At 71.0% G+C, this 57,671-nt stretch carries 48 protein-coding genes; 29 read left to right on the plus strand and 19 right to left on the minus strand.

Annotation, left to right across the window (positions count from 1 at the left end):
- Window positions 1–154: 154 nt before the first annotated feature.
- The 3 genes from ACIBJG_RS09440 to ACIBJG_RS09450 form a co-directional block, all read right to left on the minus strand.
- Window positions 155–1,168, minus strand: coding sequence for a heme A synthase (locus tag ACIBJG_RS09440; RefSeq protein WP_399306032.1), 1,014 nt, complete (start codon window positions 1,166–1,168; stop codon window positions 155–157).
- Between the two features lie 76 nt (window positions 1,169–1,244).
- A complete protein-coding gene (locus ACIBJG_RS09445) occupies window positions 1,245–2,012 on the minus strand; it encodes an ABC transporter permease (RefSeq protein WP_399306036.1) in 768 nt (255 codons plus the stop codon).
- Window positions 2,009–2,956 carry an ABC transporter ATP-binding protein gene (locus ACIBJG_RS09450; protein WP_399306039.1) on the minus strand — a complete coding sequence of 316 codons (948 nt, stop codon included), beginning with the start codon at window positions 2,954–2,956 and terminating at the stop codon, window positions 2,009–2,011. Before ACIBJG_RS09450 ends, ACIBJG_RS09445 begins: the two co-directional genes overlap by 4 nt.
- A 136-nt stretch (window positions 2,957–3,092) precedes the next feature.
- On the opposite strand from ACIBJG_RS09450, the gene ACIBJG_RS09455 reads away from it, so the two are divergent.
- From ACIBJG_RS09455 to ACIBJG_RS09500, 10 genes are all read left to right on the plus strand, one after another.
- Entirely contained in the window at window positions 3,093–3,833 is a 741-nt protein-coding gene (locus ACIBJG_RS09455) for a helix-turn-helix transcriptional regulator (RefSeq protein ID WP_399306042.1), read from the plus strand.
- On the plus strand, window positions 3,830–5,251 hold the full coding sequence (gene sufB, locus ACIBJG_RS09460; RefSeq protein ID WP_385504493.1) for a Fe-S cluster assembly protein SufB: 1,422 nt from the start codon (window positions 3,830–3,832) through the stop codon (window positions 5,249–5,251). Before ACIBJG_RS09455 ends, sufB begins: the two co-directional genes overlap by 4 nt.
- A gap of 62 nt (window positions 5,252–5,313) precedes the next feature.
- Window positions 5,314–6,495 carry a Fe-S cluster assembly protein SufD gene (sufD, locus tag ACIBJG_RS09465; protein ID WP_399306045.1) on the plus strand — a complete coding sequence of 394 codons (1,182 nt, stop codon included), beginning with the start codon at window positions 5,314–5,316 and terminating at the stop codon, window positions 6,493–6,495.
- Entirely contained in the window at window positions 6,495–6,812 is a 318-nt protein-coding gene (locus ACIBJG_RS09470; protein ID WP_399306048.1) for a bifunctional 3-phenylpropionate/cinnamic acid dioxygenase ferredoxin subunit, read from the plus strand. The genes sufD and ACIBJG_RS09470 overlap by 1 nt, the downstream gene beginning before the upstream one ends.
- Before the next feature lie 7 nt (window positions 6,813–6,819).
- Complete coding sequence (sufC, locus tag ACIBJG_RS09475; RefSeq protein ID WP_399306051.1) at window positions 6,820–7,584, plus strand: Fe-S cluster assembly ATPase SufC; 765 nt, start codon at window positions 6,820–6,822, stop codon at window positions 7,582–7,584.
- Complete coding sequence (locus ACIBJG_RS09480; RefSeq protein WP_326735539.1) at window positions 7,581–8,849, plus strand: cysteine desulfurase; 1,269 nt, start codon at window positions 7,581–7,583, stop codon at window positions 8,847–8,849. Before sufC ends, ACIBJG_RS09480 begins: the two co-directional genes overlap by 4 nt.
- 20 nt (window positions 8,850–8,869) lie before the next feature.
- A complete protein-coding gene (gene sufU, locus ACIBJG_RS09485; protein ID WP_399306054.1) occupies window positions 8,870–9,325 on the plus strand; it encodes a Fe-S cluster assembly sulfur transfer protein SufU in 456 nt (151 codons plus the stop codon).
- Complete coding sequence (locus ACIBJG_RS09490) at window positions 9,322–9,660, plus strand: metal-sulfur cluster assembly factor (protein WP_056783575.1); 339 nt, start codon at window positions 9,322–9,324, stop codon at window positions 9,658–9,660. Before sufU ends, ACIBJG_RS09490 begins: the two co-directional genes overlap by 4 nt.
- A 142-nt stretch (window positions 9,661–9,802) precedes the next feature.
- Window positions 9,803–11,197, plus strand: a complete 1,395-nt coding sequence (locus tag ACIBJG_RS09495; RefSeq protein ID WP_399306058.1) for a DUF3616 domain-containing protein — start codon at window positions 9,803–9,805, stop codon at window positions 11,195–11,197.
- A 65-nt stretch (window positions 11,198–11,262) separates the two neighbouring features.
- On the plus strand, window positions 11,263–11,628 hold the full coding sequence (locus ACIBJG_RS09500) for a VOC family protein (protein ID WP_399306061.1): 366 nt from the start codon (window positions 11,263–11,265) through the stop codon (window positions 11,626–11,628).
- Between the two features lie 19 nt (window positions 11,629–11,647).
- Here ACIBJG_RS09500 and ACIBJG_RS09505 read toward each other — a convergent pair whose 3' ends face one another.
- Entirely contained in the window at window positions 11,648–12,766 is a 1,119-nt protein-coding gene (locus tag ACIBJG_RS09505) for a hypothetical protein (protein WP_399306064.1), read from the minus strand.
- Between the two features lie 117 nt (window positions 12,767–12,883).
- Here ACIBJG_RS09505 and ACIBJG_RS09510 point away from each other — a divergent pair, with 117 nt between their 5' ends.
- The 3 genes from ACIBJG_RS09510 to dapD all read left to right on the plus strand — a co-directional run bounded on the left by ACIBJG_RS09510 (window position 12,884) and on the right by dapD (window position 14,802).
- The gene (locus ACIBJG_RS09510) at window positions 12,884–13,204 is read left to right on the plus strand and encodes a multidrug efflux SMR transporter (protein WP_359083407.1); all 321 of its coding nucleotides are present in this window, start codon (window positions 12,884–12,886) and stop codon (window positions 13,202–13,204) included.
- A complete protein-coding gene (locus tag ACIBJG_RS09515) occupies window positions 13,204–13,740 on the plus strand; it encodes a TetR/AcrR family transcriptional regulator (protein WP_399306066.1) in 537 nt (178 codons plus the stop codon). Before ACIBJG_RS09510 ends, ACIBJG_RS09515 begins: the two co-directional genes overlap by 1 nt.
- 72 nt (window positions 13,741–13,812) lie before the next feature.
- On the plus strand, window positions 13,813–14,802 hold the full coding sequence (gene dapD / locus ACIBJG_RS09520) for a 2,3,4,5-tetrahydropyridine-2,6-dicarboxylate N-succinyltransferase (RefSeq protein WP_399306069.1): 990 nt from the start codon (window positions 13,813–13,815) through the stop codon (window positions 14,800–14,802).
- A gap of 213 nt (window positions 14,803–15,015) precedes the next feature.
- On the opposite strand, the gene dapA is transcribed toward dapD, so the two are convergent.
- A complete protein-coding gene (gene dapA / locus ACIBJG_RS09525) occupies window positions 15,016–15,900 on the minus strand; it encodes a 4-hydroxy-tetrahydrodipicolinate synthase (RefSeq protein WP_399306072.1) in 885 nt (294 codons plus the stop codon).
- A gap of 135 nt (window positions 15,901–16,035) precedes the next feature.
- Between dapA and ACIBJG_RS09530 the strand changes: the two genes are divergently transcribed.
- Entirely contained in the window at window positions 16,036–16,698 is a 663-nt protein-coding gene (locus ACIBJG_RS09530) for a DUF4232 domain-containing protein (protein ID WP_399306075.1), read from the plus strand.
- 58 nt (window positions 16,699–16,756) lie between these two features.
- On the opposite strand, the gene ACIBJG_RS09535 is transcribed toward ACIBJG_RS09530, so the two are convergent.
- The gene (locus ACIBJG_RS09535; protein ID WP_399306077.1) at window positions 16,757–17,539 is read right to left on the minus strand and encodes a phosphodiesterase; all 783 of its coding nucleotides are present in this window, start codon (window positions 17,537–17,539) and stop codon (window positions 16,757–16,759) included.
- 64 nt (window positions 17,540–17,603) lie between these two features.
- Window positions 17,604–18,725: a lipid II:glycine glycyltransferase FemX gene (locus ACIBJG_RS09540; protein ID WP_399306080.1), complete on the minus strand. Its 1,122-nt coding sequence runs from the start codon at window positions 18,723–18,725 to the stop codon at window positions 17,604–17,606.
- A 135-nt stretch (window positions 18,726–18,860) separates the two neighbouring features.
- Here ACIBJG_RS09540 and ACIBJG_RS09545 point away from each other — a divergent pair, with 135 nt between their 5' ends.
- The 4 genes from ACIBJG_RS09545 to ACIBJG_RS09560 all read left to right on the plus strand — a co-directional run bounded on the left by ACIBJG_RS09545 (window position 18,861) and on the right by ACIBJG_RS09560 (window position 23,414).
- Window positions 18,861–19,565 carry an antibiotic biosynthesis monooxygenase gene (locus ACIBJG_RS09545; protein ID WP_399306083.1) on the plus strand — a complete coding sequence of 235 codons (705 nt, stop codon included), beginning with the start codon at window positions 18,861–18,863 and terminating at the stop codon, window positions 19,563–19,565.
- A 223-nt stretch (window positions 19,566–19,788) separates the two neighbouring features.
- On the plus strand, window positions 19,789–21,273 hold the full coding sequence (locus tag ACIBJG_RS09550; RefSeq protein ID WP_399306086.1) for a hypothetical protein: 1,485 nt from the start codon (window positions 19,789–19,791) through the stop codon (window positions 21,271–21,273).
- Between the two features lie 166 nt (window positions 21,274–21,439).
- Complete coding sequence (locus ACIBJG_RS09555) at window positions 21,440–22,912, plus strand: alkaline phosphatase PhoX (RefSeq protein WP_399306305.1); 1,473 nt, start codon at window positions 21,440–21,442, stop codon at window positions 22,910–22,912.
- 271 nt (window positions 22,913–23,183) lie between these two features.
- Entirely contained in the window at window positions 23,184–23,414 is a 231-nt protein-coding gene (locus ACIBJG_RS09560; RefSeq protein WP_037711258.1) for a hypothetical protein, read from the plus strand.
- 122 nt (window positions 23,415–23,536) lie between these two features.
- Here the strand turns inward: ACIBJG_RS09560 and ACIBJG_RS09565 are convergent, their stop codons facing one another.
- Entirely contained in the window at window positions 23,537–24,760 is a 1,224-nt protein-coding gene (locus ACIBJG_RS09565) for a TerD family protein (protein ID WP_399306088.1), read from the minus strand.
- A gap of 96 nt (window positions 24,761–24,856) precedes the next feature.
- Window positions 24,857–25,666 carry an NAD-dependent epimerase/dehydratase family protein gene (locus tag ACIBJG_RS09570; protein WP_399306091.1) on the minus strand — a complete coding sequence of 270 codons (810 nt, stop codon included), beginning with the start codon at window positions 25,664–25,666 and terminating at the stop codon, window positions 24,857–24,859.
- A 678-nt stretch (window positions 25,667–26,344) separates the two neighbouring features.
- Here ACIBJG_RS09570 and ACIBJG_RS09575 point away from each other — a divergent pair.
- A complete protein-coding gene (locus ACIBJG_RS09575; RefSeq protein ID WP_399306094.1) occupies window positions 26,345–29,338 on the plus strand; it encodes a bifunctional [glutamine synthetase] adenylyltransferase/[glutamine synthetase]-adenylyl-L-tyrosine phosphorylase in 2,994 nt (997 codons plus the stop codon).
- 131 nt (window positions 29,339–29,469) lie between these two features.
- Here the strand turns inward: ACIBJG_RS09575 and ACIBJG_RS09580 are convergent, their stop codons facing one another.
- Together ACIBJG_RS09580 and ACIBJG_RS09585 are read right to left on the minus strand one after the other, a co-directional pair.
- Window positions 29,470–30,360, minus strand: coding sequence for a phosphatase PAP2 family protein (locus ACIBJG_RS09580; protein WP_399306307.1), 891 nt, complete (start codon window positions 30,358–30,360; stop codon window positions 29,470–29,472).
- A 135-nt stretch (window positions 30,361–30,495) separates the two neighbouring features.
- Complete coding sequence (locus tag ACIBJG_RS09585) at window positions 30,496–31,563, minus strand: LacI family DNA-binding transcriptional regulator (RefSeq protein ID WP_399306097.1); 1,068 nt, start codon at window positions 31,561–31,563, stop codon at window positions 30,496–30,498.
- A 383-nt stretch (window positions 31,564–31,946) separates the two neighbouring features.
- On the opposite strand from ACIBJG_RS09585, the gene ACIBJG_RS09590 reads away from it, so the two are divergent.
- From ACIBJG_RS09590 to ACIBJG_RS09610, 5 genes are all read left to right on the plus strand, one after another.
- Complete coding sequence (locus ACIBJG_RS09590) at window positions 31,947–33,224, plus strand: extracellular solute-binding protein (protein WP_399306100.1); 1,278 nt, start codon at window positions 31,947–31,949, stop codon at window positions 33,222–33,224.
- Between the two features lie 21 nt (window positions 33,225–33,245).
- Complete coding sequence (locus tag ACIBJG_RS09595) at window positions 33,246–34,262, plus strand: carbohydrate ABC transporter permease (protein WP_399306103.1); 1,017 nt, start codon at window positions 33,246–33,248, stop codon at window positions 34,260–34,262.
- Window positions 34,256–35,140, plus strand: a complete 885-nt coding sequence (locus tag ACIBJG_RS09600) for a sugar ABC transporter permease (protein ID WP_399306310.1) — start codon at window positions 34,256–34,258, stop codon at window positions 35,138–35,140. The genes ACIBJG_RS09595 and ACIBJG_RS09600 overlap by 7 nt, the downstream gene beginning before the upstream one ends.
- Window positions 35,141–35,239: 99 nt before the next feature.
- Entirely contained in the window at window positions 35,240–36,916 is a 1,677-nt protein-coding gene (locus ACIBJG_RS09605; RefSeq protein WP_399306106.1) for a glycoside hydrolase family 13 protein, read from the plus strand.
- Window positions 36,901–37,968, plus strand: coding sequence for a LacI family DNA-binding transcriptional regulator (locus ACIBJG_RS09610; RefSeq protein WP_399306109.1), 1,068 nt, complete (start codon window positions 36,901–36,903; stop codon window positions 37,966–37,968). Before ACIBJG_RS09605 ends, ACIBJG_RS09610 begins: the two co-directional genes overlap by 16 nt.
- Before the next feature lie 60 nt (window positions 37,969–38,028).
- Here ACIBJG_RS09610 and ACIBJG_RS09615 read toward each other — a convergent pair whose 3' ends face one another.
- Window positions 38,029–38,907: a hypothetical protein gene (locus ACIBJG_RS09615; RefSeq protein WP_399306112.1), complete on the minus strand. Its 879-nt coding sequence runs from the start codon at window positions 38,905–38,907 to the stop codon at window positions 38,029–38,031.
- A gap of 54 nt (window positions 38,908–38,961) precedes the next feature.
- The gene (locus tag ACIBJG_RS09620; protein ID WP_399306115.1) at window positions 38,962–39,558 is read right to left on the minus strand and encodes an NAD(P)H-dependent oxidoreductase; all 597 of its coding nucleotides are present in this window, start codon (window positions 39,556–39,558) and stop codon (window positions 38,962–38,964) included.
- A 502-nt stretch (window positions 39,559–40,060) separates the two neighbouring features.
- On the opposite strand from ACIBJG_RS09620, the gene ACIBJG_RS09625 reads away from it, so the two are divergent.
- The 4 genes from ACIBJG_RS09625 (at window position 40,061) to ACIBJG_RS09640 (ending at window position 49,901) form a co-directional block, all read left to right on the plus strand.
- A complete protein-coding gene (locus tag ACIBJG_RS09625) occupies window positions 40,061–41,785 on the plus strand; it encodes a carbohydrate-binding module family 20 domain-containing protein (RefSeq protein ID WP_399306118.1) in 1,725 nt (574 codons plus the stop codon).
- 113 nt (window positions 41,786–41,898) lie between these two features.
- Entirely contained in the window at window positions 41,899–47,226 is a 5,328-nt protein-coding gene (gene pulA / locus ACIBJG_RS09630; protein WP_399306121.1) for a pullulanase-type alpha-1,6-glucosidase, read from the plus strand.
- A gap of 196 nt (window positions 47,227–47,422) precedes the next feature.
- Complete coding sequence (locus ACIBJG_RS09635) at window positions 47,423–49,459, plus strand: ATP-binding protein (RefSeq protein ID WP_399306124.1); 2,037 nt, start codon at window positions 47,423–47,425, stop codon at window positions 49,457–49,459.
- A 91-nt stretch (window positions 49,460–49,550) separates the two neighbouring features.
- Window positions 49,551–49,901, plus strand: coding sequence for a 5-carboxymethyl-2-hydroxymuconate Delta-isomerase (locus tag ACIBJG_RS09640; RefSeq protein ID WP_399306127.1), 351 nt, complete (start codon window positions 49,551–49,553; stop codon window positions 49,899–49,901).
- A gap of 4 nt (window positions 49,902–49,905) precedes the next feature.
- On the opposite strand, the gene ACIBJG_RS09645 is transcribed toward ACIBJG_RS09640, so the two are convergent.
- From ACIBJG_RS09645 to ACIBJG_RS09660, 4 genes are all read right to left on the minus strand, one after another.
- Entirely contained in the window at window positions 49,906–50,628 is a 723-nt protein-coding gene (locus tag ACIBJG_RS09645) for a TetR/AcrR family transcriptional regulator (protein ID WP_399306313.1), read from the minus strand.
- Between the two features lie 209 nt (window positions 50,629–50,837).
- Window positions 50,838–51,920, minus strand: coding sequence for a PDR/VanB family oxidoreductase (locus ACIBJG_RS09650; protein ID WP_399306130.1), 1,083 nt, complete (start codon window positions 51,918–51,920; stop codon window positions 50,838–50,840).
- Between the two features lie 2 nt (window positions 51,921–51,922).
- Window positions 51,923–52,828 (minus strand): metal-dependent hydrolase, encoded by a 906-nt coding sequence (locus ACIBJG_RS09655; protein WP_399306133.1) that lies wholly within the window; start codon window positions 52,826–52,828, stop codon window positions 51,923–51,925.
- Between the two features lie 85 nt (window positions 52,829–52,913).
- Window positions 52,914–54,863, minus strand: a complete 1,950-nt coding sequence (locus tag ACIBJG_RS09660) for a hypothetical protein (RefSeq protein WP_399306135.1) — start codon at window positions 54,861–54,863, stop codon at window positions 52,914–52,916.
- Between the two features lie 124 nt (window positions 54,864–54,987).
- Between ACIBJG_RS09660 and ACIBJG_RS09665 the strand changes: the two genes are divergently transcribed.
- On the plus strand, window positions 54,988–55,461 hold the full coding sequence (locus tag ACIBJG_RS09665) for a hypothetical protein (RefSeq protein ID WP_399306138.1): 474 nt from the start codon (window positions 54,988–54,990) through the stop codon (window positions 55,459–55,461).
- A gap of 41 nt (window positions 55,462–55,502) precedes the next feature.
- Here the strand turns inward: ACIBJG_RS09665 and ACIBJG_RS09670 are convergent, their stop codons facing one another.
- On the minus strand, window positions 55,503–57,011 hold the full coding sequence (locus tag ACIBJG_RS09670; protein ID WP_399306140.1) for a DUF1996 domain-containing protein: 1,509 nt from the start codon (window positions 57,009–57,011) through the stop codon (window positions 55,503–55,505).
- A 106-nt stretch (window positions 57,012–57,117) separates the two neighbouring features.
- Window positions 57,118–57,663: a carboxymuconolactone decarboxylase family protein gene (locus ACIBJG_RS09675; protein WP_399306142.1), complete on the minus strand. Its 546-nt coding sequence runs from the start codon at window positions 57,661–57,663 to the stop codon at window positions 57,118–57,120.
- Window positions 57,664–57,671 lie beyond the last annotated feature (8 nt).

The following is a 57,671-nucleotide window of genomic DNA, read 5'->3' on the forward strand; positions in this document are numbered from 1 at the left end:
GGTCCCACCGGGGGCGGTCGGTGTGCCCGGGGTTGGCCGGCATCCTGTGGGGGGGCCCGCCTACCTGGCCTTTTGCAAGGGCCCGCGCCGCGAACTGGGGCGCCCCCGCACGACTCGTAAGCCGTGCGGGGGCGCCCCTGTTCGCGTCGCGGTCTCAGCCGGCCGTAGCGGGCTCCGGCTGCTCGGCCGCCGGGCCCGGCACCTCGGCGACGGCCACCGGCCGCTCGCGCAGCGACAGCAGGACGCGGACCACACCGATCCAGACCAGGCACGAGCCGAACATGTGCACCCCGACCAGGACCTCGGGGGTGTCGTTGAAGTACTGCACGTACCCGATGACGCCCTGCGCCATCAGGATCGCGAACAGGTCCCGGGCGCGGTGCAGCGGGCCCACCGGTGCGTCGACGGCCTTCAGGACGAACCAGAGCGCGACGGTCAGCGCCACCACGACCCAGGCCAGGTCGGCGTGCAGCTGGGCGATCATCTTCCAGTCGATCGGGATGCGGTGGACGTCGCTGGAGTCACCGGCGTGCCGCCCGGCCCCGGTGACCACGGTGCCGACCGCGATCAGCAGCCCCGCCGCGACCGCCAGCAGCCAGGTGAGCTGCGCGACGGCCTTGCCCACCAGGGGGCGCGGCGCCGTGTCGCCCTCCCCGACCCGCTGCCACGTCACCAGGGCGATCGTGAGCAGTGCGGTGGAGAGCAGGAAGTGGGCCGCGACGGTGTACGGGTTGAGCCCGACGAGCACCACGATGCCGCCGAGCACGGCGTTGCCCATGACCACCCAGAACTGCGTCCAGCCGAGCCGGGTGAGGCTGCGGCGCCACGGCTTGGCGGACCGGGCGGCGATGATCGCCCACCCGACAGCCGCGCACAGGACGTAGGTGAGCATCCGGTTGCCGAACTCGATGACGCCGTGGAAGCCCATCTCGCTGGTCGTCGTCAGGCTGTCGTCGGTGCACTTGGGCCAGGTCGGGCAGCCGAGGCCGGAACCGGTCAGCCGCACGGCACCGCCGGTGACGACGATGACGACGGTCATGACGACCGCCGACATGGCCGCACGGCGCACGGTCTTGGGGGACGGCGTCCAGCGCTCGGCGATGTAGAGGAGCGGGTTCCGCACGGCTTGAGCGACTTCGGCTCGGGTCAGCTTGGGCACGCGCACCATCGTAGGCGGCCGCTTGTGCAAGCTTTCACGAGGGGGACGAGTTACCCCGAACCGCCTACGGAGCGCACCCGCAGGCTCACTCCCAGCGGAAGAACCTCGCCGCCGCGCCCAGCCCCAGTACGGTCCACACCGCGAGGACCCCCAGGTCGCCCCACGGCATCGCGGCGCCGTGCTGCAGCACGTCCCTGAGGCCGTCCGAGAGGGCGGCGATCGGCAGCAGGCCCAGCACCGACTGCACCGCGTCCGGGAACTTGTCCAGCGGCACGATGACGCCGCCGCCGACCAGCAGCAGAAGGAAGACCAGATTGGCGGCGGCCAGCGTCGCCTCCGCCTTCAGCGTCCCGGCCATCAGCAGGCCGAGCCCGGAGAAGGCGGCGGTGCCCAGCACCAGGAGCAGCAGCACGGCGAACGGGTTGCCGTGCGGCGACCAGCCCAGCGCGAAGGCGATCACTGTCAGCAGCACGACCTGCAGCACCTCGGTGACCAGGACCGCGAGCGTCTTGGCGGTCATCAGCGCCCAGCGGGGGAGCGGCGAGGCGGCGAGCCGCTTGAGCACGCCGTAGCGCCGCTCGAAACCGGTGGCGATGGCCTGGCCGGTGAAGGCCGTGGACATCACGGCGAGGGCGAGGATGCCGGGGGTCAGGAAGTCGACCGACTCGCCCGAGCCGGTGTCCACGATGTCGACCGCGCTGAACAGCACCAGCAGCAGCGTCGGGATGATCACCGTCAGCAGCAGCTGCTCGCCGTTGCGCAGCAGCATCCGGGTCTCCAGCGCGGTCTGCGCGGCGATCATGCGGCCCAGCGGGGCGGCACCCGGCCGGGGGGCGTACGTACCGGCGCTCATGCGCGCAGCTCCTTGCCGGTCAGTTCGAGGAAGACGTCCTCCAGGGTGTGGCGCTCGACGGAGATGCCCTGGGGCATCACGCCGTGCTGCGCGCACCAGGAGGTGACGGTGGCCAGCAGCTGCGGGTCGACGTCGCCGGTGATGCGGTACGCGCCGGTGGCGAGCTCGGCCGCCTCCGTGCCGTCGGGCAGCGCCTTCAGCAGGGAGCCGAGGTCGAGCCCGGGGCGGCCGGTGAAGCGCAGGGTGTTCTCGGCGCCGCCGCGGCACAGGGCCTCGGGGCTGCCCTGGGCGATGAGCCGGCCGGCGTCGATGATGGCGACGTCGTCGGCGAGCTCCTCGGCCTCGTCCATGAAGTGCGTGGTGAGCACGACCGACACGCCGTCGGCGCGCAGCTCCCGTACGAGGTCCCAGGTGGAGCGGCGGGCCTGCGGGTCGAGGCCCGCGGTCGGCTCGTCCAGGAAGACCAGCTCCGGGCGGCCCACGACGGCCATCGCCAGGGCGAGCCGCTGCTGCTGGCCGCCGGAGAGCCGCCGGTAGGTGGTGCGGCCGCAGCCGCCCAGGCCGAGGCGCTCGATGAGGGCGTCCACGTCCAGGGGGTGGGCGTGCAGTTTCGCCATGTGGCGCAGCATCTCGTCGGCGCGCGCGCCGGAGTAGACGCCGCCCGACTGGAGCATCACGCCGATCCGGGGGCGCAGGCGCGCCGCGTCGGCGACCGGGTCGAGGCCGAGGACCCGGACCGTCCCGTCATCCGGACGGCGGTATCCCTCGCAGGTCTCGATCGTGGTGGTCTTGCCCGCGCCGTTGGGGCCGAGGACCGCGGTGACCGCGCCGGCCGTGATGTCCAGGTGGAGGCCGTCGACCGCGGTCTTGGTGCCGTACCGCTTCACCAGGCCGCGGATCCGGACGACCGGGCCGGAGGGGGGTGAAACGGGCTCGCTCTTCATGGGCGGCAATTCTAGGCAGCCGCCCGCGGGGGCCCGGTCCGGGGGCTTGATTAGGTAACCCTAAGTGATGGATTCCACCCGTGATCGTTCCGGACCGTGGTTGTCAGGGTCGGGGGAATTACGCAACAATGGCGTTGTGAAATACGTGGGCGAGGCTCCGCAGGAGGAACTCGCGACCGGTGAGCGCTCGACGCGCAACCGGGTCGCGCGCTCCATCCTGGACCACGGTCCGTCCACCGTCGCCGACCTGGCGAAGCGCCTGGGTCTCACTCAGGCCGCCGTCCGCCGCCACCTCGACGCGCTCGTCACCGACGACGTCGTCGAGGCCCGCGAACAGCGGGTGTACGGGGCACGGACCCGTGGCCGCCCGGCCAAGGTGTTCGCCCTGACCGACTGCGGCCGGGACGCCTTCGACCAGTCCTACGACAAGCTCGCCGCGGACGCCCTGCGCTGGATCGCCGAGACCTCGGGCGACGAAGCGGTCATGGCGTTCGCCCGGGCCAGGGTCGCCGACCAGTCGGCGGCCTACCGGGCGGCGATCGACGCCGCGGAGCCCGAATCCCGTACGGAGGCCCTGGCCAAGGCCTTGTCCGCCGACGGGTACGCTGCTACGGCGCGCAGCGCGCCGGGCCCGCAGCAGGGTGAGCAGCTGTGTCAGCACCACTGCCCGGTCGCACATGTCGCCGAGCAGTACCCGCAGCTGTGCGAGGCGGAGACGGAGTTCTTCTCCAGCCTCCTGGGGACCCATGTGCAGCGTCTGGCCACCATCGCCCACGGCGACGGGGTGTGTACGACGTACATTCCGCGCAGCGGCCACCCCACCCCACAGACCACTGATTCAGCATCCACAAGCAAGTCCGGGAGGAACCCCGCATGACGCTCCCTACGGAGACTGCCCACCCTGAGCTCGACGGCCTGGGCACGTACGAATTCGGCTGGGCCGACTCCGACGCGGCAGGCGCAGCGGCCAAGCGCGGCCTCTCCGAGGCTGTCGTCCGCGACATCTCGGAGAAGAAGAACGAGCCCGAGTGGATGCTGAAGCTGCGGCTCAAGGGCCTCAAGCTCTTCGGCAAGAAGCCCATGCCGAACTGGGGCTCGGACCTGTCGGGCATCGACTTCGACAACATCAAGTACTTCGTGCGGTCGACGGAGAAGCAGGCGGAGTCCTGGGAGGACCTGCCCGAGGACATCAAGAACACGTACGACAAGCTCGGCATCCCGGAGGCGGAGAAGCAGCGCCTCGTCGCCGGTGTCGCCGCGCAGTACGAGTCCGAGGTCGTCTACCACCAGATCAACGAGGAGCTGGAGGCGCAGGGTGTCATCTTCATGGACACCGACACCGCGCTGAAGGAGCACCCGGAGCTCTTCAAGGAGTACTTCGGCACCATCATCCCCGTCGGTGACAACAAGTTCGCCTCGCTGAACTCGGCCGTGTGGTCCGGTGGCTCGTTCATCTACGTGCCGAAGGGCGTGCACGTGGAGATCCCGCTCCAGGCCTACTTCCGTATCAACACGGAGAACATGGGTCAGTTCGAGCGGACGCTGATCATCGTCGACGAGGACGCCTACGTCCACTACGTCGAGGGTTGTACCGCGCCGATCTACTCCTCGGACTCCCTGCACTCCGCGGTCGTCGAGATCATCGTGAAGAAGGGCGGCCGCTGCCGCTACACGACGATCCAGAACTGGTCGAACAACGTCTACAACCTGGTGACCAAGCGCGCCGTCGCCTACGAGGGCGCGACGATGGAGTGGGTCGACGGCAACATCGGCTCCAAGGTCACCATGAAGTACCCGGCCGTCTACCTGATGGGCGAGCACGCCAAGGGCGAGACCCTGTCCATCGCCTTCGCGGGCGAGGGCCAGCACCAGGACGCCGGCGCCAAGATGGTCCACATGGCTCCGAACACCTCGTCCAACATCGTCTCCAAGTCGGTGGCACGAGGCGGTGGCCGCACGTCCTACCGCGGTCTGATCGAGATCGGCGAGGGCGCGCCCGGCGCGAAGTCCAATGTGCTGTGCGACGCGCTGCTGGTCGACACCATCTCGCGCTCCGACACGTACCCGTACGTCGACGTCCGCGAGGACGACGTGTCGATGGGTCACGAGGCGACCGTCTCCAAGGTCTCCGAGGACCAGCTCTTCTACCTGATGAGCCGCGGTATGACCGAGTTCGAGGCGATGGCGATGATCGTGCGCGGCTTCGTCGAGCCGATCGCGAAGGAGCTCCCGATGGAGTACGCCCTCGAGCTCAACCGGCTGATCGAGCTGCAGATGGAGGGTTCCGTCGGCTAGTACGCCGGCGCCCGAACCCCCCTGACATCTGTCCGACTGAGAAAGCGAGCACTACGACAGCCATGGCTGAGGCTCAGAACATCCCGGCGGGATCCACCACCGCCGGTTCCATCGCGGTGGCCGCCGAGTCGACCGTCGCCACGCGCATGAGCGCGCCCCCGTCCTTCGACGTCGCGGACTTCCCGGTCCCGCACGGCCGCGAGGAGGAGTGGCGGTTCACGCCGCTGGAGCGGCTGCGCGGGCTGCACGACGGCACGGCCGTCGCGGGCGGCGGCGGTGTGAAGGTCGCCATCGAGGCGCCCGCGGGCGTCACGGTCGAGACCGTCGGCCGCGATGACGCCCGCCTCGGAAAGGCCGGTACGCCGGTGGACCGGGTCGCCGCGCAGGCGTACTCGTCCTTCGAGCAGGCCTCCGTCGTCACCGTCGGCAAGGAAGCAGTGCTCACCGAGCCGATCCGGATCGCCGTGCACGGCGAGGGCGGTGTCGCCTACGGCCACCAGCTCATCGAGCTGGGCGCCTTCGCCGAGGCCGTCGTCGTCATCGACCACACCGGTGACGCGGTGCTCGCCGCCAACATCGACTACGTCCTCGGCGACGGCGCGAAGCTGACCGTCGTCTCCGTCCAGGACTGGGACGAGCGGGCCGTCCACGTCGGCCAGCACAACGCGCTGGTCGGCCGCGACGCCTCCTTCAAGTCCATCGTCGTCACCTTCGGCGGCGACGTGGTCCGGCTGCACCCGCGGATCGCCTACGCGGGCCCGGGCGGCGAGGCGGAGCTCTTCGGTCTGTACTTCACCGACAAGGGCCAGCACCAGGAGCACCGCCTCCTGGTCGACCACAACACGCCGCACTGCAAGTCCAACGTGGCCTACAAGGGCGCACTGCAGGGCGAGGGCGCTCACGCCGTATGGATCGGTGACGTCCTCATCCAGGCCGCGGCCGAGGGCACCGACACCTACGAGATGAACCGCAACCTGGTCCTCACGGACGGTGCGCGGGTCGACTCGGTGCCGAACCTGGAGATCGAGACCGGCGAGATCGTCGGCGCCGGCCACGCCTCCGCGACCGGCCGCTTCGACGACGAGCAGTTGTTCTACCTCCAGTCCCGCGGCATCCCGGCCGAGGAGGCCCGCCGCCTCGTCGTGCGCGGCTTCTTCGCCGAGCTGGTCCAGCAGATCGGCCTGCCGGACGTCGAAGCCCGTCTCCTCGACAAGATCGAGACCGAGCTGAAGGCGTCGGTCTGATGACCTTCGTCAAGGCGTGCGCGCTGAGCGACCTGGAGGACGACACCCCGAAGCGGGTGGAGCTCGACGGGACGCCGGTGTCCGTCGTCCGCACCGAGGGCGAGGTGTTCGCGATCAACGACATCTGCTCGCACGCGAACGTCTCGCTGTCCGAGGGTGAGGTCGAGGACTGCATGATCGAGTGCTGGCTGCACGGATCGAGCTTCGACCTCCGCACCGGCAAGCCGTCCGGCCTTCCCGCGACGCGCCCCGTCCCCGTATACCCCGTCAAGATCCAAGGGGACGATGTGCTCGTCTCCGTCACCCAGGAGACCTGAGTCACCCATGGCAACGCTTGAAATCCACGACCTGCACGTCACCGTCGAGGCCGACAACGCCACGAAGGAGATCCTCAAGGGCGTCGACCTGACCGTGAAGCAGGGCGAGACCCACGCCATCATGGGCCCCAACGGGTCCGGCAAGTCCACCCTCGCGTACTCCCTCGCAGGCCACCCCAAGTACACGATCACCGGCGGCACGGTGACCCTGGACGGCGAGAACGTCCTGGACATGACCGTCGACGAGCGCGCCCGTGCCGGCCTGTTCCTCGCCATGCAGTACCCGGTCGAGATCCCCGGTGTCTCGGTCTCCAACTTCCTGCGTACCTCCGCCACGGCCGTCCGCGGCGAGGCCCCCAAGCTGCGTACCTGGGTGAAGGAGGTCAGGGAGACGATGGCCGGTCTCCAGATGGACCCGGCGTTCGCCGAGCGCAACGTCAACGAGGGCTTCTCCGGCGGTGAGAAGAAGCGCCACGAGATCCTTCAGCTGGAGCTCCTCAAGCCGAAGATCGCGATCCTCGACGAGACCGACTCCGGCCTGGACGTCGACGCGCTGAAGACCGTCTCCGAAGGCGTCAACCGGGTCCGCGAGTCCGGCGAGGTCGGCACCCTGCTGATCACGCACTACACGCGGATCCTCCGCTACATCAAGCCCGACTTCGTGCACGTCTTCGCCAATGGCCGCATCGCCGAGTCCGGCGGCGCCGAGCTCGCGGACAAGCTGGAGGAAGAGGGCTACGAGGCCTACACGAAGGGAGGCGCTTCCGCGTGACTGACGCCCGACAGGGGCTCTCCGGCCTCCTCGACACCGAGGCGATCCGCAAGGACTTCCCGATCCTGGACCGCACGGTCCACGACGGCAAGAAGATCGTGTACCTGGACAGCGCTGCGACCTCGCAGAAGCCGCGCCAGGTGCTCGATGCCCTCAACGAGTACTACGAGCGGCACAACGCCAATGTGCACCGCGGCGTGTACACGATCGCGGAGGAGGCCACGGCGCTGTACGAGGGCGCCCGTGACAAGGTCGCCGCGTTCATCAACGCGCCCAGCCGCAACGAGGTGATCTTCACCAAGAACGCCTCGGAGTCGCTCAACCTCGTGGCCAACATGCTCGGCTGGGCCGACGAGCCCTACCGCGTCGACCACGAGACCGAGATCGTCACCACGGAGATGGAGCACCACTCCAACATCGTGCCGTGGCAGCTGCTCTCGCAGCGCACGGGCGCGAAGCTGAAGTGGTTCGGCATCACGGACGACGGCCGGCTCGACCTGTCCAACATCAACGAGATCATCACCGAGAAGACGAAGATCGTCTCCTTCACGCTGGTCTCGAACATCATGGGCACGATCAACCCGGTCGAGCAGATCGTCCGGCGCGCCCAGGAGGTTGGCGCGCTCGTCTGCATCGACGCCTCCCAGGCAGCCCCGCACATGGTGCTCGACGTGCAGGCGCTGCAGGCCGACTTCGTGGCCTTCACCGGTCACAAGATGGTCGGCCCGACCGGCATCGGCGTGCTCTGGGGACGGCAGGAGCTCCTGGAGGACCTGCCGCCGTTCCTCGGTGGCGGCGAGATGATCGAGACCGTGTCGATGCACTCGTCGACGTACGCCCCCGCGCCGCACAAGTTCGAGGCCGGTACGCCCCCGATCGCCCAGGCCGTGGGCCTCGGCGCGGCCGTGGACTACCTCTCGGCGATCGGTATGGAGAACATCCACCGCCATGAGCAGGCCATCACCGAGTACGCGGTGAAGCGGCTGCTGGAGGTCCCCGACCTCAGGATCATCGGTCCGGCCACCGCGGAGGACCGCGGCGCCACGATCTCCTTCACGCTCGGCGACATCCACCCGCACGACGTGGGTCAGGTGCTCGACGAGGAGGGCATCGCGGTCCGGGTCGGACACCACTGCGCACGGCCGGTCTGCCTGCGGTACGGAATTCCTGCGACGACGCGAGCGTCGTTCTATCTGTACTCCACGCCCGCCGAGGTCGACGCCCTGGTGGACGGTCTGAACCACGTCCGGAACTTTTTCGGTTAGACAGCGCTGAGGGTTGACTGGTGAAGCTTGATTCCATGTACCAGGAAGTGATCCTGGACCACTACAAGCACCCCCACGGGCGTGGCCTGCGGGAAGGCGACGCCGAGGTGCATCACGTCAATCCGACGTGCGGTGACGAGATCACGTTGCGGGTGCGGTACGACGGCGAGACGATCGCCGATGTGAGCTACGAAGGCCAGGGCTGCTCCATCAGCCAGGCCAGCGCCTCCGTGCTGAACGAGCTGCTGGTGGGCAAGGAACTGGGCGAGGCCCAGAAGATCCAGGCCGCGTTCCTGGAGCTGATGCAGTCCAAGGGACAGCTGGAGCCGGACGACGCGATGGAGGAGGTGCTGGAGGACGCGGTCGCGTTCGCCGGTGTCTCCAAGTACCCGGCCCGGGTCAAATGCGCGCTGCTGAGCTGGATGGCGTGGAAGGACGCGACGGCGCAAGCGCTGTCCGAAGGGAAGACGGCATGAGCGACAACGAGACCCTGACCACCAAGCCGGCCTCCGAGGAGGAGGTCCGCGAGGCGCTGTACGACGTCGTCGACCCCGAGCTGGGTATCGACGTCGTCAATCTGGGCCTGATCTACGGTATCCACGTCGACGACGCCAACATCGCGACCCTCGACATGACCCTGACGTCCGCGGCCTGCCCGCTGACCGATGTCATCGAGGACCAGGCGAAGTCCGCGACCGACGGCATCGTCAACGAGCTCCGGATCAACTGGGTCTGGATGCCGCCGTGGGGCCCGGACAAGATCACGGACGACGGCCGCGAGCAGCTGCGCGCGCTGGGCTTCAACGTCTGAGCGTCCCCGCACGAGCGTGAACGGCCCCCGGCATGCCGGGGGCCGTTCGGCATTGTTCGTCCGGTGTGTTTCCGGTGTGCCCCGCCCGTTGGCACGGGAACCGGAACCTACTCCTCGACACCACGCCGACGAGAGGTACGCCGTGCCGCATCCCCCTGTCCTCCGCCACCGCCGGACCGTCGCCGCCGCGGGAGGCGCCCTGGCGCTGGCCGCCCTGGGCCTCGGCGTGCCCGCGCACGCCGCAAGTTATGGAACGCCGACGATCGTGCTGTCGGCCGGGTATCTCTCCGGTGCCGTCGGCGCCACCGCCGACCCCGTGGTGACGGTCACCGTCGCGCAGAGCGGCGCCGACGTCACCGCGCTCGGCGTGGCCGCCTCCGCCAGCTCCAAGGCGTCCGTCGCCGCCACCGGGGACGTCACGGTGAGCGGCACCGGCGCCACCCGGCAGCTCCGCGTCCGCGCGCACGCCCGCGGCTACACCGACCTCACGGTCAAGGTCACCGGCCTCGGCGGGAAGACCGCCACCAAGACGCTGCACTTCGCGGCCTCCGCCGCCGTGCAGAACGCCTCCGACACCCGCTACCTCACCGGCTCCTCCGACGCCTCGGCCGCCATCGACGCCGGGGACGGCTACGTGGTGGTCGCCGACGACGAGTCCAACACGCTGCGCCTCTACGACCGTTCCTCCTCCGGCGCGCCCGTGCGGACGTGGGACGTGGCCTCGAAGCTCGGGGTGTCCAAGGAGATCGACATCGAGGGCGCGGCCCGGGTCGGCAATACGGTCTACTGGACCGGGTCGCTGGGCAACAACAAGGACGGCGAGTACAGGTCCGACCGCAACACCGTCTTCACGACCACGGTGAGCGGCTCCGGCGCCGCGACCCAGCTGACCGTCGGCGGTTCCTACAGGAAGCTCCGGGACGACCTTGTCGCCTGGGACAAGGCCAACGGCAACCGCTACGGCTTCGCCGCGGGCACGGCGGACGGCGAAGTACCCAAACAGATCGACGGGTTCAACATCGAGGGCCTGGAGTTCGCACCCGGTTCGACGACCACCGCCTACCTCGGCTTCCGGGCACCGCTCGTCCCGCCGAAGGCGGGCGGCAAGGCGCTGATCGTGCCCGTCACCAACTTCGACAAGGTGGCCGGCTCCGGGGCGAAGGCAGTGATCGGTACGCCGGTCGAACTGGACCTGGGCGGCCTCAGCATCCGCGACATCCGTAAGAACTCCGCCGACCAGTATCTGATCGTGGCCGGTTCCTGGGCCGCGGACGACAACTCCGATCCGTACGCCCTCTACTCGTGGGACGGCGTAGCGGGACACGCGCCGCAGAAGCGGCTCGACCTGCCGACCACCGACCCGGGCGGCTGGGAGGCCGTCGTCGACGTACCGGACCTGAACACGCCCGGCGCACGCGCCCAGCTGATCACGGACGCCGGATCGGCCGATCTGTACGGGGACGGGACGGAGGCCAAGGACCTCGACCAGGACGAGTGGAAGAAGTCCCGCGCCACCTGGTTCACCGTCAACGGCTGAACCGGTCCGGCGGCTTCCTCCGGTTCACCCGCGAACGGGCGTGCCCGCCAGGCAGACTGGCGGGCATGGCCGTTTCCTTTTACAGCATCGTCGTCGACACCCACGATCTTCCCTCGCTCGCCCGGTTCTGGTGCGGGGTGCTCGACTGGGAGGTGCTCTTCGAGGCCGAGGACGAGATCGTCATCGGTGCCGACAAGGACGCCCTGCCGGGCATCACCTTCGTGCCCGTGCCCGAGTCGAAGAAGACCAAGAACCGGCTCCACATCGACCTCGCCCCCGACGACATGGGCGTCGAGGTCGAGCGCATCATCGGACTCGGGGCCCGGCGCAGCGACGTCGGCCGGCGGGCCGACGCGAGCTGGGTGGTGCTGGAGGACCCCGAGGGCAACGAGTTCTGCGTGCTGTCCCCGAAGAACTCGCTCATCGACTGAGCGCGCTCTCCGGACACGGCTACGTCGTGTACTGCGGCGGCACCGCGGCGGCCTCGGCGAGGACCGGGCCCAGGTTCTCGGTACGGATCCGCCGGTCGACGTACAGCAGCCCGGTCACCAGCGGCGGGAAGGTGGCCACGATCAGCTGGGCGACGAGCTGGCCGACCAGCAGCGACAGCACATAGCCGCTCATGGCGACGACGACCGCGGCCGGATTCGGGTCGTCGCCCAGATTCGCCGTGCCGAGCATGCCGGTGAACATGCCGAGCAGCGAGAACGGCATCTGGATCAGATAGCTCGCGACCCCCGCGATGGCGCCGGCCAGCATCGTGATCCCGAGAATCCGCCACCAGTCCCCGCGCACCAGCCGGGACGAGCGGCGCATCGCCCCGATCGGGCCCTGGTTCTCGAAGACGGCGGCGGAGGGGGCCAGACTGAACTTCACCCAGAGCCAGATCGCCAGCGGGGCCGTCGCCAGGGTGCCCAGGGCGCCGATCAGGAGCACGACGGCCGGCCCGCTGCCGCCGTCCGTGCTGAGCGCGGCGATCATGACGGCAAGGAAGCAGGCCCAGGCGAGCACCACCGGGACCATCGCGATCAGCCAGGTCAGCACGACCGTCCCGATCACGGCAGGCATCCGGCTCCAGGCCCGCCGCCAGACGGCGGAGAACGTGGTCGGGCGGCCCAGGACCGCTTCCTGAAGGACCACCGGCACGGCCGTGTACATCATGGCCGTGGAGATCACGACGGCGATCAGGCCCACCAGCGCGACCGAGCCGAACGCCACGACGAGCGGCACCACGTCCTCCGCGCGCGGGTCCTCGTAGGAGCCGAGCGACAGTATCCGGTCCAGATGGTCCGCTACGGCCGAGTACGCGACCGCGGCGGCGACCAGCACCACCGCCAGCGCCCCGCCGTACGCGGCGGCGCCGACGCCGAACAGCTGCTTGCCGTAACGGCCCAGGGTGGCGAAAGCACCGCCCAGGACATCCCCGATCCGCAACGGCCCCAGGGGTATCACCCCGGGCTTCGGCGGCATCCAGCCACCGCCCCAGCCGCCCCAGCCGGGCTGCCCCGGAGGCCCCCCGTACGGCGCACCCCCGTACGCACCGCCACCCCACCCTGCGTCCTGCGCCACTGCTGCTCCGTCGGTCCGTCACTCATGAACTGGCATGTACTGGACGGACCACGGTAGCGCCCCCGTCACTCGTTCGGCCCAGGGCCTACGTCGCCGGCGATGCGTACACTCGTACACATGGGATACGGACTGCTGGCCGCGGCCATCGCGGCAGAGGTGGCCGGGACGACCGCCATGAAGTACAGCGAGGGGTTCACCCGGCTGTGGCCCTCGCTGATCACCGTCGCCGGATATCTGCTGGCCTTCTCGCTGCTGGCCCAGACCCTCAAGACCATGTCTATGGGCACGGCGTACGCGATCTGGGCCGGGATCGGGACCGCCGCCGTCGCCGTCATCGGCATGCTGTTCATGGGGGAGTCCGGCAGCCCGGTCAAGGCGGCGGGCATCGTTCTGGTCATCGCCGGCGTGGTGGTCCTCAATCTGGGCGGGGCGCACTGATGGCCCGTCGGTACGACCCCGAACGGCGCGAGCGGATCATCGACGCGGCGATCCGGGTGGTCGGCGCCCAGGGGATCGCCGGGCTCAGCCACCGCTCCGTCGCCGCCGAGGCCGATGTGCCGCTCGGCTCGACGACGTACCACTTCGCCTCGCTGGACGAACTGCTCATCGCCGCCCTGCGCCGGTCCAACGAGAACTTCGCCGCGCTCATGCGGGAGAGCCGGGCCCTCGCCGACCCGGCCGCCGATCTCGCAGACGAACTCGCCCGGCTGCTCGGGGAGTTCTTCGGCGCCGGCCGCGGCCGGGCGGAGCTGGAGTACGAGCTCTACCTCGCCGCCCTGCGCCGGCCCGCGCTGCGCCCGGTCGCCGCCGAGTGGACCGACGACACCGCCGCGCTCCTGGCGCCGCGCACCGGCCCGGTCACGGCGCGCGCACTGATCGCGCTGATGGACGGGATCTGTCTGCAGGTGCTCCTCACCGGCGGGGCCTATGACGAGGCGTACGCGCGGGAGATGCTGGGCCGCATCAGCAAGTGACGCCGCCCTCGCGGGCGCCCGGACGCTGAGACCGGTTGGCCCGGGCCGCCCCCGGGCGGTTAGGTTCGGGGCATGACCGACACCACTTCCACCCGCACCACCGGCGCCGTCGCCGCCGGCCTCGCCACCATCGCCGGCGACGGTTCCGTTCTCGACACCTGGTTCCCCGCACCCGAGCTCACCGCCGAGCCCGGCCCGGCCGGAACCGAGCGGCTCACGCCCGACCGCGCCGTCAACCTGCTCGGCGAGGGTGCCGCCAAGGCCATCGGCGTGGATGCCCGCCGCGGGGTCGAGGTCGTCGCCGTCCGCACGGTCATCGCCTCGCTCGACGACAAGCCGCTCGACGCGCACGACGTGTACCTGCGCCTGCACCTGCTCTCGCACCGCCTCGTCCAGCCGCACGGGCAGAACCTCGACGGCATGTTCGGCTTCCTCACCAACGTGGCCTGGACCTCGCTCGGCCCGGTCGCCGTCGACGACCTGGAGAAGGTCCGGCTCAACGCCCGCGCGGAGGGCCTGCACCTCCAGGTCACCTCCGTCGACAAGTTCCCGCGCATGACGGACTACGTCGCGCCGAAGGGCGTCCGCATCGCCGACGCCGACCGGGTGCGGCTCGGCGCGCACCTCGCGGCCGGCACCACCGTCATGCACGAGGGCTTCGTCAACTTCAACGCGGGCACCCTCGGCACCTCCATGGTCGAGGGCCGGATCTCCGCCGGTGTCGTCGTCGGTGACGGCTCCGACATCGGCGGCGGCGCCTCCACCATGGGCACGCTCTCCGGCGGTGGCAAGGAGCGCATCGTGATCGGCGAGCGCTGCCTGGTGGGCGCGGAGGCCGGTGTCGGGATCGCGCTCGGCGACGAGTGCGTCGTGGAGGCCGGTCTGTACGTCACCGCCGGTACCCGCGTCACCCTGCCGGACGGTCAGGTCGTCAAGGCGCGCGAGCTCTCCGGCGCTTCGAACATCCTCTTCCGCCGCAACTCGGTCAGCGGCGCCGTCGAGGCCCGCCCGAACAACGCGGTCTGGGGCGGTCTCAACGACGTCCTGCACAGCAACGACTAGGAAGAGGGTCCGGCAATTGGGGGGCGGCGTCGCGGGGCCGGTCACGCACATCTGCGGCGTTGTCGTCAATCAACAACTCCCCCATAGCCCTGAAGGTGCCCTGAAGGTGCCCTGAAGGCATGGGGGACCCCCTTCGCGTTGCCTCAATCCTCCGCCGTGCAGCTGCACGCACCCAGCCCCGCTCCTTCTTCCACCCCCCAATTGCCGGACCCTCTAAGCGGCGAGCAGTTCCTCGTACGCCCTTCGCAGCCCGTCGGTCGCCTCGCGGCCGGCGGGCTGCAGCGGTTCGCGGACCGGGCCCGCGCCCAGCAGAGCCTTCGCCGTCACCGTGCCCGGCAGCCCGGACGCCATCATCAGCTCCGTGAGCGGGGCCAGGAGGCCGTTCAGCCGGGCCGCCCCTGCCGTGTCCCCGGCGTCGAAGGCGTCCAGTACGGCACGCAACGGGCCGGGCACCGCATTGGCCACCGTGCTGACGTATCCGGCGCCGCCCACCGCGTACAGCGGCAGATTCAGCTCCTCGCAGCCCGAGTAGTACGCGAGCGCGGTGGCGGCGATCACCTTGGTCGCCCCCAGCAGGTCGTACGAACAGTCCTTCACCGCCACGATGCGCGGGTGCTCAGCCAGCCGCAGCAGCGTCTCCGGCTCGATGCGGGTGCCGGTGCGGCCGGGGATGTCGTACAGCATCAGCGGGAGACCGGCCGACTCGGCGACGCGCAGGAAGTGCGCCTCGACGGCGGCCTGCGGGGGACGGCTGTAGTACGGGGTGACGATCAGCAGACCGTCGGCGCCCGCCTCCTCCGCCTGCGCGGCCAGCTCCACGGTGTGCCGGGTGTCGGCGGTGCCGACGCCCGCGACCAGCGACACGTCCGGGCCGACCGCCTCCCGCACCGCGCGTACCAGGGCCGCCTTCTCGGCGTCCGAGGTGGTCGGTGACTCGCCGGTGGTGCCACTGAGCACCAGACCGTCGCAGCCGTCGGCGACCAGCGTCACGGCGTGTGCGGCGGCGGCGTCCGGATCGAGGGCGCCGGCGGTGGTGAACGGCGTGATCATGGCGCAGAGGGTGCGGCCGAAGGGGCGGGGGCGTGTGAGCGGCGTCATGTCCGAAGTGTCGGCCGCCGGACCGTGAAGGTCTACTTAGTTCTTCTCCGGGTCAAGGTGAAGCAGTGCTCAACTATCTCGGTGTTCTGGCATGATCGGCCGCACATGCGGGTGGGGCTATGCGGGGCGGGGTGCATGAGGATGCGAAGGACGACGGGCAGGGATATACGCGGGCCGGTGTCGGCGGCCGCCCTGGTCCTCGCCGGGACGCTCGGCCTGTCCGGGTGCTCGGGATTCCTCGTGCCGGCCGGTGAGGGAGAGCCGGGGCCGGGCCCCTCGCGGACCTCCGCCGGGGGTGTGCGCGCGACGACACCGTCCCCCCTGGACATCGCGACCGCGCCTGCCACCCGCCCGAGCCCCGCACCTACCGCCACCGGAGGCTGCCCGGCCTCGGGCCTCGTCGTGGACATGGGGCCCGTGGAGGCCGCACTGGGGCACCGGGCCGTCGGGCTGACCCTGACCAACTGCGGCAGCGAGCCCCACCGGGTCGACGGCTACCCCTCGGTCCAGGCCGTCGACGAGAACGGCGACGCGCTCCCGGTCAAGGTGAACCCCGGCTCGTCGTACTTCGGGAACGACAAGGGCCCCGAAGAGGTGATGCTGGCGCCCGGGAAAACCATGCGCTCGCTCCTCGTCTGGGTCTCGACCCCGACCGGCGGCGACCTGATCGAGGGCGACGCGCTGGAGATCGCCCCCGCTCCCGGCCTGGAGGCGCGCACCTTCCCGCTGGAGGGCAGCGACGTGCGGCTGCTCGACGAGTTCAACATGACAGGCTGGCGGACCGCGACGCCCGAGTGACCTGCGGGGAAGAACTGTGCGGAGGGCGGGCCTGAAGCCCCCGCGCCTCGCGGCCGCGTCAGTACCCGGCCAGCACCCCGGCCGCATGACTGACCGGCACGGTATGGGTGACCCAGACATCGCCCGCGCGCAGATGCAGCAGGAACGACGTCGGCTCGGGCAGATAGCCGGGCACGCCGTCCCGCAGCGCCAGGCCGCTCTGCCGGTAGGTGCTCGGCGCCACGGCCAGCACGCTGCCCGCGAAGGCGGCGGTGACCGGACGGTGGAGATGGCCCGCCAGGACCCGGACGACGTTCGGACGGCCGGCGACCACCTCGGCCAGCGCGTCACCGTCCGCCAGCCGCATCCCGTCGAGGAAGGGGATCCCGACCGGCACCGGCGGATGGTGCAGACACACGAAGGCCGGAGTGCCGGGCCTGCGGGCGAGCACCCCGTCCAGCCATGCCAGCTGCTCCGCCCCCAGCAGCCCGCCGGGGGACCCGGCCACCGTCGAGTCCAGGACGGCCACCGTGAGCGCCGGATGGTCCACGGCGTAGTACGCCTCCTTGCCCCCGCCCACGAACGCCGTACCGCCGAACGCGTCCAGCAGCGCCGCCGGGTCGTCATGATTGCCCGTCACCAGGTGCAGCGGCAGCGGGAACCGCCCGATCACCTCGCGCAACTGCGCGTACTGCGCGGGCGTGCCCCGGTCGGCGAGATCACCGGTGATCACCACACAGTCGGGCAGCGGGTCGAGCGCGAGCACCCGGCCCAGCGCCCGGTCGAGACCGGACGCCGGTTCGGCGGCCAGGGCGCCGGTGGTGAGGTGGGGATCGCTGAGGTGCGCCACGGAGACGGTCATGTCCGCAGCCTGCCCCGCACCGGAGGCTCGCAACACCGGTCCGGGACGCGCCGTGCCGGAGCGCTCAGCGCCGGGCCATGTACAGGCCGAACGCCTTGTGCAGCAGCTTGCCGACCGGGTAGTCCCACTCGCCGACGTACTCGGCGGCCTGCCCTCCGGTGCCCGCCTTGAACCGCAGCAGGCCCAGCAGGTGGTTGCCCTCGTCGAGGGTGTCGGTGATGCCGCGCAGGTCGTACACGGCGGCGCCCCGCTCGTGCGCGTCGCTCATCATCCGCCACTGGATCGCGTTGTTGGGCTGCACCTCGCGCCGCCGGCTGGTCGAGGCACCGTACGAGTACCAGACATGGGACCCCACCGTCAGCATCGTCGCCGCGGAGAGCACCTCCCCGTCGTGGTGGGCGAGATACAGCCGCATCCGGTCCGGGTCCTCGGCCCGCAGTGCGGTCCACATGCGCTCGAAGTAGCGGAGCGGCCGGGGGATGAAGCGGTCCCGCTCGGCGGTCTCGCGGTACAGCTCGTAGAAGACCGGAAGGTCGTCCAGGCCGCCCTCGACGACCTTCACGCCCGCCTTCTCCGCCTTCTTGATGTTGCGCCGCCACTGCTGGTTCAGGCCACCCCGGATCTCCTCGAGGGACCGTCCGGCGAACGGCACCTGGAACACGTACCGGGGCTGCCCGGCACTGAAGCCGTCCGTGTCCCCGTCCGCGCCCTGCTGCCAGCCCAGTCGGCGCAGCTGCTCCACGACCTCGGCGGCCCCGGACTCCGTCACATCCGCCTCGACGTCGCGCAGCCGGCCCGCGGCCGGGTCCGCGACGGCGTCCTTGACCGTCGGTGCCTCCCAGCGGCGGGCGATGACCGGCGGGCCCATCCGTACCGTGAACGCGCCACGGGCCTTCGCGTGGGCCACCAGCGGATCGAGCCAGGGACGCAGGTCGCCCTCGTGCCACGGGATGACCGGGCCCTCCGGCAGATAGGCCAGATATCGCTTCAGCCGGGGCACCGGGCGGTACAGCACCAGCCCGGCACCGACGACCTGCCCGTCCCCGTCCAGCCAGCCGATGCTCTCCGCGCGCCAGTCGGGCTTCACGTCGCCCCACGACGGGACCTGCATATGGCTGGCCGAGCCCCGGCCGGCGACGAACGCCAGGTGCTGCTCGCGCGTGATCTCCTCGACCCGCAGCGTCATGCGGTACTCCGTTCGTTGTCCGATTCGTCAGCCTAACGAGAGGCACGCGAGCCGAGGTTGACCTCAAGCGCGCTTGACGTACCAGGGTGGCTGTCACGGGCGCACCGCAAGGGTGCGCCGGTGAGGGGAGCAGCCATGACAGTGGAGTTCGTGTCCCGGCCCGATGTCACCCGTGCGGATGCGGGGCTGGTCAGGGCCGGTACCTGGGACGCCGGTACGCCGGAGCGCCGGCGGCAGGCCGTCGAGGCCATCCGCGCGGCGTGGGCCGGCAGGCACCGGCCGCACCCGGGCCTGCTCTCGTACAACGTGTACACGGGGGAGGACGGCAGGACGCTCTTCCACTATGCGCAGTGGACCGGCGAGGAGGCCTACCAGGACTTCGTCCGGGACGGCCGGGACGCGCGCAACGCCGAGATCGACGCGGCGGTGCCGGGCATCGAACGGCTCGGACCGCACACCTACGAGCTCTATCGGTCCTCGTCGCCCGGCGGCCGGGATCCCGGCTGTGTCGTGGTGGTCGACGTCGAGTTCGAGGCGGCGGACAAGGCCCGCCAGCGCGACTGGGTGGACGCCGTGTTCGAAGCGCTGGGTACGGACCCGGCCCCGGCACCCGGCGGACTCGCCGGCCACTTCCACGTGAGCACCGACGGGACCCGGGTGCTCAACTACGCGGAGTGGGTGAGCGCGCAGGCCCACATCGACGCAATGGCCGCGCCCGGGGCCGGCGTCGGGTCACGGACACCGCAGTGGGAACGGGTGCAGACCTACCCGGGCGTCACCGGCGGAGGCGTGCGCCGCTACACCCCGGCACTCAGCCTGCGCCCGGGCGGCGACGGGTGACGACGCCCCTCGGGGGCGGGTGGCGACGACCCTCCGGGGGCGGTAATCCCTCGTGTACGGAGATCAGTTGGCCGGGTCCTTTCGGTGACCCGGCGCCTTCTCTCCCGTGCACCGGGCGGCACCGGGTGAAATGCGTCTAGGCTTGGTCCGCCTGACCCCGTACGCGCCCGGAGCCGTGGCCCCGGCGACGTGTACGCCCGCACGTTTTCGAGGAGACCCCCTGATGTCCGCAGAGCGCCCCACCCTGCCGCCGGTCCGGCTGTACACCGAGGCGGAGCTGGCACGGGACGCGCTCGCGGCACCGCTGCTCGCCCGCGCCGTCCGGCTCGCCCGCTGGGCCGGTCCCGACACGAGAGTCGGCGCCGGCGGCGAACTCGTCGACGCACAGCTGCCCGCGGCGGCCGAGCACCTCGGCCTCGTCGCGGACGAGGACGGTGCGGCGGAGGCCAGCGAGGCCTGGCGGCTCGCGGTCGACACCGGCCTGGTCGAGGTCGAGGACCCGGCGACGGAGCCGGACGCCGACGCGGAGGAGGAGGGCTTCGCCGACGACGCGGAGGGAACCGTCACCGCGGGGGAGAACCTGGCGCTGCTGACCGGCGGTTCGCCGCAGGACGTCCTCGCCATCTGGCTCGACGGCCTGGAGGCCGCCCACGCCGACGCCACCGCCCCGGTCTTCGACGACTTCGCCGACCTCGTCGGCGAGGACGGGTCGATCGACTTCGACGCGCTGGACTGGGACCCGGAGACCGAGGCGGAATTCCTCGACGGGGTGCTCGGCAACCTCTACCTGCTCACGGTGGGCGAGGGCGCGGGAGACGAGTCCGTGCCGCTGCCCGCCCTGGCCGCCTCGATGATCGTCCCCGACGACATGGGCGAGCCCACCGACGACATCCTGGAGCAGGTGTCGGACGCGATGATGCGCCTCGACGACCAGTTCCGGATCCTCGAACCCATCGGCATCGTCGAATACCGGCCGGTGGACGAGGCGTTGCTGGCCGAGGAGGGCGAGGAGTCCGAGCCGCCGGCCGACGACGACGACGTCACCCGGTACGGCATGGTGAAGCTGACCCCGCTCGGCCTCTACGGCATTCGGGCCCGGATGCTGGACGCCGGGGTGGACGCCCCGGCCATCGGCGACCTGGCCGACAAGGGCGCCGATGTGCTGCTCGGCGGCATCGCGTACTACCCCGAGGCGGCGGCCCGCAGCGAGATCGAGCTGTGGCTCGCGCGGCACGGCGCCGACGGGGCGGCCGGCGAACTCCTGGACGCCGCACGCGGTGAGGACCCGCAGGCGCCGCTGCGCCGGCTGCACTGCCAGCAGGCGCTCGCTCTGGTCGGCGCGGACGCCGAATCCGCGGTGCGCGCGGTGCTGGGCGACCCGCAGCTGGGCGGACTCGCCCGGGTCTGGCTCGCCGAGCGGGGCGCCGCCGACGTGCCGGCCCCCTCCGAGGCGATGATCTTCTGGCTCGCCATCGACACGATCGCGGCGCAGCTGGAGGCGGACGGCGATCTCGACGAGCTCCAGGGCCTGGTCGAGGGGCTGTCGGGCCAGCACAGCGGCTTCTTCGACGAGGCGTGGCGGGTGGACCACCCGGCGACGGCGGACGTCCTGGAGGCGATGGGGCGGCTGCACAGCGATAAGAGGCAGGCGAAGGACGCCCGCAAGGCCGCCTTCAAGGCCCGCTCCCGGGTCGGCTCCGGCAGCTGAGGCGCGTGACGGGGCGGGCGGCCGGACACGGGCATCCGGCCGCCCGGCACCGAGGATGTTCACGGAAGGGATTCCCTCGAAGTCGTACTCAGTTCAACTGATGTTGGCGCAGGGGCGGGACGGTGATCGGGCCAACAACCCGCCCCAGCTGCACCAGGAGTACGTGATGGCCTTCACGCGCAGGGAATTCACCAGACAGTCCGCCCTCACCGGTGCCGGCATCGCCCTCACCGGAACCGTCGCCGCGCTGGCCACCGCACCCGGCGCCCTCGCCGCCGGGGACTCGAAGCACGGCCACGACGACCACGGCCACGGTCACGACGGACACGGGCACAGCCACGAGCCCGGTTACGGTCCGCTGGTGTCCGACCCGAAGGGCATACTCGCGCTGCCCGCCGGCTTCTCGTACAAGATCATCACCCACAGTGGTGTCACGAAGCTGGAGACCGGCGAGTCCACTCCCTCCAACCACGACGGCACGGCCGCCTTCGAGGGTGCCCGCGGCGTGACCCTGCTGGTGAACAACCACGAGCTGAGCGGCACCCGGGCCGGCTGGGAGCACCCGGTCCCGCTCACCGACGGCCTCGTCTACGACCCGGTCGCGGCCGGCGGATGCACCGTCGTGGAGACCCGCCGCGACGGCCGCACCGCCGAATGGGTCGGCATCGCCGGCACCTCCACCAACTGCGCCGGCGGCTCCACCCCGTGGGGCACCTGGCTGACCTGTGAGGAGACCGAGGACAGGGCCGGGAAGAACGGCCTGCTGAAGGACCACGGCTACGTCTTCGAGGTCGACCCGTACGACAAGCGTGCCAACCGCGATCCGCGCCCGATCAAGGCGTTCGGCCGCTACGCCCACGAGGCCGTCGTCATCGACCCCAAGCAGGGCCACGCCTACCTCACCGAGGACGCGTCCGGCCCCAACGGACTGCTCTACCGCTGGGTGCCGCCGCACGGCTTCAAGCACGGCCACGGCAAGCTCCGCACGCTCGCCGACGACGCCGGTGTCCTGCAGGCCACGAAGTGCTTCGACAAGAGCGGAAAGTTCGTCGACGACCTCTCGCGTGCCACGAAGATCGGCACCGTGTACGGCGTGGACTGGGTCGACGTCCCCGACCGCGACGCCAAGACCGTCTCGGTGCGCAAGCAGTTCGGCGACAAGGACGTGACCCGCGCCCGCAAGCTCGAAGGCATGTGGTGGGGCGACGGCGGCGCCTACATCGTCTCCTCGTTCGCCCGCGGCGAGAGCCCCGTTGCGCACGACGGCCAGGTCTGGTTCTACGACCCCAAGCGCCGCACGCTGACGCTGAAGGTCCTTCTCGGTGTCAACGCCGACCCCTCCAAGGACGGCGCCTTCGACGGCCCGGACAACATCACCGTCTCGCCCTACGGCGGTCTGGTCATCGCCGAGGACGGAGAGGGCATCCAGCACCTCTTCGGGGCGACCGAGAGCGGCCGCACGTACCCCATCGCGCGCAACGAGCTGAACGCCGGCACGGAGGCCGAGCCCGCGTACAGCGAGTTCACCGGTGTGACCTTCTCGCCCGACGGCAAGACGCTCTTCGCCAACATCCAGACGCCCGGCATCATGCTGGCCATCACCGGCCCGTGGAAGCGTCACCCGCGTCAGGGGCAGTAGCACGCAGAGGTGAACCCGGACCGGGCCGCGCCGGTGATCCCCGCCGCGCCGGTCCGGCTCCCGTCACCTCGGCCACCACGCCCCGCGGGGAAGCGATAACCGCCACATCAGCGGTGGTCCCGCGGGTGCCGTGGCAAGGGCGGTGCCCTTGCCGCAAGCGGGGAGGGACGGCTCACGCCCCCGGAACCGCTGATTACGAATCCGGCATCAGTGCGGCCCCAGGAGCGGTCGGGCATGGCGTCGGGCGTTTCCAGGGCGCATACTCAAGGTAATGAAACAGTCAGCCGGATCCCGGCGTCACCTGCCTTCCAGTCCCTTCAACCGCCCGGCCCAGGCGGCCCCACCGGTCGAATTGTTCGATGTGGGCGACAGGGTGTCGCATGACCAGTTCGGACTCGGTCGAGTCCTTGCTGTCGAGGGCGACAACGACGCAGTGCTCATCGACTTCTCGGGGCGACAGGGGAGGATCCTGAGCCCGTACTCCAAGCTGACCAAGCTCTGAGAGAAGCGACGAGCACGCGCCGCGTACGCCTGTCTTCTCTCGCCGACCGCCTTCAGGGGCACCCGCAGCCAGCCGGGTGCCCCTGAAGACGTTTGCCTGCGCTCCCGCGGGGGCGGGGCGGCCTACAGGGACTGGGCGGCGGGCTTGACCATGCCGCGGACGGTGCGCGACTTCACGAAGTCGCCCATCGCCGTCATCTCCCACTCGCCGGAGAACTGCTTGATCAGCTTCGCCATCATCACGCCGGTCTGCGGCTCGGCGCCGGTCAGATCGAAGCGGACCAGCTCCTCGCCGGTGGCCGCGTCGAGCAGCCGGCAGTAGGCCTTGGCCACCTCGGTGAACTTCTGGCCGGTGAACGAGTTGACGGTGAACACCAGACCGGTCGCCTCCGGGGGGATCCGGCCCAGGTCGACGACGATCACCTCGTCGTCGCCGGCGCCCTCACCGGTGAGGTTGTCCCCCGAGTGCTTGATGGCGCCGTTCAGGATGGAGAGCTTGCCGAAGTAGCAGCTGTCCAGGTGGTTGCGGTTGGGGCCGTAGGCGATCACCGAGGCGTCGAGGTCGATGTCCTTGCCGCGGAACGCGGGCTCCCAGCCGAGGCCCATCTTGACCTGGGAGAGCAGCGGGCGGCCGCCCTTGACCAGCGACACTGTCTGGTTCTTCTGGAGGCTGACCCGGCCCTTGTCGAGGTTGATCTTGCCGGAGGCGGGGGGCGCGGGGGGCGCCGGAGGCGCCGGGGGTGCGACGGGCGGGGCCGGCGGTGCGGCGATGCGCGGGTCCACCGGGGCGGCGACAGGGGCGGGGGGCGTGACCGTGGCGGGTGCGGTGGGCGCCGCGGTGGGCTCCTCCTCGACCGAGACGCCGAAGTCGGTGGCGATGCCCGCCAGCCCGTTGGCATAGCCCTGGCCGACCGCACGGGCCTTCCAGGCGCCGCCCCGCCGGTAGACCTCGATGACCACGAGCGCGGTCTCGGCGCCCAGCTGGGGCGGGGTGAACGTGGCGAGCGCGCTGCCGTCGTCCGCGTTGCGCACGGTGGCGGTGGGCTCGACGCCCTGGAACGTCTGACCCGCTCCGTCCGGGCTCGCCGTGACGACGATCTTCTCGATGCCGGGCGGCACCGCGGCGGTGTCCACCACGATCGCGTCGGGCGCCGTACCGCCGCCGGAGCGGTACGTCACACCCGGGCCCGCGGGCTGGTTGTAGAAGATGAAGTCGTCGTCGGAGCGCACCTTGCCGTCGGCGGTGAGCAGCAGGCCCGATACGTCGAGCCGCACGGGAGCGGCGACGTCCACCGCCACGCGGGGGGCGGAGAGGGGGATGTTCGAGCCGGGTGTCATAGCGGTCATGCACGGGGTAACGAATGACCCGGCTTTGCCGTTCCCTTACCTTCGGCCGGCTTCGCCCGTACGGCGGCAGCCCGGGCCATGTGCCGGGCTGCCGGCTCAGTACGGCCAGATCGGCGGGTTGGTGCAGAAGTGGCCGCCGAGGTGGGCGTGGTCCGGGTTGTCCGGGTCGAGCTCGCCGTGCTCGGCGATCAGCTTCGCCGCGTACTCCTCCGAGTCGTCCTGCGGCGCGTAGCCGAGGGAACGGGCCGTCGTCAGGTCCCACCACAGGCGGGTGTTGTCCGAGGAGCCGTGGATGACCGTGTGGCCCACGTTCTCGGCGCTGAGCGCGGCGTCGAAGAGCCGGGCCCCGTCGGCGGGGCTCATCCAGACGGACAGCATCCGTACGGACGTGGGCTCGGGGAAGCAGGAGCCGATGCGCACCGAGACGGTCTCCAGACCGTGCCGGTCCCAGTACAACTGGGCGAGGTCCTCGCCGAAGGACTTGGAGAGGCCGTAGAAGGTGTCCGGGCGGCGCGGGGTGTCGATGGGGATGAGCGGGTCGCCGGGCAGCGGCCGGGGGGTGAAGCCGACGGCGTGATTCGAGGACGCGAAGACGATCCGCCGCACGCCCTCCGCGAGGGCGGCCTCGTAGAGGTTGTAGGTGCCCTCGATGTTCGCCCGGAGGATCTTGTCGAAAGAGGCTTCCAGAGAGATGCCCGCAAGGTGGATGATCGCGTCGACGCCGCGCACGGCCTCGCGCAGTGCCTCCTTGTCGCCGAGATCGGCGGTGATCGCGTCCGGCTCGCCCTCGATGGGGAACATGTCGAACAGACGGAGCGCGTAGCCGTGTGCGGGCAGCAGTCCGCGCATCAGGGTGCCGAGACCGCCGGCGGCGCCGGTGAGCAGGACGGTGCGGGGGGCGGGCATACGCGGATCTCCTTGGTACGGGGGCGACTGTGCTCGCCGGGTCCATGGATGGCATTCACATGCGTGGACAAGTTACGGAGCGTGTGTGGTGGCGTCAAGGGTTTGCTCGCCCCGGACCGGGGCGCGGGTTCTTGTCCTCAATCGCCGGACGGGCTTGATTGGTGCGGCTCGCTCCGCGGGGTGCGGTGCGCCTGCGCCGGTGGGTGGGGGTGGGGGCCCTCCGGGGAGACTCCTCAAAAATGGCGTGTGCACCCGACGACGGACAGGTACCCGGGTCGTACGCCATTTTCTGCGGGGACTCCCCTGCACGCCCCCACCCGGTCCCGGCCGCGTCTGCACGCCGGTGGGACGAATGGTGCAGACGCACGGCGGCCGGGTCCGGGGGCGTGCAGGGGAGTCCCCGCAGGACGACGAACAGATACCCGGGTCCGCTACGTACCCGCCGAACGTTCGTCGTTTGAGGAGACGCCCCGGAGGGACCCCGGACCCCCACCCACCGGGGTAAGGCGCATCAGCAACGCGGAGCACCCGCACCACCCAAGCCCGTCCGGCGCTTGAGGACGGAACCCCGCACCACGGGAAGGGGCCACGAAACGGGCCGGGCACCTCACGGGAACATCGGGGCCCGGCTAGGCTCGGAAGGCTGGAAGGTGATCGGGCGGCGAGCAGGAGCGCGGAATGACGACGTTGCCGGGGCGCAGAAGCAGTACGTTCACCCGACTGCTGCGGCACGGTTTCACCGATCCGTCCGCCGCCGAGCGGCTGCTGGATCTGCCGGAACTCTCCTCCGTACGCTCCGACCCGGTCCTCCTCGACGCCCTCGGGGCCACCGCAGACCCCGATCTGGCGCTGCGCGGGGTCGTCCGGCTCGTCGAGGCCGAGGAAGCCGACGAGCGGCAGATCCTGCTGGACACACTTGTCACCGCCAAGCCCCTGCGGGACCGGCTCCTCGGGGTGCTCGGGGCGTCCGAGGCCCTCGGTGACCATCTGGCCCGGCACCCGCGCGACTGGCAGGCCCTCGTCACGTACGAGGCCACCGACCTGCACCCCGGCGTGCCCGAATTCGAAGGTGAACTGGCCGGGGCCGATGATCCGGACTCGCTGCGTGTCGCCTACCGCAGGTGCCTGCTGTCGATAGCGGCACGCGATGTGTGCGGTACGACGGACGTCGCCGAGACCGCCGCCGAGCTGGCCGACCTGGCCACGGCGACGCTCCGGGCCGCGCTCGCCATCGCCCGCACGGCCACGCCCGCCGACGCCGCGCAGTGCCGGCTCGCCGTCATCGCGATGGGCAAATGCGGCGGCCACGAGCTGAACTACGTCTCCGACGTCGACGTCATCTTCGTGGCGGAACCCGCCGACAGCGCCGACGAGAACGCGGCCATGCAGGCCGCGACCCGGCTGGCCGCCCACATGATGCGGATCTGCTCCGACACGACCGTCGAGGGCACCATCTGGCCCGTCGACGCCAACCTCCGGCCCGAAGGCCGCAACGGGCCGCTCGTGCGTACGCTCAGCTCGCACCTCGCCTACTACCAGCGCTGGGCCAAGACCTGGGAGTTCCAGGCACTCCTCAAGGCCCGGCCGGTGGCCGGCGACCCCGAGCTGGGCGCCGAGTACGTCGAGGCCGTCTCGCCGCTCGTCTGGCAGGCCGCCGACCGCGAGAACTTCGTGCCCGACGTACAGAAGATGCGCCGCCGGGTCGTCGACACCATCCCCGCCGACCGGGTCGACCGCGAGATCAAGCTCGGGCCCGGCGGGCTGCGGGACGTCGAGTTCGCCGTCCAGCTGCTTCAGCTCGTGCACGGCCGCAACGACCCCGCCCTGCGCAGCGGATCGACCCTGGAGGCGCTGCGCGCGCTCGCCGAGGGCGGATACGTGGGGCGGGTGGACGCTTCCCAGCTGGACGACGCCTACCGCTTCCTGCGTGCCATGGAGCACCGCATCCAGCTGTACCGGCTGCGCCGCACCCATCTGGTCCCGGTGGACGAGCCGGACCTGCGGCGGCTCGGACGCTCCCTCGGGATGCGTACCGACCCCATCGCCGAGCTGAACCAGGCATGGAAGCGGCACGCCTCCGTGGTGCGGCGGCTGCACGAGAAGCTGTTCTACCGACCGCTGCTCGACGCCGTCGCCCAGCTCGCCCCCGGCGAGTCCCGGCTCAGCGCGAAAGCCGCCGCGCACCGCCTCGAAGCCCTCGGGTACGAGGACCCGGCGGCCGCCCTGCGGCATCTGGAGGCGCTGTCCTCCGGGGTCTCGCGCAAGGCCGCCATCCAGCGCACGCTGCTGCCGGTGCTGCTCGGCTGGTTCGCCGACTCCGCCGACCCGGACGCCGGACTCCTCGGTTTCCGCAAGGTGTCCGACGCGCTCGGCAAGACCCCGTGGTACCTGCGACTCCTGCGGGACGAGGGCGCGGCCGCGGAGAACCTGGCCCGGGTCCTGTCCGCCGGCCGGCTCGCCCCCGACCTGCTGCTGCGCGCCCCCGAGGCGGTCGCGCTGCTCGGAGACCCGCAGGGGCTGAAGCCCCGCAGCCGGGAGCACCTGGAGCAGGAGGTGCTGGCCGCGGTCGGGCGCTCGGAGGACGCGGAGTCGGCCGTGGCGGTGGTGCGCGGGGTGCGGCGGCGCGAGCTGTTCCGTACGACGGCCGCGGACCTCATCGGCTCCTACGGCACCGAGGAGAATCCGGCCGAGCCCGACCCCGGGGCGCTCGTCGACCGGGTCGGCAGCGCCGTCACCGATCTGAACGCTGTCACGATCGCCGGGGCGCTGCGGGCCGCTGTCCGTGCGGAGTGGGGCGACACCCTGCCCACCCGGTTCGCGGTGATCGGCGTGGGCCGCTTCGGCGGCCACGAGCTCGGATACGGCTCCGACGCGGACGTCCTGTTCGTCCACGCACCCCGGGAGGGCGTCGACGAGCAGGAGGCGAGCCGGGCCGCGAACCGGGTGGTCGCCGAGATGCGCCGGCTGCTCCAGCTGCCCACCGCCGACCCGCCGCTGCTCATCGACGCGGATCTGCGCCCCGAGGGCAAGAGCGGGCCTTTGGTGCGCACGCTGAAGTCGTACGAGGCGTACTACCGGCGCTGGTCGCTGGTCTGGGAGAGCCAGGCGCTGCTGCGCGCCGAGCCGATGGCGGGCGACATCGACCTGGGCCGCGACTTCGTCGAGCTCATCGACCCGCTGCGGTATCCGGTGGAGGGGCTGGGGGAGGACGCCGTCCGGGAGATCCGGCGGCTGAAGGCCCGAATGGAGTCCGAGCGGCTGCCGCGCGGCGCGGACCCGACGCTCCACGCGAAACTGGGGCGCGGCGGGCTGAGCGACGTCGAGTGGACCGTCCAGCTGATGCAGATGCAGCACGGCTGGGCGGAGCCGGGGCTGCGCACCACCCGGACGAGGGAGGCGCTGGCCGCGGCGTGCGCGGCCGGGCTGATCCCGGCGGAGGACGCGCAGACGCTGGACGAGGCGTGGGTGCTGGCCTCGCGGGTCCGCAACGCGGTGATGCTGGTGCGTGGGCGGCCGGGCGACACGTTCCCCTCCGGGCCGCGGGAGCTGACCGCGGTGGGGCGGTATCTGGGGTACGAGCCCGGGCATGTAGGGGACATGTTGGACGACTACCGGCGGATCACGCGCAGGGCCCGGGCGGTGGTGGAGGAACGGTTCTACGGGGCGGCGTGAGGAGTCCCTTGCGGGGCCGCCTCAAGCCCCTCCGGCGATTGAGGAGCGGGGCCCGGGGCAGCGCCCCGAAACCCCGGACGCACCCGCAACGGCCCAGCGAAGGGCCCAAGGGCCGCCGGAGGGCCCGACTCCTAGTTGCCGCCCGCCGCCTTCGGGCGTCTCGTCACCGCAGACAGGCGCGGGTGGCGCATCGGTTTCGGGGGGATCAGCTTCGGCAGGTGGTGCGGCAGCGCTCCGTACCAGGCGTACGACACCGCGTAACCGAACGCCAGGCAGGCCATGCCGCCCACCGCGTCCAGCCAGAAGTGGTTCGCCGTCGACACGATCACCATCAGGGTGACCGCCGGGTAGAGCAGGCCCAGGATGCGCGCCCACGGGGCGGAGGCCAGGGCGAAGACGCTCAGGCCGCACCACAGGGACCAGCCGATGTGCATGGACGGCATCGCCGCGTACTGGTTCGACATCTGCTTGAAGTTGCCCGACGCCATCGAACCCCAGGTCTGGTGGACCATGACGGTGTCGATGAAGTTGCCGCCGTTCATCAGCCGGGGCGGCGCCAACGGGTACAGGTAGTAGCCGAGCAGCGCCACCGCCGTGGTCGCGAACAGCGCCAGGCGGGCCGGTGCGTAACGGCCGGGGTGGCGGCGGAAGAGCCACACGAGCACACCGATGGTGACGACGAAGTGCAGGGTCGCGTAGTAGTAGTTCATCGACACGATCAGCCATGTCACCGAGTTGACGGCGTGGTTGACGGACTGCTCCACGGCGATGCCGAGGAACCGCTCGACCGACCAGAGCCAGTCGGCGTTGGACAGGGCCGCGGTCTTCTGTTCGGGGACGGCGTTGCGCACCAGCGAGTACAGCCAGTAACTGACCGCGATCAGGAGGACTTCGAACCAGATGCGTGGCCGCCTGGGCGACCGTGGGGCGCGCAGTCCTGCCAGGCCCCGGTCGAGCAGTCTGCTGATCCGGGTCGCGTCGCCGTTCTGCTTCGTATTCGCCTCGGGAGCCGCCTCGTTCACGATGGGTGACGGGGTGGCCTCCGTACGGCCTTCCTGTCGTTTCACGCTCAATTCACCCATAGGCATAGAGTCTGCCAGATTTGCCGCCTCCGCCTGATGATCCTCCGGTCGGAAGCGGGTTGCTCGTCCTGCGGGCTACGAACGCGCGTGGGATCCTGGAACGGCCGGGGCGCCGGAGGGCGCGTCGGGGCCGGGTCCTGCGGCTGTCGAGCCGCGCACGACGAGTTCCGGCATGAAGACGAACTCGCTGTGCGGGGCGGGTGTGCCGCCGATCTCCTCCAGGAGCGTGCGCACAGCGGCCTGACCCATCGCCGTCACCGGCTGCCGGATCGTCGTCAGCGGCGGATCGGTGAACGCTATGAGCGGTGAGTCGTCGTAGCCGACCACCGAGAGGTCGCGCGGTACGTCCCGGGAGAGCCGGCGGGCGGCACGGATCGCACCGAGCGCCATCATGTCGCTCGCGCACACCACCGCGGTGCAGCCCCGCTCCATCAGTGCCGAGGCGGCCGCCTGGCCGCCCTCCAGCGTGTACAGGGAGTGCTGGATCAGCGCCTCGACCTGGTCCGCCGTCAGGTTCAACTGCTCCTGCATCGTGGCGTGGAAGCCCTCGATCTTGCGGAGCACGGGAACGAAGCGCTTCGGGCCGACCGCCAGGCCGATGCGGGTGTGGCCCAGCGACACCAGGTGCGTCACCGCGAGCCGCATGGCGGCCCGGTCGTCCGGTGAGATGAACGGCGCCTGCACCTTGGGGGAAAAGCCGTTGACCAGGACGAAAGGGACGCCCTGGGCGCGCAGTTGTTCGTAGCGCTGCATGTCGGCCGAGGTGTCGGCGTGCAGCCCGGAGACGAAGATGATGCCCGAGACGCCCCGGTCCACCAGCATCTCCGTGAGCTCGTCCTCGGTGGAGCCGCCGGGCGTCTGGGTCGCCAGCACCGGGGTGTAGCCCTGCCGCGTCAGCGCCTGGCCGATGACCTGGGCGAGCGCGGGGAAGATGGGGTTCTCCAGCTCGGGCGTGATCAGGCCGACCAGGCCGGCGCTGCGCCGGCGCAGCCGGACGGGTCGTTCGTAGCCGAGGACGTCGAGCGCCGCAAGGACGGATTCACGGGTGGTCGCGGCAACACCGGGCTTGCCGTTCAGTACGCGGCTGACCGTCGCTTCGCTGACCCCCGCCTGAGCTGCGATATCGGCAAGCCGTGCGGTCATGGGACTGGACTGTACCGGGCACGGGTCGGATTGCCCACCATGCACAGGAATCGGGCGACAGCTCCCGCGCGGGCCCTTGTGCGCGCGGGCCGGAGCAAGCGCCCCCATCAGCCGACGGCAACGTCTTGCAAGGTCTTGCGGGGCAGGTTTGCCGGTTGCGATCAGATCGTCGCACTGCGGAATCAGCCGTGGTCGCCCCGCTACTGCCAGGGATCGGGTGCTCCCGTCAAGAGGCTTGACGGCAACCTTGAGGACACGCGAATGTAACGATCACCGGAGCTTGCAGAAATCTTCCGCAAACTCTTTCGGCCGTCTTTCATCCTTGTTACGTTCACGTCGACCCGGCGCCGCGACGGAGCGGTACGGCAGTTGAAGGAGTTCAGATGCGACGTGGCATAACGGCCACCGCCCTGGTCGCGGCCCTGGCGCTCGCGGCGACCGCCTGCGGCAGTGACGACGACAGTTCCGACGGCACCTCCAAGAGCTCGGGCGAGCTCTCGGGCACCGTGACGTGGTGGGACACCTCCACCGCGGGCAGCGAGGACAAGGTCTTCAAGAAGCTGGCCGAGGGCTTCGAGAAGGAGCACCCGAAGGTCGACGTCAAGTACGTCAACGTGCCTTTCGGTGACGCTCAGAACAAGTTCAAGAACGCGGCCCAGGCCGGCTCCGGCGCCCCCGACGTGATCCGCTCCGAGGTCGCCTGGACCCCCGAGTTCGCCGACCTCGGCTACCTCGCCCCGCTGGACGGCACCGCCGCCCTGGTGAAGCAGGACGACTTCCTGAAGCAGGCCGCCGCGTCCACCAAGTACAACGACAAGACGTACGCGGTGCCGCAGGTCATCGACTCCCTGGGCATCTTCTACAACAAGAAGATGTTCAAGGCGGCCGGCGTCGAGGTCCCGAAGACGATCGACGAGCTGAAGACCGTCTCGAAGAAGATCAAGGAAAAGACCGGCAAGACCGGCTTCTACCTGCGCGGCGACGACGCGTACTGGTTCCTGCCCTTCCTGTACGGCGAGGGCGGCGACATGGTCGCCGCCGCCGACAAGTCCGTCACCATCGACAACGCCGCCGGCGTCAAGGCCATGAAGGTCGTCAAGGACCTCGTCGACTCCGGTGCCGCGAAGACCGACGCGACGGACGGCTGGGAGAACATGCAGTCGTCCTTCAAGGACGGCGATGTCGCGATGATGATCAACGGCCCGTGGGCCATGGCCGACACGTACACCGGCAAGGAGTTCAAGGACAAGGCGAACCTGGGCGTCGCCCCGGTCCCGGCCGGCTCCGTCGCGCAGGGCGCCCCGCAGGGCGGCCACAACCTGGCCGTCTACGCCGGTTCCAAGAACCTCGACGCCTCGTACGCCTTCGTCGACTACATGACCTCCGTCAAGACGCAGGCCCAGGTCACCAAGGAGCTCAACCTCCTGCCGACCCGCACCTCGGCCTACGCCGAGGAGTCCGTCGTCGACAACGAGATCGTCGGCTTCTTCAAGCCGGTCGTCGAGAGCGCCGTCGAGCGCCCCTGGATCCCGGAGACCGGCAGCCTCTTCGCCCCGCTCGTCACCGAGTACACGAAGGTCCTCACCGGCCAGACCTCCCCGGAGAAGGCGGTCAAGACGACCGGCAACTCCTACCGCAAGCTCCTCAAGGGCTGGAAGTAACACAGGAAGGCAGGCCGACTGATGGCTGTCCACACCAGCCAGTCGGTGGCGAAGGCCGCGGGCGACGACGTCGCCCGCGGCCGGAGCCGCGGTACTGGTAACCCCCCGCCGCCGAGCAGGCTCCGGCGGGCCCTGTCGACGCACTGGTACGCCTGGACGATGGTGGCCCCGGTCGTCGTCGTGATCGGCGTGATCATCGGGTACCCGCTGGTCCGCGGCGTCTACCTGTCGCTGACCGACGCCAACGAGCGCAACGTCGCGCGGTCCATCGGTGTCAACCACATGCCCGCCACCTACGAGTTCGTGGGCCTGGACAACTACGCCGACGCGCTCACCGGTGACCAGTTCCTCGGCACACTCGGGTGGACCCTGGTGTGGACGGTCTCCTGCGTGGCCATCACCTTCGGCCTCGGCATGGCGCTCGCCAACATTCTCAACCGCAGGATCGCCGGACGCTCCGCCTACCGGATGGCACTCATCCTCCCGTGGGCCATCCCCGGCTTCGTCTCCGTCTTCGCCTGGCGCTTCCTCTACAACGAGGACCGCGGGCTGCTCAACAAGATCCTCTCCGGCGGCGGCTTCGACGGCATCGCCTGGCTCGACGACCCCAACTGGGCGAAGATCGCTGTCATCGCCGTCAACGTGTGGCTCGGCGTGCCCTTCATGATGGTCGCCCTCCTCGGCGGGCTCCAGTCCATCCCCAGCGAGCACTACGAAGCCGCGGAGATGGACGGCGCCACCGCCTGGCAGCGCTTCCGTCACATCACGCTGCCCGGACTGCGCCCCGTCTCCACGACGGTGATCCTCCTCTCCACCATCTGGACCTTCAACATGTTCCCGGTGATCTTCCTGCTGACCCGCGGCGGACCCGGCGACGCCACCCAGATCCTGGTGACACAGGCGTACAAGTTCTCCTTCGAGATCAGCCCGCGCGACTTCGCGCAGTCCTCCACCTGGGGCGTGCTGATCCTCGTACTCCTGTTGCTCTTCGCCGCCGTGTACCGGCGAGTCCTCCGCACCCAGGGAGACGACTGGTGACCACCACCGCACCCACCACCGCCGCGCGGCACTCCGCGCCCAAGGTCCGGCCGCGCGGGGAACGTTCACCGCTGGCCTCCACGGCACTGCACCTGACGCTGATCGTCGCGTCCGTGATCGCGGTCTTCCCCGTGCTCTGGGTCCTGCTCACCTCGCTGAAGCCCGCCGCGTTCGCGACGACCACGGACTTCTTCAAGGAGACCACGTTCGAGAACTACACGAACCTGCTCCAGAACACGAAGTTCCTGACCTGGTTCGGCAATTCGGTCGTCGTCGCGGGGCTCACCACTCTGATCGGCGTGATCGTCTCCGCCTCCACCGGCTATGCCGTCAGCCGCTTCCGCTTCCCCGGCAAGCGCGGACTGATGTGGACGCTGCTGATCACCCAGATGTTCCCGGTCGCCGTCCTCATCGTGCCGATCTACAACATCATGGCGGGCATGGGGCTGCTGAATAAGCCGGCCGGTCTGGTCATCACCTACCTCACCATCTCGGTGCCGTTCTGCGCCTGGATGATGAAGGGCTTCTTCGACACCATCCCGCGCGAGATCGACGAGTCGGGTCAGGTCGACGGCCTCACCCCGTTCGGCACGTTCTGGCGGCTCATCCTGCCGCTGGCCAAGCCCGGCCTCGCCGTCACCGCGTTCTACTCCTTCATCACCGCCTGGGGCGAGGTGGCGTACGCCTCCGCGTTCATGGTCGGCGAGGACAACCTCACGCTCGCGGGCGGACTGCAGCTGTTCGTCAACCAGTACGGGGCTCAGTGGGGTCCGATGACCGCCGCGTCCGTGCTCATCGCGATACCCGCGGCCCTGGTCTTCCTGTTCGCGCAGAAGCACCTCGTCACCGGCATGTCCGCCGGAGCCGTCAAGGGCTGAGGCTGCACGGCCGTACGACCCGCACGCACCAGTCACGGTGGCGCCGGCATCCCGACCCGGTCCCGGCGCCACTCCCCACCCAGACACCCCAGGGACGACATGACCCAGCACCTCGCTGCCCCCTCCACCGGCACGTCCGACGACGCCCCGGGCCACCGCACCGGCTGGTGGCAGGACGCGGTGATCTACCAGGTCTATCCGCGCAGTTTCGCCGACGGCAACGGCGACGGCATGGGCGATCTCGCAGGCGTCACCGCCCGGCTCCCGTACCTCAGGGACCTCGGCGTCGACGCCGTGTGGCTCAGCCCCTTCTACGCCTCCCCGCAGGCAGACGCGGGCTACGACGTCGCCGACTACCGGGCCATCGACCCCATGTTCGGCACCCTGCTGGACGCCGACGCCCTGATCCGGGATGCCCACGACCTGGGCCTGCGGATCATCGTCGACCTGGTGCCCAACCACTCCTCCGACCAGCACGAGTGGTTCAAGCGCGCGCTCGCCGAGGGCCCCGGCTCCGCGCTGCGCGAGCGCTACCACTTCCGCCCCGGCAAGGGCGCCGACGGCGAACTCCCGCCCAACGACTGGGAGTCCATCTTCGGCGGCCCGGCCTGGACCCGGACCACCGACGCGGACGGCACGCCCGGCGAGTGGTACCTGCACCTCTTCGCGCCCGAGCAGCCCGACTTCAACTGGGAACACCCGGCCGTCGCTGACGAGTTCCGCTCGATCCTGCGCTTCTGGCTCGACATGGGCGTCGACGGCTTCCGGGTCGACGTCGCACACGGCCTCGTCAAGGCCGAGGGGCTGCCCGACCTGGGCACGCACGACCAGTTGAAGCTGCTGGGCAACGATGTCATGCCGTTCTTCGACCAGGACGGTGTGCACGAGATCTACCGCAGCTGGCGCACCATCCTCGACGAGTACCCCGGGGACCGCATCGCCGTGGCAGAGGCATGGACCCCGACCGTCGAGCGCACCGCCAACTACGTGCGCCCCGACGAGATGCACCAGGCCTTCAACTTCCAGTACCTGGCGACCGCCTGGGACGCCGCCGAGCTGCGCGCCGTCATCGACACCTCGCTGAACGCCATGCGCCCGGTCGGCGCCCCCACCACCTGGGTGCTCTCCAACCACGACGTCACCCGGCACGCCACCCGGTTCGCCAACCCGGCCGGCCTCGGCACCCAGATCCGTACCGCGGGCGACCGCGAGCTGGGTCTGCGCCGGGCTCGCGCGGCCAGCCTGCTGATGCTGGCGCTGCCCGGCTCCGCCTACGTCTACCAGGGCGAGGAGCTCGGCCTGCCCGACGTCACCGACCTGCCCGACGAGGCCCGCCAGGACCCGTCGTTCTTCCGGGCCGAGGGCCAGGACGGCTTCCGCGACGGCTGCCGCGTGCCGATCCCATGGACCCGTGAGGGCAGCTCGTACGGCTTCGGCGACGGCGGCAGCTGGCTGCCGCAGCCCGCCGGCTGGGGCGAGCTGAGCATCGAGGCCCAGACCGGCGCGGCCGGCTCCACCCTGGAGCTGTACCGGGCCGCGATCGCCGCCCGCCGGGTGCACCCCGGGCTCGGCGCCGGCACCGCGGTGGAGTGGCTGGACGCCCCCGAGGGCCTGCTGGTCTTCGCGCGTCCCGGCTTCGTCTGCACCGTCAACACCACGGGCGCCCCGGTCCGCATCCCCGTACGCGGCAGCGTCCTGCTGTCCAGCACCCCGGTCCACGCCGACGGCGCCGAGATCGAGCTGCCGGCGGACACCACGGTGTGGTGGACGGTGTGAGTGTTCCCCTGCCGCGAGGCCCCGGCACGGGCGGCGCGCTGAGACTGTCGGACATCGCCGGCCAGGCGTCCGTCAGCGAGGCGACCGTCAGCCGGGTGCTCAACGGCAAGCCGGGCGTCGCGGACACCACGCGTCAGCGGGTGCTCGCAGCGCTCGACATCCTCGGCTACGAACGTCCCGTACGGCTGCGGCAGCGCAGCGCCGGGCTGATCGGACTGGTGACGCCCGAGCTCACCAACCCGATCTTCCCGGCGTTCGCGCAGTCCGTGGAGCAGGTCCTGGCGGGCCACGGCTACACGCCGGTGCTCTGCACCCAGCTGCCCGGCGGCGCCACCGAGGACGAGCTCGTCGAGCAGCTCGTCGAACGCGGCGTCGGCGGCATCGTGTTCCTCTCGGGACTGCACGCCGACACCTCGGCCGACCCGGCGCGCTATGCCGCGCTGACCGACCGTGGCGTGCCGTTCGTCCTGATCAACGGCTACAACGAGCGGATCAGCGCCCCGTTCGTCTCGCCCGATGACAACGCTGCCGTGCGGATGGCCGTGGGGCACCTCGCCGAACTCGGCCACCGCCGGGTCGGTCTGGCCATCGGACCGCAGCGCTATGTGCCCTCCCGCCGCAAACGGGACGGGTTCGTGGACGCGGCGGTGTCGCTGCTGGGCCTGGACCGTGCCGACGCCGAAACCCTGGTCTGCTCCACGCTGTTCAGCGTCGAGGGCGGTCAGGTGGCGGCCGGTGCGCTGCTCGACCAAGGCTGCACGGGCATCGTCTGCGGCAGCGACCTGATGGCGCTGGGCGTGGTGCGTGCTGCCCGGGACCGGGGGCTCGACGTGCCGCGCGACGTGTCCGTGGTCGGCTTCGACGACTCGCAGCTCATCGCGTTCACCGACCCGCCGCTGACCACGGTGCGCCAGCCCGTGCAGGCGATGGCGGCGGCCGCGGTGGGCGCGCTGCTGGAGGAGATCGGCGGAAGTCCCGTACAGCGCACGGAGTACGTCTTCCAGCCGGAGCTGGTGGTACGGGGGTCCACGGCGGCGCTCCGCAGCGCCTGAACGGGCGAGGGGAACAGGGCCGGGTCCGGAGGGGGGACCCGGCCCCGTTCCGCGTGCCGCTCAGCTCTGCCCGTCGCCCTCCTCGAAGAGGCGCACGGTGCCGAGGATCTGGCGGATCGTGGTGTCGGACACCTCGTCGGGCACCCCGTGCGCCCCGACGTAGGTCCACGACACGAAGTCACCCGCCGCGTTCTTGAAGGCGAACGTCACCGCCTTGCCGGCGCTGTCGCACTTCCCCTTCTTCGGTGTCCCGGACGACGTGACGGTCACGAGGCTGCCCTCGACGCCCGCCTTCGTCCGGTACGACTCGGGCTCACTGATCGTGAGACCGGAGGTGTCGGGCTGGGTGTAGGCGCCGTAGACCCAGTTCTTCGCGGTGTCCGCGGCGGCCTCGGCGGCGCTCTTCGAGCCCTTCTCGCCGGTGGTGCCCGTCGAGGCGAGCGCGGTGTTCTCCGCGTCGCCGTTCTTGTTGTCGTCGGACGTGCACCACTTCTCCTTGAGGACGGCCGGGGCCATCATCGCGACCAGCGGTTTCTCCTCGGGGTCGTCGTCCTTCGCGACGTAGCTGACCCAGCTCGCGGACTGGCGCGTCCAGGAGGCGGGCACGTCGAAGGTGATGCCGCGCTTGGCGTTGACCACCGTGTTCCAGCCGGGGACGAGCGGGCCCGAGCCGCCTCCGGCCGCCGACCGGTCCGTGCCGTCGGGGCTCGCCGAGGCGGATGCCGAGGACTTCGCGTCGGCCCGGTCCTTCCCGTTGCCGTCGTCGTCGCGGAGTACGAGGAAGCCCGTGACCCCGCAGGCCACGACGACGGCCGCGGAAGCGGCGACGGCGGTGATCGCGGTCCGGTTCCGGGGGCGGCGGGGCGCTTCGGGGGTCGAACTGACGTAGGTGTCCTGCGGGTTCGGCTGTCCGGGAGGCGACTGCTGTCCTTGCCACATGGGCGGTGAGTCTAATCGGCCCCGTCAGACCGTGCGCGGAGCCCTCTGCGCACGTCAGGCCAGCAGTCCGCGGGCGTGTTCACGGGCCTCGCGCAGCCAGGACGCGCGGGTCTCGTCGGAGGAGTCGGTGACCGTCCGGAAGACGACCCGGCGTACGTCGGTGACTCCCACGTACGGCAGGACACATGCCGCCCAGATCCTGTCCAGCGGATCCCCGAACTCGCCCGCCTCCCGTTCGGCGGGAGTGTCGGAGGTGTTCAGGACGAGGGCCCGGCGGGCCTTCAGCAGCCCCTGCGGCTCCCCGTCCGACGTGCCCAGCTTGTAGGCGACGCCGGGCACCATCACGCGCTGCACCCACCCGGTGAGGACGGCGGGCGGCATGCCCCACCAGTTGGGGTGGATGAAGACCAGGGCGTCGAGCGTTGCCACCTCCGCCCGGTGTGTGGCCAGTTGCGCGTCCGGAGTGCCGGCGGCGGACCGGACCGTCTCCGTCTCGTCGGCGGTCAGCCCGGGGGCGAATCCCTCCGCGCAGAGATCGTGCGCCAGTACCTCGCCGCCCCGGTCGCGCAGTTCCCGCACCACGGCGTCGAACACCGCGTGGTTGAAGCTTCCGGGCCGCGGATGGGCGAGGTAGACCCCGGTGCGCACCATGCCATTTCCCCCAAGGACGTCATGCGTGGTCGTCAGCCGCGGGGGCGCGGAGCAGCCCCCGCTCGGTGCCCATCATGCCGGGTGAGGTGCCGCCGGGGGGCAGGGTCTCCGTCACGCACACGAGGGGCACCGGGAGTCGACCCGGATGGGCCGGCGGGGAGTGTGACCCCCGGATGCCCCTCTTGTACGTGACCGGCCCGGCCGGCCGGGCGCGTGGGGCCCGGGCTAACGGGACCCCCGGCCGACCGGACCGGAGTCGGGAGAAACGTAACAGCGTTGCAATGTCTTGCGTAAGACCTTGCAGGAAGGAATCTCCAGTATTTCGTGGATGTGAGCAGCTGATGTCCAAAGGGTTGACCGGAACCTGACGGCCTCGTACGGTCTCCCCGCGGCAAGGTTTGCATTCTTGCAGCAAGAACCTTCAGGAGCCTTGAGGGCAGGGCGCGTTGCCGTATGAGGCTGCACCGTCATCCCCGCATTTCCCCCACCGCAGGAGGAAAACATGGCCAGCAGACCCCTGTTGTCCGCCGCGCTCGCCCTGACAGCGGGCGCCGCCGCCCTCGTGGTTCCCGCCACGAACGCACAGGCCTCCGCCCCGGGTACCAAGGACGTCACCGCCGTCCTCTTCGAGTGGAAGTTCGACTCCGTCGCCAAGGCGTGCGCGGACTCCCTCGGCCCGGCCGGCTACGGCTTCGTACAGGTCTCCCCGCCCCAGGAGCACATCCAGGGCGGGCAGTGGTGGACCTCGTACCAGCCGGTCAGTTACAAGATCGCCGGACGGCTCGGCGACCGCACCTCGTTCGCCAACATGGTCAGCACCTGCCACAGCGCGGGTGTCAAGGTCGTCGCCGACTCGGTCATCAACCACATGTCGGCCGGTTCCGGCACGGGCACGGGCGGGTCCTCGTACAGCAAGTACGACTACCCCGGCCTGTACTCGGTCAACGACATGAACGACTGCCAGTCGCAGATCAACAACTACGGCGACCGCGCCAACGTCCAGAACTGCGAACTCGTGGGCCTCGCCGACCTGGACACCGGTGAGGACTACGTCCGAGGCAAGATCGCCGGATACCTCAACGACCTGCTCTCGCTCGGCGTCGACGGCTTCCGCATCGACGCGGCCAAGCACATCCCCGCCGGTGACCTCGCCAACATCAAGTCCCGGCTGAGCAACTCCGGCGTCTACTGGAAGCAGGAGGCGATCTACGGCGCCGGCGAGGCCGTATCGCCCGACGAGTACGCCGGCACCGGCGACGTCCAGGAGTTCCGCTACGCCCGCAGCCTCAAGCAGGTCTTCAACAACGAGAACCTGGCCAACCTGAAGAACTTCGGTGAGGGCTGGGGCTTCATGTCCTCCTCGAAGGCCGCGGTCTTCGTCGACAACCACGACACCGAGCGCAACGGCGAGACGCTGAACTACAAGGACGGCGCCAACTACACGCTCGCCAGTGTGTTCATGCTGGCCTGGCCGTACGGCTCGCCCGACGTCCACTCCGGCTACGAGTGGTCCGACAAGGACGCCGGTCCGCCCAACGGCGGCACCGTGAACGCCTGCTACAGCGACGGCTGGAAGTGCCAGCACGCCTGGCGCGAGATCTCCTCCATGGTCGGCTTCCGCAACACCGCGCGCGGCGAGGCCGTCACCAACTGGTGGGACAACGGCGGTGACCAGATCGCCTTCGGCCGCGGCTCCAAGGCGTACGTCGCGATCAACCACGAGGGCTCCTCGCTGACCCGTACGTTCCAGACCTCGCTGCCCGCCGGCGACTACTGCGACATCCAGTCCGGCAACGGCGTCACGGTCAACGGCTCCGGCCAGTTCACCGCCACGCTCGGCGCCAACACCGCCCTCGCCCTCCAGACCGGCGCCCGCACCTGCACCGGCGGCGGCACCGACCCGACGGACCCGACCGATCCCGGCACGGGCACGTCCGGCGCCTCCTTCGGGGTCAACGCCACCACCCAGCTCGGCCAGAACATCTACGTCACCGGCAACCAGGCCGCCCTCGGCAACTGGAACCCGGCCTCCGCGCCGAAGCTGGACCCGGCCACGTACCCCGTCTGGAAGCTCGACGTGAGCCTGCCCGCCGGTACGACGTTCGAGTACAAGTACGTCCGCAAGGACGCGGGCGGCAACGTGACCTGGGAGAGCGGTGCCAACCGCACGGCCACGGTGCCGTCCTCCGGCAAGGTCACCCTCACCGCCGACGTCTGGCGCGGCTGAGGTCTTTCGGTGGACTGCGCGGTCTCCGGCCGCGCCGTGTCCTCAATCGCCGGACGGGCTGAATTCAGCCCGTCCGGCCCCCATACCCGCACACCCCTTCGAGGAGAACCCGAGTGATACGTCCGTCCCCGCGCGTGTCCGCGCGAAGAGCGGCGCCCGCCGCCGTCGTCGCGGCCGCCCTGTGCGCGGCTCTCGTGCCCGCGCTGCCCGCCGCCGCGGCCAGGCCGCCCGCCGCGCCGTCGGACGCCAAGCTGGCCGCACAGCCCGACCGTCACGACCTGACGCGTGAGCAGTTCTACTTCGTCATGCCCGACCGCTTCGCCAACGGCGACACCGGCAACGACCGGGGCGGGCTGACCGGGTCGCGGCTGGAGACCGGGTACGACCCCACAGACAAGGGGTTCTACCAGGGCGGCGACCTCAAGGGGATGGCGAGGCGCCTCGACTACATCAAGGGGCTCGGCACCACCGCCATCTGGCTCGCCCCGATCTTCAGGAACCGTCCCGTCCAGGGCACGGGAAAGGACGCCTCGGCCGGCTACCACGGCTACTGGATCACCGACTTCACCCAGGTCGACCCGCACTTCGGCACCAACGCCGACCTGACGAAGCTGATCGAGCAGGCCCACCGCAAGGGCATGAAGGTCTTCTTCGACGTCATCACCAACCACACCGCCGACACCGTCGACTACGCCGAGAAGACCTACGGCTACAAGCCCAAGGGCGCCTATCCGTACCTCGACCGCAACGGCCGGCCCTTCGATGACGCCGCCGGCATGGCGAAGACGGACGCGGACTCCTTCCCGTACAAGCCGGTCACCACCGGCGGCAAGACGCCGTCCTGGCTCAACGACCCGACGATGTACCACAACCGCGGCGACTCGACCTATGCCGGCGAGTCCACCACGTACGGCGACTTCTCCGGGCTCGACGACCTGTGGACCGAGCGGCCCGAGGTCGTCTCCGGCATGGAGAAGATCTACGAGAAGTGGGTCCGCGACTTCGACATCGACGGTTTCCGGATCGACACCGTCAAACACGTCGACATGGACTTCTGGACCCAGTGGGCGACCGCCCTCGACACCTACGCGGCCAAGCACGGCCGCAAGGACTTCTTCATGTTCGGCGAGGTCTACTCCGCCGACACCGCGATCACCTCGCCCTACGTCACCCAGGGACGGCTGGACGCGACGCTCGACTTCCCCTTCCAGGAAGCGGCCCGTCAGTACGCCTCGCAGGGCGCCCCGGCCTCGAAGCTCGCCGCCGTCTTCGGCGACGACTACCGGTACACCACCGACAAGGCCAACGCCTACGAGCAGGTGAAGTTCCTCGGCAACCACGACATGGGCCGCATCGGGACCTTCCTGAAGCAGGACAACCCGAAGGCCGATGACGCCGAGCTGGTCAAGCGCGCCGAGCTGGCCAACGAGCTGATGTTCCTCAGCCGCGGCAACCCCGTCGTCTACTACGGCGACGAGCAGGGCTTCACGGGCGCCGGCGGCGACAAGGACGCCCGCCAGACGATGTTCGCCTCGAAGACCGCGGACTACCTCGACGACGACGAGCTGGGCACCGACCGTACGCACGCCTCCGACGCGTACGACACGAGCCACCCGCTCTACCGGTCCATCGCCGCGCTCTCCGCGCTGACCGCGAAGAACCCGGCGCTGCGCGACGGCGTCCAGACCGAGCGCTACGCCGAGGGCTCCGTCTACGCCTTCTCCCGTACGGACCCCGAGCGCGGCAACGAGTACGTCGTCGCCACCAACAACGGCACCGCGGCGAAGACCGTCGAGTTGTCCACGGAGTCCGCCGGAATGGACTTCCGTACGCTGTACGGCGGTTCCGGCACGGTCCGCAGCGGCGGCGACAAGAAGATCACCGTCACCGTCCCGGCGCTGTCCAGCATCGTGCTGCGTGCCGAGAAGCAGCTGGGATCCCCGGCGGCCAAGCCCTCGATCACGCTGAAGGCACCCGCCGCCGGAGCCACCGGAACCGTCGAGCTCACCGCCGACGTCGACGGCGGCTCCCTCAACCGGGTCGTCTTCGCCGCCCAGACCGGCAACGGCAAGTGGACCACCCTCGGTACCGCCGACCACGCCCCGTACAAGGTCACCCAGACCATCGGTGACGCGACCGCCGCCGGAACGCCCCTGCGCTACAAGGCCGTGGTCGTCGACCGCACCGGGCACACCGCGAGCGCCCTCGCCGCGTCGACCGCCGGACAGGCGCCCGCCCCGGCCAAGCCCGTCGCCGTCGAGCGCGACTACGCCGTCGTCCACTACAAGCGCGCCGACGGTGACTACGACGGCTGGCAGGCCAGGTCAGGCGACACCACCGCCGCCTTCGCCGGACGGGACGCATACGGAGCCTTCGCCTGGATCAAGGTGCCCGAGGGCGCCTCCGCGGTCCCGTACACCGTCGAGAAGTCCGGTACGGCAGACGGGCCGGAGCGCACCGTCGACCTCGCGAAGACCGGGCAGGTCTGGATCGAACAGGGCAAGGACGGCCAGACCGACACCGCCCCCGACGGCGCCTACCCCGCACCGGACACCACCAAGGCCGTCCTGCACTACTACCGGGCCGACGGCGACTACGACGGCTGGGGACTGCACACCTGGACCGGGGCCAAGGAGCCCACCGACTGGTCCAAGCCGCTCCAGCCCGTGAAGAAGGACGCCTCGGGTCTCACTTTCGAGGTCCCGCTCGCCGACGGGGCCACCGCGCTCAGCTACATCCTGCACCGCGGCGACGAGAAGGACCTGCCCAGCGACCAGTCGCTCGACCTCGCCACCTACGGCCACGAGGTCTGGATGCTCGGCGGTACGGCCGGATATCTGCTCCCGCAGACCGGCGGCGTACCCACCCCCGACCTCACCAAGGCCGAGGCGCAGTGGATCGACTCCGACACCGTCGTCTGGAAGGTGAAGGCGACCGGGGCCACCAGCCAGCAGCTCGTCTACGCATCGAGCGGCGGCATCTCCGTCGTCGACGGCGCCCTCTCCGACGAGGGCCAGTGGCTGCGGCTCAGCCCGTCCGCACTGACCGACGCGCAGAAGGCGAAGTACCCGCACCTCAAGGACTACCCGGCCTTCACCGTCGACGCCCGTGACCGTGACAGGGTCCGCGAGGCCCTGCGCGGCCAGCTGATCGCCACCCAGCGCGCCGCCAACGGCGCCCTGCTCGCCGCCACCGGCGTCCAGAGCGCCGGCGTGCTCGACGACATCTACGGGACGAAGGCGAGCAGCGCCTCGCTCGGCCCCGTCTTCCGGGGCGGCCGTCCCACTCTGTCCGTCTGGGCACCCACCGCCCGTACCGTCTCGCTCGAACTCGGCGGGAAGACCGTCCCGATGCGGCGCGACGACCGCACCGGCGTCTGGTCCGTCACCGGCAACAGGAGCTGGAACGGCAAGCCCTACCGGTACGCCGTGAACGTCTGGGCGCCCACCGTCCAGAAGCTCGTCATCAACAAGGTCACCGACCCCTACTCCACCGCCCTGACCACCGACTCCGCCCGCAGCCTCGTGGTCGACCTCGACGACGGCAAGCTCGCGCCGAAGGGCTGGAGCGGGCTCACCAAGCCCGCCGCCGTACCGCTGCGCGACGCGCAGATCCAGGAACTCCAGATCCGCGACTTCTCGATCGCGGACCCCACCTCCAAGCACCCCGGTGAGTACCTCGCCTTCACCGACACCCGCTCGGACGGGATGAAGCACCTCAAGGAACTCGCCGGATCCGGCACCAACTACGTCCACCTGCTGCCCGCCTTCGATATCGGCACCATCCCCGAGAAGAAGACGGACCAGCAGAAGCCGGCCTGCGACCTGTCCGTCTACGCCCCCGACTCGGAAGAGCAGCAGGCCTGTGTGACGAAGGCCGCCGCCAAGGACGCCTTCAACTGGGGCTACGACCCGCTGCACTACACCGTCCCCGAGGGCAGCTACGCCTCCGACCCCGACGGCACCAAGCGCACCGTCGAGTTCCGGAAGATGGTGCAGGGCCTCAACGGCGCCGGTCTGCGGACCGTCATGGACGTCGTCTACAACCACACCGTCGCCTCCGGCCAGGACGACAAGTCCGTACTCGACCGGATCGTGCCCGGCTACTACCAGCGCCTCCTGGAGGACGGCACCGTCGCCACCTCCACCTGCTGCGCCAACACCGCCCCCGAGAACACCATGATGGGCAAACTCGTCGTCGACTCGGTCGTCACCTGGGCCAAGGAGTACAAGGTCGACGGCTTCCGCTTCGACCTGATGGGCCACCACCCCAAGGCCAACATCCTGGCCGTCCGCAAGGCGCTCGACGCGCTGACCGTGGCCAGGGACGGCGTCGACGGCAAGAAGATCATCCTGTACGGGGAGGGCTGGAACTTCGGTGAGATCGCCGACGACGCCCGCTTCGTCCAGGCCACCCAGAAGAACATGGCCGGCACCGGCATCGCCACCTTCTCCGACCGGGCCCGCGACGCCGTGCGCGGCGGCTCCCCGTTCGACGAGGACCCGGGCGTGCAGGGCTTCGCCACCGGCCTCTACACCGACCCCAACACCTCCGCCGCGAACGGCACCGAGGCCGAGCAGAAGGCCCGGCTGCTCCACTACCAGGACCTGATCAAGGTCGGACTCACGGGCAACCTCGCCGACTACACCTTCACCGACACCTCCGGGACCACGGTCAAGGGCTCGGGCGTCGACTACAACGGAGCCCCGGCCGGATACGCCGCCGCCCCCGGTGACGCCCTCGCCTACTCCGACGCCCACGACAACGAGACGCTGTACGACGCCCTCGCCTTCAAGCTCCCGGCGGGCACCTCGGCAGCCGACCGGGCCCGCATGCAGGTCCTCGCCATGGCGACGGCCACCCTCTCGCAGGGCCCCTCGCTCTCCCAGGCCGGCACGGACCTGCTGCGCTCCAAGTCGCTGGACCGCAACTCCTTCGACAGCGGTGACTGGTTCAACGCCCTGCACTGGGACTGCCGCGCGGGCAACGGCTTCGGCCGCGGACTGCCGCCCGCCGCGGACAACGAGGCCAAGTGGTCCTACGCGAAGCCGCTGCTGACCAACACGGCGATCAGCCCCGGCTGCGCACAGATCGACGGCGCGTCGGCCGCGTACCAGGACCTGCTCACCATCCGGTCCACGGAGCAGGACTTCGACCTCTCCACCGCCGGACAGGTGCAGTCCGCGCTCTCCTTCCCGCTCTCCGGCAAGGACGAGACGCCCGGCGTGATCACCATGCGGCTCGGCAAGCTGGTCGTCGTCCTCAACGCGGCACCCGGCGCCACCACCCAGAAGGTCGCCGCCCTGGCCGGAAAGAACTACGCCCTGCACCCCGTCCAGGCGGCGGGCGCGGATCTTACCGTCAAGAGGTCCACGTACGAGAGGAGTTCGGGAAGCTTCACCGTCCCGGGGCGCACGGTGGCGGTGTTCTCGCTGCGCTGACCCGCATCAGGACTACCGTGTGGGCAGCCGCCGGGGAGTGTCGCAGCAGCACACTTCCGGGCGAGCCCTCCCACTCCACCCGGCCGGGTCCCGGCCCCGCCCCGTACGCACCGGCCGCCGCACCGTCGGCCCGCCGGTGCGGTACCGGGCGCGGGGACCGGGCCCCGGCCTCTCCACCTGTTCAGCGACGGTGACGATGGTGAGCTACATCCCCGAGGAGACCTCGAGCTTTGTCGGGCGGAAGGCGGAGCTCGACCGGATCGAACACGCCCTCGCCGCCGGCCGGCTGACCACACTGACCGGCAGCGGCGGGGTCGGCAAGACCCGGCTCGCGGTCCGTGCGGCCGGCCGGGCCGAACCGGGATACCGCGACGGCGTCTGGTGGGCCGACCTCGCCCCGCTCCACGACGACGGGCTGCTCCTGGCCACCGTCTCCGACGCCGTCGGGCTCAGCGACCACACCCTGCGGATGCCCATGGACGTGCTGTGCGAGTGGCTCGCCGACAAACACCTGCTGCTCGTCCTGGACTCCTGCGAGCACCTGCGCCCCGCCTGCGCGCACCTCCTGGGCGAGATCCTCACCACCTCACCCGGGCTCACCGTGCTCGCCACCAGCAGACAGCCCCTGGACATCAAGGGCGAGCAGCTCGTCGAGGTGGAACCGCTGCCCGTCGCGGGCGCCGGAGACGCCCTGACACTGTTCCGGGAACGGGTCCTGGCGGCCGCCCCGGACACCGCCCTGGACGAACCGGGCACCGCGGCCGCGGCCACCGAGATCTGCCGCCGTCTCGAAGGCATCCCGCTCGCCATCGAACTCGCCGCCGCGGGCACCGGCCGGCACACCGTCGAACAGATCGCGCTGCGGATCGGCTCCCGCCTCGACCTGCTCGCCGACGCGTCGATCCGGCCGCAGCGCCACCGCACCCTGCGCACCACCATCGGCTGGAGCCACGAGCTGTGCACCCCGTTGGAGCGGCTGCTCTGGGCGCGGCTGACCGTACTGCGCGGCGACTTCGACGAGGCCGTGGCCCAGGAGGTCTGCGCCGGAGGCCCGCTCACCGGGGACGGTGTCCGCAGGGCGCTGCGCGGACTGGTGGCGAAATCGGTCGTCGCGCACGACGGGGTACGCCACCGCATGCTCGACACCATCCGCGAGTACGGCCGGATGTGGCTCGCCGAACTCGGCGAGGAACGCGCGGCCGCCGACCGGCACGCCGCCTGCTTCCTCCAACTGGCCCGCGCCGCCCACGCGGGCTGGACCGGCGACGACCAGATCCACTGGTACCACCGCATCGCCGAATCGCACGCCGACCTGTGCGCCGCCCTCGACCACCTCCTCGTCCACGACCCCGCCGCCGCGCAGGAGATGGCGGGCCGGATCGGGTTCTTCTGGTGCTGCTGCGGCCACCTCGCGCAGAACCGGGGCTACGCCCAGCGCGCCCTGGCCACCGGCCCGGCCACCGGCCCCCACCGCACCCGCGTCCTGTGGGTGCTCGGCATCTGCGTCCTGCTCCAGGGCGACTACCCGGCCGCCGAACGGATCGGTGAGGAGTGCGTACGGGGGGCAGCGGACGACGGCACGGACGAGGGGCTCCTCGCCGCCGCCTATCTGCGCGGTCTCACCCATCTGATGGCCGGCGACCCGGAGCAGGGGCTGCACGAGGCCGCCCGGGTCCTGCGCACCACCGGGGCCGGCACCCCGCTCGAAACCGCCTACCGGCTCCGCTGCCACCTCATCACCGTCTTCGCCCTGACCGGCCTCGGACGCCTGGAGGAGGCGGCCGAGGCGGCAGTCGTCCTGCGGGCGGCCTGCGAGGCCAGGGACGAGTGCTGGACCCTGAGCTACGTCGACTACCAACTCGCCCTGATCGCCCTGCTCCAGGACCGCGCCGATGCGGCCGCCGCGCACGCCCGGTCCATGCTCGCGGGCAAGCGCAGGCTCCGCGACAGCTTCGGCATCGCGCTCGGCCTGGACATCCTCGCTGCCGCGATCGCCGCCCAGGGCGAGGGCGCGCTCGCCGCCCGGGTCTACGGCACGGGCCAGATCTACTGGCGGATGGTCGGCCACCCCCAGCGCGGCACGCCGGAACTGGGCCCGCTGCGCGAGGCCTGCGAACGCCGGGCCCGCGAGGCCGTGGGCGACGCCGCCTACCGGCGCGCCTTCGAACGGGGCCGCTCCGAAAGCGCGGAGGCGGGCCTGGCCCAGGCGCTCCACGGCGAGCTGCTCAGATAGTGAATCCTGCTTGTGCCGCTTCCCCGGGCCGGGAAAAGGTAGGGACGATCGTCGTCCGCATCCATCGCCCCGCACCAGCCAGGAGACCGCCATGCCGCAGATCACCGTCGACTACTCCGCCGGACTCGACGACACCTTCGACCGCCCCGGCTTCGCGGGCGCGCTGCACCCGCTGATCGCCGAGACGGTCACCACGAAGATCGCCGCCTGCAAGACCCGCTTCCGCCGCGTCGAGGAGACCGTGGTGGCGGACGCACCCGACGGCGACGCGCTCGTGCACGTCGACATCGCGCTGCTGCCCGGCCGCACCCCCGAGATCCGGGCGCAGCTCACGGAGTCCGTACTGGAACTGCTGGCCGCCCACATCCGGCCGGACGCCGGGCTGACGCTTCACCTCTCGGCCGAGACGCGCGACCTCGACCCCTCCTACCGCAAGATCTGAGGTCCTACCGCAGCCGCTGCGGGGGCACGGCCGGCACGGCGGGCGCCAGCGAGGAGAGCCGCACCAGCAGATCTCCGAACGGCCCGTCCGCCGGCTCCTGCGCGAGGACCCGCAGTACGACGCCCGCCATCTCCTCGTTGTACGCGGCACTCACGGCGGCCAGCGCGGCGAAGTCGTGCACCAGCTGCAACTCCAGCTCCGCGCGCGGAATGTGCCGCCCGTCCAGCCACATCAGGGCCGTCGACTCGGCGAGCGAGACCCAGGACCTGACGACCAGCTCCAGCCTGGCCGGCGGCTCCTCGACGCCCAGATGGGCCAGGATTTGCTCGCAGGCAGCCTGGCGCACCCCGTCGACCATCGCGTTCGCCGTCGAGGAACCGACCGCCGGACCGCCCCGCATCAGCGCCGCGAACCCGGGACCGTGATCGTCGACGAAGTCGAAGAACCGTCCCATCACCCGCAACAGCCGTGCCCCCAGGGGCCCTTCACGCGGCTCCAGGAACCGCGCCGCCAGCTCGTCGGCCGCCCGGCGCAGCGCGGCCTCGTACAGGCTCTGCTTGCCCGGGAAGTAGTGGTAGACCAGCGGCCGGGAGATCCCGGCGGCAGCGGCGATCTCGTCGATCGACACCTCGTCCGGGGACCGGTGACTGAACAACTCCAGCGCGACACCGATCAGCTGCTGCCTGCGCTCCTCGACGCCCATCCTGCGCCGTACCCCGGTCGTCATGAGGAACAGGGTACCGACCGGGGAACCGGGAGCCGGCCGGCCGGCGTCATGCGGCGGGCGTGGCCGGCGCACGGTCGGGAACGAGGTGGTCTCCACCCGGTTCATCGGCAGCGGCATGCCGTGCCGAGCGAGTTCGGTGAGCCGCCCGACGACGAAGTCGATGCGGCGGCCGGCCTCCAGCTCCAGCAGCAACGCCTCCGGCGACGTTTCTACAGATCCAGCACCAGCCGCCCGCCCCGGCACCGCGACACGCAGAGCAGCATCGAGTCGCGCCGCTCAGCGTCCGTCAGCAGGTCGTCCCGGTGCTCGATGTCGCCCTCCAGTACCCGCTGTTGGCACGTTCCGCAGAAGCCCTGCTCGCAGGAGTACGAGACGTGCGGCAGCTCGGCCCGTACGGCGGCGAGCACCGACTGACCGGCCGCGACCGGCACCGTGCGGCCCGAGCGGCGCAGCTCCACCTCGAAGGGGGCCGACCCGGCGGCGTCCGTGCCCGGCGCGGAGAACCGCTCCAGGTGCAGGGTGCAGCCGGTCGGGAGCGCGGCCGCGACCGCGTCCATCAGGGGCTCCGGACCGCAGCAGTGGACGGCCGTGCCCTCGGCCGCGTCCGCGAGGGCCGCGGCGACGTCCGGGTGGCCCGCCTCGTCCTGCGGGACGACGGTGACCCGGTCGCCGTCGGCGCCCAGCTTCTCGATCTCGGCCAGGAACGGCATCGTCGCCCGGCTGCGACCTCCGTACAGCAGCCGCCAGTCGGCCCCGGACGCGGCCAGGGCGCGCAGCATGGGCAGGACCGGTGTGATGCCGATGCCGCCGGCGACGAAGAGGTAGGAGGGGGCGTCGGCCAGCGGGAAGCGGTTGCGCGGGCCGCGGACCTCGACCTCCTGGCCCTCGTGGAGCAGGGCGTGCACCTCGCGGGAGCCGCCGCGGCCGTCTTCGGCCAGCCGGGCCGCCACGGTGTACGTGCCGCGGTCGGCCGGGTCGCCGCACAGCGAGTACTGGCGGACCAGACCGGACGGCAGCACCAGGTCCAGATGCGCGCCGGGCTGCCAGGGCGGCAGGTCCGGGCCCTCCAGACGGAGTTGCACGACCCCGTCCGCCGGGGTGGTCCGCTCGGTGACCAGCAGCCTCCGGCCGGTGGTGGAGCGGCGTCGCGCCTGGCCGGAAACCGGCTCCTCCAGCGCGGGCAGCGGCCACAGGGGCGACTTCTCGATGCGCCGGCGCATCGCCCGCCTGGCGAGCAGGGCGGCGCCGGCCAGCACGGTGACGGTACGCAGCCGGGGGAGGGGGAGGGGCATCGTCAGCCGGCTTCCGTCGTACGGGCCTCGGCCGCGACCGCGGCGGGCGAGTGGGCGAGATAGTCGACGGCCTGCGCCGTGCTGCCCTCCTGCGAGGGGTGGTACGTACGGCTCAGATAGCGCGGGATGGACCGCAGCATCGAGGGGGTGCTGGGCAGGGTGCCGTGCCGGCCGCTGCGGGAGAACTGCCCGAAGGACGCCTTGCCGTCCAGCAGGCTCGGGTCGTTCTCCATGAAGAACCGGGCACCGCGCTGCCAGAGGAAGAGCAGAGCGGAGAACGCCGTCGCCCAGGTCCGTACCCGCCGCCGGTATCCGCCGTCGACGTGCATGAACACATCGAAGGCGACCGAGCGGTGCTCGACCTCCTCCGCGCCGTGCCAGCGCAGCAGGTCCAGCATCGTGGGATCGGCGCCGCGCCGGTCCAGCTCGTCGGCGTTCAGGATCCAGTCGCCGAGGAACGCGGTGTAGTGCTCGATCGCCGCGATCGTCGCCACCCGCTCCATCAGCCACCATGTGCGCGCCCGGCCCGGCGGCAGCGTCCGGTCGCCGAGCATCTTCTCGAAGAGCCAGTCGACCTGGGCGGTGTACGGGGTCGGGTCGAGGCCGAGGTTTTTCAGGTGTGGCAGCACGTCGTCGTGGGCCTGGGAGTGCATCGCCTCCTGGCCGATGAACCCGATGACGTCCTGGCGCAGTTGCTCGTCGCGGATGTAGGGGAGCACCTGGCGGTAGACATGGATGAACCAGCGTTCCCCGGCCGGGAGCAGCAGATGGAGCACGTTGATGGTGTGCGTGGTGAACGGGTCGCCCGGCACCCAGTGCAGGGGCGTCCTGTCCCAGGCGAAGGACACCCGACGGGCCTTGAGGTGGGCCCGCTCCGACGCCACCGCCACTGGCTGCGTATTAGACATGTTGTCAATGTACTGAGGGGTAAGGCCGGGGAACAGGGGCATGTCACAACTTCCTGATCCCGCGTCCGGCAGCCGCCCGGTGCGCTCAGCGCATTGCCCCGGCCCGGCTGCCGTCCGTCAGCCGCCCGTTCAGCTGTGCCCGGTCGCCCGCCCCGGCCCGTACCGCCAGAAGCCGCCCCTGCGCCCGGCCCGTCACCCCGCCGGACGTGGTCAGCGACGCGAACTGCTCGCTGCCCGCCGCGAGTACGTACCAACGGCCGCCGCGCGACTTCCACAGCACACCCGCCAGCACCTGCGGGGCGCGCGCCCCGCACTCCGGCGCGTCCTCGGCGCGTGCCGCGACCACCCCTGGCGGCCTGCTCCCCGGTGGCCGCCCGGACGGGGCCTGGAACTGGGCGAGGACCCTGCTCCCGGTGCCCCGCCAGGTCTCCGCCCGGGTGCACAGCCACTGGGCCGTGCCGTTCCCCTCGGGCAGCGGCTGTTTCGCGTACGCCCAGGAGTTCACCGTGCGCACCCCGTGGGCGCGCACGGCCGTCAGCAGACAGGCGGTCCGCGCCCAGCTCGCGTACTCCGCGCGCCCCTTGACGTCGTGCGGCCGCGCGGGCGGGCCCGAGGTCAGCCGGGCCGGGGCGAGTTCACCGAGATCCGTCACCAGCCGCACCGCCGCGGCGTCGGCCAGTTCGACCGCGTACCAGGACCGGCAGCCGGGCCCGGTCGCCGGGCCGGCCAGTGCGTCGGTCACCCCGTCGGGGGAGCGGTGCAGCGCGCGCGGCGCCCGGCCCGGCGCGAGCAGATCCCGCACCCGTACCTGCCGCACCCAGGGCGCCGTCAGATACCGGACCGCGCCCCGTGTCCGTTCCACCACCAGGGCGCCCGACGACGTCACGTCCGCCCCGTCGACCCGGGCGAAGTCGAGCGCCGCGCCCTCGGACGGATCGGCGTCACGGGACTCCGCGTACCGCACGACACGGAGCCCGTCGTGGAACAGCACGACCGCCGACGCGCCCACCTCGCCCGCGTACAACAGCTGTGGCGCTCCCATCGGCGGCCCCACCGGCGTCCGTGGCGTCGCCGACGTCCGCACACCGTCGCCCGGCCGCGCCCACACCCGCAGCGCCCGCCGCAGCAGCCGGGTGTCGTCGGTGCGGTCGCCGCGGGTGGGCCAGGCGGTGAAGTCGGTACGCGGCGAGCGCTGCCAGAACGTCTCCGGCACCCTGCGCAACGCGCCCGGATCCAGGGCCTGTTCGGCGGCCGGGTTACGCGTGTACAGGGGCGCGGACAGGGCGCCGCGGCCCCAGCCCTCGCCCGGCAGGCCCAGCAACGCCCCGCACACGAGCAGTGCGGCGAACCCGGCCAGTGCCGCCCGGAGATATCTGCGGCGGCGCGGCAGATCGGGCGGCCGGGCCTGGAGCGAACACGGGTCGAACTCGGGCGACGCCAGCAGCGCGTAGGGAGCCGACACCCCGTCCGCCTCCATCAGCGCCGCATGCGGATCGGCCACCCCCGCGTCGGACAGCACCCGCCGGACCTCGCCGTCCGCCAGCCCCTCCAGGCCGCGCAGGACGAAGGCTGCCCGCGCCGCGCCGCTGACCGCCGACAGCCGCTGCTCCAGGGCGAGTTCCCCGGCACCACCGGAGTGCGGGAACAGCCGCAGCCCCCAGGTCAGCGGTAGGACGGGCGGGAGCTGGGCCCGGCGGGGCCAGTGGCGCAGGCGCGGCGGCCGCCCCGCCGCCAGCGCGCCCCGCAGTACCTGCCGCCGGACATAGGCGTACCCCGGATCGGCCACCTCCGCGCGACCGGGCCGGCGCGGCAGCGGAACGGCGCCGCCGTCCGCGGGTCCGGCTCTGCGCGCGGCCTGCAGGGACCGCTGGGCCAGGGCGTGGGCCGTGAGGACGCGCCGGTCGCGGCTCAGTGAGTGCGGCAGGACGAGATAGCCGAGCCGGGCCAGCCGCGGGTAGTGCTCGACGAGCGCGGCCTCGGGCTGCTCCGAATCGAACCGGGCGACGGCTGACGGTACCTCTGGCAGTGGACGCACGTTCAGCAGAACGAGCGAATCGTGCGATGGTCACTCCGGGAGGCCCGCCGGGCCCGCCGCCCGCCCCCGTGGGCCTTCTCGCGTTCGGCTGCCAGGACCCGGCTCGAAGCGGCACGATGGCCGGATGGTGAAGCGGAACGGTACGCGAAGGGCGTCGCGGGCTGCGCGGCGCGCGGCCGCCGTCGCGGGCCTGGTCCTGCTCACGGCATGCGGCGGTGGCGGCAACGGGACCGCAATCCCGCCGACCGCCACCGGCACGCTGGAGGAACTGGCCGCGAAGGCGCACTGCGAGCCGAAGCTCCGGGCCGACGCGCAGGACCTGCGGCAGGCCAACTGCACCACGGACGACGGACGTTATGTGCTGGCCACCTTCACCACCGACCGCGGCCAGCGGGAGTGGATCAACGAGGCCAACGACTACGGCGGCTCGTTCCTGGTCGGCCGCAGGTGGGTCGCCGTCTCGGACGCCACGGTGATCGCAGCACTGCGCGGCCGGCTCGGGGGGATGGTGGAGAGCGCCTCGCCGCACCACTCGGGAAGTGGCGGCAGTGGGGGGAACGAGAACGAGGCAGAGCACTCCGGTCACCGGGGGAGCTGACCGCGCAGGTGTGCGGGGGCGGTACGCCGCCGAGGTGGCCCTCAGCGGCACGTGCGCCCGTCGTTGACGCAGCTCACCACCTTCCGCATCAGTTTGTCGTCGAAGACGTTGATGAAGTCACCGTGGTCCGTGACGGGCTTGTGCAGCTGCTCCGGGAAGGAGTCGACGGCGAACCCGGGTCCGGGATCCACGTCGTACACGATCCGCTGGACCAGTTGCGGAATGGCCCGGAAGCCGTTCGGACACCTCCCGTCGTCCTTGGTGAAGGCCACATGGGTGCGGTGGTTCGCGCTGTCGGTGTTCTGCCCGTCCCAGCAGCTCTGGAAGGCGAAGGAGCGGACGACCTGACTGCCCTCCGGGCAGATCGGGTACTTGTCCTTGAGCTGCCGGTCCTCGAACCCGGTGCAGGACCAGGAGGCGTTGGCGTTGGCGTCGCCGTTGGTGAACGCCTTGGCGTCGCCGGTGATGATGCGCAGGAAGCGCGGCATGGCCGTGACCTTGCCGGTGGGGTTCCCGACGAACTTCAGCGTGACCTGGGACGGGGTCTGGATCTCCCCGGTGTTCTGGTCCCTGCCCCCGCCGTCGGCGTCGGCGTCGTTCTCCGCCGCCCCGTTCTGCAGGCGGAGCACCGGCCAGTAGTACGTGGACCGGTCGCCCTGGTTGCGGCAGGTGGTGTCGCCGGCCGCGAGGTCGTCGTCGCCGGAGAAGGCGTCCGTGGCCCGGTTGCCGACGTAGTCGTGCATGTGGTGGGCGCCGTTGCTCACGCCGGGCGCGGCGATGACGTTGTCGGGGTTGAACTTTCCGTTCTGGTTGCGCCCGCACTCGGTCGTGAAGGTGCCGCGGGAGGCGCCGCGGAGCCGGGCCGGCTTGTCGGCATTCGGCTGGACGGACCGGATGTCGACGAAGTCGGAGTCCTCGGGGCCGTTGCCGGCCGGGGTCTGGCCCTGATCGTCGCCGCCACCGCCACCGCCACCGCCACCGCCGCCGCCGCCGCCGTCCTGGCCCTGGCCCTGGTCGCCGTTTGAACCGTCATCCGTGGGGTCACCCGTGGGGTCGTCCGTCGGCTCGTCCGCTTCGTCGTCCGCGCGCAGACTGCAGGGGGCCAGTGAGCCGAGGCCCTCCGGACGCCGCGCACTCCGGCCGATCGCGGTCGCGATGCGGTCGATGCTGGCGGTGCGCCGGGCCTTCAGCGGGCCGAGCACGGCATTCTGCGCGAGCTGCGGGTCCCGCGCCATCCCGTCCCGGCGGTCAGCGAACTCCCGGTAGGCATCGGTGATCTGGGTGTCCATGGCGGCCAGTTCACGGTCGACCTCTGTCCGGGCCGGATCCGGTACCTCGGGGATCTCGTTGACCACTTCGGGGCAGTCGATGGTGGAGGCCTGGCGCACCGGCTGCCAGTTCCGGCCGGGGGACGAGCGGGACGAGCCCTCGCCCGCAGAGGCGTAGACGTTGACCGCGGCCAGCCCACCCCCGCCCAGGATCAGTGCGGCCGAGGCGATGATCGCCCGGTTGGCCAGGGTGGAGCGTTTCTTGCGCGATGTGCGTCCCATGGAACTCCTCGGACTCCTCAGGCTTCGCGGGGGAGAAGCGTGACGTTCCATACGGAGCCGGTGCGCGGACCGTTCAACAGGAGGAAGGATTCCTGTGCGCCAAGTGTCAGGCGAACTTGGCGAGTTGGGGATCCATCGGCGCCGCGATCATGCGGTTGGCCAGGGTCGACATGGTGTAGGCGCCGATACCCAGGACCACTTCCAGCGCGTTGCGGGAGGTGTACCCGTGCGCCAGGAAGGCCTGGAGCGTGCGGTCGTCGACGGCGCCGCTCGTCTCGATGACGGCCAGGGTGAACTGCCGTACCGCCTCCAGCCGTTCGTCCGGCACGAGGCTTCCGACCCGCAGCGCGGTGATCACGTCGGCTTCGGCCCCGAGGGCGGTGAGCCTCGCGGTGTGCATGGCCACGCAGAGGTGGCAGCCGTTGCGGTCGGCCATCGTCATGATCACGGTCTCCCGGGACAGCGGGTCCAGGGTCGTCGTCTCGAAGAGCGCGCTCATCTTCAGGAAGCCGTTGAGCAGCTCCGGGGACAGGGCGAGCCGGCCGACCGCGGTCGGCAGGTAGCCCTGCTTCTTTGTCACGGCCGCCATGGTGGGTCGGGCTGCGGCGGGGGCGGATTCGAGGGTGTGGTCGGGAAACGCGGACACGGACATGGGTGACC

The sequence above is a fragment of the Streptomyces sp. NPDC050422 genome (assembly GCF_044458665.1).
Lineage (GTDB): Bacteria > Actinomycetota > Actinomycetes > Streptomycetales > Streptomycetaceae > Streptomyces.

Coding starts and splice junctions, on each gene's coding strand:
- ACIBJG_RS09440 (WP_399306032.1), bottom strand. CDS start 1,168: ATGGTGCGCGTGCCCAAGCTGACCCGAGCCGAAGTCGCTCAAGCCGTG.
- ACIBJG_RS09445 (WP_399306036.1), bottom strand. CDS start 2,012: ATGAGCGCCGGTACGTACGCCCCCCGGCCGGGTGCCGCCCCGCTGGGC.
- ACIBJG_RS09450 (WP_399306039.1), bottom strand. CDS start 2,956: ATGAAGAGCGAGCCCGTTTCACCCCCCTCCGGCCCGGTCGTCCGGATC.
- sufB (WP_385504493.1), top strand. CDS start 3,830: ATGACGCTCCCTACGGAGACTGCCCACCCTGAGCTCGACGGCCTGGGC.
- sufD (WP_399306045.1), top strand. CDS start 5,314: ATGGCTGAGGCTCAGAACATCCCGGCGGGATCCACCACCGCCGGTTCC.
- ACIBJG_RS09470 (WP_399306048.1), top strand. CDS start 6,495: ATGACCTTCGTCAAGGCGTGCGCGCTGAGCGACCTGGAGGACGACACC.
- sufC (WP_399306051.1), top strand. CDS start 6,820: ATGGCAACGCTTGAAATCCACGACCTGCACGTCACCGTCGAGGCCGAC.
- ACIBJG_RS09490 (WP_056783575.1), top strand. CDS start 9,322: ATGAGCGACAACGAGACCCTGACCACCAAGCCGGCCTCCGAGGAGGAG.
- ACIBJG_RS09500 (WP_399306061.1), top strand. CDS start 11,263: ATGGCCGTTTCCTTTTACAGCATCGTCGTCGACACCCACGATCTTCCC.
- ACIBJG_RS09510 (WP_359083407.1), top strand. CDS start 12,884: ATGGGATACGGACTGCTGGCCGCGGCCATCGCGGCAGAGGTGGCCGGG.
- ACIBJG_RS09515 (WP_399306066.1), top strand. CDS start 13,204: ATGGCCCGTCGGTACGACCCCGAACGGCGCGAGCGGATCATCGACGCG.
- dapD (WP_399306069.1), top strand. CDS start 13,813: ATGACCGACACCACTTCCACCCGCACCACCGGCGCCGTCGCCGCCGGC.
- dapA (WP_399306072.1), bottom strand. CDS start 15,900: ATGACGCCGCTCACACGCCCCCGCCCCTTCGGCCGCACCCTCTGCGCC.
- ACIBJG_RS09530 (WP_399306075.1), top strand. CDS start 16,036: ATGAGGATGCGAAGGACGACGGGCAGGGATATACGCGGGCCGGTGTCG.
- ACIBJG_RS09535 (WP_399306077.1), bottom strand. CDS start 17,539: ATGACCGTCTCCGTGGCGCACCTCAGCGATCCCCACCTCACCACCGGC.
- ACIBJG_RS09540 (WP_399306080.1), bottom strand. CDS start 18,725: ATGACGCTGCGGGTCGAGGAGATCACGCGCGAGCAGCACCTGGCGTTC.
- ACIBJG_RS09545 (WP_399306083.1), top strand. CDS start 18,861: ATGACAGTGGAGTTCGTGTCCCGGCCCGATGTCACCCGTGCGGATGCG.
- ACIBJG_RS09550 (WP_399306086.1), top strand. CDS start 19,789: ATGTCCGCAGAGCGCCCCACCCTGCCGCCGGTCCGGCTGTACACCGAG.
- ACIBJG_RS09555 (WP_399306305.1), top strand. CDS start 21,440: ATGGCCTTCACGCGCAGGGAATTCACCAGACAGTCCGCCCTCACCGGT.
- ACIBJG_RS09560 (WP_037711258.1), top strand. CDS start 23,184: ATGAAACAGTCAGCCGGATCCCGGCGTCACCTGCCTTCCAGTCCCTTC.
- ACIBJG_RS09565 (WP_399306088.1), bottom strand. CDS start 24,760: ATGACCGCTATGACACCCGGCTCGAACATCCCCCTCTCCGCCCCCCGC.
- ACIBJG_RS09570 (WP_399306091.1), bottom strand. CDS start 25,666: ATGCCCGCCCCCCGCACCGTCCTGCTCACCGGCGCCGCCGGCGGTCTC.
- ACIBJG_RS09575 (WP_399306094.1), top strand. CDS start 26,345: ATGACGACGTTGCCGGGGCGCAGAAGCAGTACGTTCACCCGACTGCTG.
- ACIBJG_RS09585 (WP_399306097.1), bottom strand. CDS start 31,563: ATGACCGCACGGCTTGCCGATATCGCAGCTCAGGCGGGGGTCAGCGAA.
- ACIBJG_RS09590 (WP_399306100.1), top strand. CDS start 31,947: ATGCGACGTGGCATAACGGCCACCGCCCTGGTCGCGGCCCTGGCGCTC.
- ACIBJG_RS09595 (WP_399306103.1), top strand. CDS start 33,246: ATGGCTGTCCACACCAGCCAGTCGGTGGCGAAGGCCGCGGGCGACGAC.
- ACIBJG_RS09605 (WP_399306106.1), top strand. CDS start 35,240: ATGACCCAGCACCTCGCTGCCCCCTCCACCGGCACGTCCGACGACGCC.
- ACIBJG_RS09615 (WP_399306112.1), bottom strand. CDS start 38,907: ATGTGGCAAGGACAGCAGTCGCCTCCCGGACAGCCGAACCCGCAGGAC.
- ACIBJG_RS09620 (WP_399306115.1), bottom strand. CDS start 39,558: ATGGTGCGCACCGGGGTCTACCTCGCCCATCCGCGGCCCGGAAGCTTC.
- ACIBJG_RS09625 (WP_399306118.1), top strand. CDS start 40,061: ATGGCCAGCAGACCCCTGTTGTCCGCCGCGCTCGCCCTGACAGCGGGC.
- ACIBJG_RS09635 (WP_399306124.1), top strand. CDS start 47,423: ATGGTGAGCTACATCCCCGAGGAGACCTCGAGCTTTGTCGGGCGGAAG.
- ACIBJG_RS09640 (WP_399306127.1), top strand. CDS start 49,551: ATGCCGCAGATCACCGTCGACTACTCCGCCGGACTCGACGACACCTTC.
- ACIBJG_RS09645 (WP_399306313.1), bottom strand. CDS start 50,628: ATGACGACCGGGGTACGGCGCAGGATGGGCGTCGAGGAGCGCAGGCAG.
- ACIBJG_RS09650 (WP_399306130.1), bottom strand. CDS start 51,920: ATGCCCCTCCCCCTCCCCCGGCTGCGTACCGTCACCGTGCTGGCCGGC.
- ACIBJG_RS09655 (WP_399306133.1), bottom strand. CDS start 52,828: ATGTCTAATACGCAGCCAGTGGCGGTGGCGTCGGAGCGGGCCCACCTC.
- ACIBJG_RS09665 (WP_399306138.1), top strand. CDS start 54,988: ATGGTGAAGCGGAACGGTACGCGAAGGGCGTCGCGGGCTGCGCGGCGC.
- ACIBJG_RS09670 (WP_399306140.1), bottom strand. CDS start 57,011: ATGGGACGCACATCGCGCAAGAAACGCTCCACCCTGGCCAACCGGGCG.
- ACIBJG_RS09675 (WP_399306142.1), bottom strand. CDS start 57,663: ATGTCCGTGTCCGCGTTTCCCGACCACACCCTCGAATCCGCCCCCGCC.